We start from the raw sequence: 57223 nt of genomic DNA, 5'->3' as shown, positions 1-57223 counted from the left end.
GTACGCCCTCGCCGCGCCGCCGGCCCCGCAGGGGGAGTCGTTCACCGAGTTCTACATCCTCTCGGAGAACGAGACCGGAGAACTCGTCGCGAACGACTACCCGAAGGACCTCACCGTCGGCGAACCGACGCAACTGACCGCGGCGGTGGAGAACCGCGAGGAGCACTCCCAGCAGTACACCGTCGTCGTCCTCGAACAGCGCGTCGAATCGAACGGGACCGGAAACGATACGCGGGTGGTCGAGAGCGAGGAGTTACGGCGTCTGAACGCCAGCGTCGAGAGCGGCGAGACGGCGTACCTTAACCACTCGGTGACGCCGACGATGAGCGGAGACGACGTCCGCCTGACGTACCTGCTGTACCGCGGCGACGCGCCGGCGAACCCGACGGCGGAGAACGCCTACCGGAACCTCAGGCTGTACGTGGACGTCACCGGGGGTAGTTCCGGTTCCGGTTCCAGTTCCAGTTCTGGCTCCGGTTCCGGTTCCTGACTCCCCGAACGACCCTCGCCGCCGAACGTCGTATTCTCACCCCTGTTAACGCCAGGTTAGCGACGGAGCGATGCGCCGAAATCCCGGACGCGGGTTGTATGTAGAGAATAACAATGCCCTGAGGAGGGGTACGCTGACCGTATATGGGACACCGCCGCGGTCGGACGCAGTTCGCGGCGCGTACTTTCACCACAATGTACAAGGAACACGCAGTTGGCGTCGTCGTACCAGCGTACAACGAAGAACCGTTCGTCTACGACGTTCTCGCGACGGTTCCCTCGTTCGTAGATAGGGTGTACGTCATCGACGACGACTCCACCGACGGGACGTGGGACGAGATTCGGCGGTTCGTCGAGGAGGACGACGAGGGGCGAGTCGTGCCGATTCGACACGAGGAGAACCGCGGCGTCGGGGGTGCCATCAAGACGGGCTATCTCCGGGCGAGAGACGACGAGATGGACGTGACGACGGTGATGGGCGCGGACGGGCAGATGGACCCCGACCAGTTGAGCACCGTCATCGAACCGATAATCGAGGGCGACGCCGACTACGCGAAGGGGAACCGACTGCTGGACGCCGAGGACAGGGAGGATATGCCCACGTTCCGGTTCGTCGGCAATGTCATCCTCACGTACCTCACGAAGATATCGAGCGGGTACTGGGGCATCGGCGACCCACAGAACGGCTACACGGCCATCTCGCTGCGGGCTCTCGAAGCCGTCGACGTAGAGGAGATGTACGAGTTCTACGGCTACTGCAACGACCTGCTCGTGAAACTCAACGTCGCGGGGATGCGCGTCGTGGACGTGCCGGTGCCCGGGATATACGAGGACGAGGAGAGTCACATCCGGTACTCGACGTACATCCCGAACGTCTCGCGGATGCTGTTCCGAAACTTCCTGTGGCGCATCACCGTCCAGTACCTCCCGGCGGGCGTCTACGCTCCGGCGGCGCTGTACGGACTGAGCCTGTTCGCCGGACTCGCCGGAGTCGCGAGCGTCGCGCGTTCCGCCGTCGAACGCGACGGTAAGTCGAACGGCGGCGTCGTCAGGTTCGCGCTCAGCGCCGCGTTCGTCCTCGTGGCGATGGTGGCAGACAAGCGCATCAACGACCACCTCGACTCGCGCTACGACCGCGAGGAGGAGGCCTAGCGGCCGGCGCTGTCACTCCTCGGTATCGTCCGCGAACGACGACGCGTCGGGCAGGTCGGCCACGTCGTCCTCCACGCCGACGTACGTCGCGTCCGCCACGCCGTCGTCGAACGCCTCGCCGTTCGGGTACTCTTTGACCGTCAGGATGCGCCCGTCCGCCAGGGCGAAGACGACTTCGCGCGTCCCGTCGGTGTGGCGGTACTCGTCACCCTTCGAGGTGTCCTCCGGCTCGTACGTCATACGAACTATTAGAGTTCTGAAATATATAGTCTTTTGTGCCGCGAGATTCGGCTTCGGTCGGTCGAACAACACCTTCCGTGCGGCGACAGTCCGGAGAAGCTGACGGCGAGCGGGCCGTTCGCCGGAATGGTCAAAAACCCGAAGCTAATCGCCGAAACGTCTTGTTTTTCCGACCGGAAGAGGAGTCATAACGATTGGCCTCGTAGGGGAGAGTACAGACAATGTTGGAGCCGCAGGTACGTACTGGCGTCGAGACGAGTTCTGTGCACGGGGAGGACGCGGCATGAACCGCCGCCAGTTCCTGAAATACGGCGGGCTGTCCGCCCTCGGCGTCGCTGTGGCCGGATGCGGCGGAAAGCAGGAGACCGGGACGACGGAGGGACCGCAGAGTCCGGTCAGCGTCGAACCTGACGTCGAGAACCCCAGTTCGTTCCGCAGTCGGTTCAGTACGGTCAAGAACGTCATAGACGCCGGAATCGATCCGAGTGCCGACGGTCCCATCGACGGTGAGTTGAACGAACTCCTGGGGGACGACACGCTGCTCATCTTCCCCAAGGGCGAGTACACGCTGAAGAAACTCCGCGTCAGCGGCTACAACAATCTCGGCCTCGTCTCGAAGAAGGGAGCGACGCCGACCATCGTTCCGGCCGCCCCGTCGGACGAGATAAACAACCAACTCGTCCAGTTTCTCGACGTCAAGCGGTTCTACATGGACGGGTTCGACTTCGACTTCACGAAGGACGGGTTCGGCGGCGTCGTCCGCGTCCGCGGGGAGGGGAACTTCGTCGCGCGGAACCTCACGATACGGGGGAAGATGCCGGACAAGGACCTCCCGAGCAACCCGGCGGCGTTCCACTTCGAGCAGTTCGACAGGTCCAGTCGCGGCGTCGTCGAGAACGCCGTCGCGAAGGACGGCGGCCACCAAGGCGGGAACGCCATCGGAATCTACGTGGGGAAGGACCACTCGGGCGAACTCGTCCTGCGGGACTGCGACATCCGGCAGTTCCCGAACAACGGACTCTACGCCTCCGCGCCCGGCCGAAACGAACCAAACTTCGTGGGCAAAGACGGCCCCGTCCACGTCGAGGGCGGACTGTACAAGAACAACAACATCGCCAACATCCGCATCGGTTCGACCAACTCGACGGTCAAGAACGCTCGCGTCGTCGCCGACAAGGAACCGCCGTACCCCGAGGGGTCGCTGAACGTGCGGGGAATCCGCCTCAGGGGAAAGCACGGACAGGTCGTCGAGAACTGCGACATAAAGTTCGGCAAGAACGGCGGCAGGGGGTTCGGCGCACTCGTCTTCCACCCCGATGCGGGACGTGCGACGGTTCGGAACACGAAGATAGAGGTGAACAGGGACGACATCCCCGCCATCAACGCGCTTCCGCTTCAACGGTCCGGCGCGCCCACCGGTTCGACGTTCAAGAACGTCGAGGTCACCGGCACCGCCGCGAACGGCCGCGCCGTCTCCATCGAGAGTCGCGACGGCGTCTCCTTCGAGAACTGTCGCGTCGTCCAGCGCGGACGGAAGCGGACGGGATTCTCCTTCTTCGACTCGGACAACTGTTCGGTCACCGGGACGACGATAAAGGTGACCGGAAAGCCGATACTGAAGGTGAACTCCTCTATCAACACGAAGGACCTCTCCATCGAACGGATTCGGTTCAGCGCGTAACGCCGGCGGCGCGTCGTCAGTCGAAGTTCCGTCGGAGGGTCTCCTCCGACGGCGTCATCCGCTTCCGATGGTGTAGACTCTGTGCCCCGTCTCTGTCCCGGCGAGGGCGTCCCGTCCGTCGATTATCACGAGGTCGTCGAAGGCGTCCCAATCGAGCGTCAGGAACTCCTCGTGGGGCGTGACGAGGACGACGGCGTCGGGGTCGGTCCCCGTCACCTCGTCGCTCTCGACGGGCGTCGCGTCGAACTCCTCGAAGTCAGACCCCGAGAGCATCGGGTCCGAAGCGAGGACGTTCGCGCCGAGGCCGGAGAGCCGTTCGATGATGGGTTTCGCGGGCGTCGCCGCCGTCTCAGCGACGCCGGGACGGTAGGTGAGACCCAACACGAGGACGGTTGCGTCGGACGCGTCCCGACCGGTCGCGTCGAGTTCCTCGCGGACCTTCCGGACCGTGAACTCGGGCATGCTGTCGTTGACCTCCCGAGCGGTGTGGATGAGCGGCGTCTCGCTCTCCACCCGGCTGGTGACGAAGTACGGGTAGTAGGGGATGCAGTGACCGCCGACGCCCGGTCCGGGGTCGTGGATGTCGCAGAACGGTTGCGTGTTGGCCGTCTCGATGGCCTCGTTCACGTCGATGTCGAGTTCGTCGCGGATGCGGGCCAGTTCGTTCGCCAGCGCGATGTTCACGTCACGGTAGAGCCCCTCGAACAGTTTGACGGACTCCGCCGTCGTCGCGTCCGAGACGGGGAGCACCTCGTTTGAGGTTATCTCGCCGTAGACGACCTCCGCCACGCGGGTGCTCTCGTCGTCGATGCCGCCGACGACTTTCGGGTGCGACCCGCGGATGTCCTCCAGCGCTCGTCCGCTGGAGGTCCGTTCCGGGCAGAACGCGACGCCGTACTCGCCGGGTTCGAGGCCGCTCTCCTCGCGGACGAGGGAGGTGACCATCTCCTCGCACGTCCCCGGCGGGACGGTGCACTCCACCACGACGGTGTCGCCGGGGTCGATGCCCGCCCCAATGCCGCGGACCACCGCCTCCAACGCCGAGAGGTCCGGCGTCCGGTCGTCCGTCAACGGCGTCGGGACGATGACGACGTGGTGGGCGGCGTCGGCCGCCGCCTCGTCGATGGCCGTCGTCGCGCGGAGGTGGCCGCGTTCGACCTGTTCGGCGACGAGTTCGTCCAGTCCGGGTTCCCGGTCCACGTGGCACTCCCCGCGGTTGATTCCCTCGACGACGTCCTCGTCGATGTCCACGCCGACGACGTTGCCCGTCGTCTCCGCGTAGACGCCCGCGAGGGGGAGTCCCATCTTCCCGAGTCCGTAGACGGCGACCGGAACCGACCCGTCGAGGAACGCCTCGCGCCGTTCCGCCTCCGAGAGGGGGGCGTCGTAGAGTCCCGTCACGCTACCACCGCGCCTCTATCTGTTCGGGGCGCTTCCCGGTCGCCTCGTCTCGAATCCGCTGTGCGACTTCGATGGCGCGGATGCCGTCTTCGGCGGTGACGACGGGTTCCTCGCCGTGTTTCACCGCCTCAACGAACGACTGGAGTTCGCGCTTCAGCGGTTCGCCCGTGTTCACCATCGGCCGTTCGGTGACGCTCTCATGTCGGTAGCGGATGGTGCCGTCGTCGCGCCTGTACTCGGGGTGCGACTGGCGGTGGATGCGAACCGACTGGTCGATGTAGTCGATGTTGACGAGGCAGTCCTCCGCCGTGATTTCGAGCGTCCGAATCTTCCGCTGCGTGATTCGGCTCGCCCGGAGCGTGCTGACGAGTCCGTCCTCGAACGCTATCTGGGCCGTCGCGTACCGTTTGTCCTCCGTTCCGGTGGCCGACAGCGACTCTATCTCCGACCCGGCCATCGCCAACAGCACGTCGATGTCGTGGATCATCAGGTCCATCACGACGTCGTCGCCGCTCTGACGACCCTCCACCGGCGGACCGAGGCGGTTCGCCGTGACGGCGACGGGTTCGATGTCCGACAGCAGGTCGAACAACGCCGAGACGGCGGGGTTGAACCGCTCGATGTGTCCCACCTGCAGCACCACGTCCCGTTCGTCGGCGAGGGCGGCGAGTTCCCTCCCGACCTCCACGTCATCCACGAACGGCTTCTCCACGAGGACGTGCACGCCGGCCTCGATGCAGTCGCGGACGATCTCCGCGTGGTACTTCGTCGGGACGGCGACGGACACCACGTCCGCGCGTTCCAACAGTTCCGCTCGGGAGAGCGCCGACGTGCCGTACTCCTCCGCGACGGACCACGCCCGTTCCTCGTCCGCGTCCGCCACGCCCACGAGGTCGGTGCTCGCGAGTCCGGAGTACACCTGCACGTGGTTCTGCCCCATCGACCCGACGCCGACGACGCCGGCGGTGACGTCCGGGTCTCTCATCGAACCACCTCCCGAACCGCGCCGGCGATGTCGCGGGCGTCGTCGGACGAGACGCCCGGATGCACGGGTAAGGAGAGAACCTCCTCGGCCGCCCTCTCGCTCTCGGGGGCGTCGGCGGTGGCGTCCTCGTAGGCCTCCTGTCGGTGGATCGGAACCGGGTAGTAGACGGCGGCGTCGATGTCGCGTTCGGCGAGCGCCGACTTGAGGCCGTCCCGGTCCTCGTACCGAATCGTGTACTGGTGGAAGACGTGCGTACGGCCGTCCGGAACCGTCGGCGTCCGAACCGGCGTATCGGCCAGTTCCTCCGTGAGAGTCTCGGCGTTCGACTGGCGACGCTCCGTGTACGTCGGCAGGCGGTCGAGTTGGACGCGCCCGATGGCGGCGGCGATGCTCGTCATCCGGAAGTTGTGACCCACCTCCGCGTGCTCGTAGCCCTCCGTGCGCCCGTGGTCCACGAACTGGGCGGCGTTGGCGGCGACGTCGGGGTCGTCGGTCGTTATCATGCCGCCCTCGCCGGTGGTCATGTTCTTCGTCGGGTAGAAGGAGAAGCAGGCGGCGTCGCCGAAGGTACCGACGCGTTCGCCGTCCACCGTCGCGCCGTGCGCCTGCGCGGCGTCCTCGACCAGCGCGAAGTCGTACTCGTTGGCGAGTTCCCGGAGTCGCTTCACGTCCGCCGGGAGGCCGTACAGGTGAACCGCCACCACGGCGTCCACCCGGTCGCCGTCGCGGAGGCGTTCCTCCAGTCGATCGGGGTCGATGTTGTACGTCTCAGGGTCGATGTCGACGAACGCCGGTTCCGCGCCGGCGAGGGTGATGGCGTTGGCGGTGGCGATGAACGTGAAGGGCGTCGTCACGACTCGGTCGCCGGGACCGACGTCGAGCGCTTCGAGCGCGGCGTGGAGCGCCGTTGTCCCGTTCGCGGTCGCTACCGCGTACTCCGCACCACAGTACGAGGCGAACTCGTCCTCGAAGGCCCGGACTTCCGGGCCGTCCGCAAGCATACCGCCCTCGATGACCTCTGTTACGCGCTCTATCTCGTCTTGCCCGAGTTGCGGGTTGGAGATTGATATCGTCATTACCGGATGTGGTTTTCTTCGTCGAGTGGTTCTGGGAGCGGACGGTGCTCGGCGGGGACACCGATGGCCAACGTCTCGGGGGGTACGTCCTCGGTGACGACGGCCCCCGCGGAGACGAACGACCCCTCGCCGACGGTCACGCCGGGGAGAATCGTCGCGTTCGCGCCGACCGAAACGTCGTCTTCCAACGTCGGCCCGACCAACTCCACGTCCTGTCGAACCGGGTAGGGGTCGTTCGTCAACACCGCGCCGGGGCCGACGAACACGTCGTCGCCTATCGTCGTCTCCGCCGGGACGTAGACGCGGGTTTGGAGGCTCACGCCGGAACCGATGGTCGTCCGGCCGTCCACGACGGTAGCTGTCCCAACCAACACGTCGTCGCCGATAGTAGTCTCTTCACGGATGAGGACGTTGTGGCCGGTCGTGAACCGGTCCCCGATCTCGACGTCCGAGTAGACGATGCTCCCGGAGCGAATCGTCGCTTCGTCGCCGATTATCGGGTCGGCTCCGTCTCCCTCCCCGATCGTCACACCGTCGTGTATGTCTGAATCCCTACCTAATTGATTAGTCATCTATCGCTACTCTCAGGACCGGAATTCGGGGTCTTTTGGCCGTGATTCATTCATTTCTAAATTTCTCTGAGTCCGCAACGTCTTCTGAAGTGATATTGTTCTGACAGACATACAAATACACAAGTCCGATCCGCTTAGTTACCCCGAATGTAATGGGTGAGACGGAGGGCGGCCCCGGAAGCCCCTACATTCGCCGCCGTAGGGCGCGTACCGCGTCGTCTCCGACAATAAACGGAGATGTACCTTATTTAAAACGTGAATTTAATGCGGTAGAGTGAAAGACCCCCGAACGGCCGACTGAGGGACGTTTCGGGACTCGTAACGTTCTTTTCCTGCGGTCGCTCAGTCAACGGGCGTGGAAGTTACTATTCGGTGTTACGGGGGGGTCGCGGAGGCGGTGGGGGAGCGTTCGCTCTCCCGCGTCCTCGAACCCTCGTCCACCGTCGGCGACGTGGTCGACGGCCTCGCCGCCGAGTTCGACGGCTTCGAACCCCGGACGTTCTCGGACGGGTTGACCTACCGGGTGAACGGGGGGCACGCGGACCGTGCAACGGGTCTCAGCGACGGCGACGCCGTCGTCCTCTCGGAGGCGCCGCGGGAGGAGTGACCGGCGGACGGGCCGAGGTAACGTCACCTTATGCGACGATAGTCGAAAAATTCCGAGTATCTGTTTAAATTCTTCGTTCTATAAGAAATAATCGAGGTAAATGTCAAATAACAAACCCACCCCGGTACATGGACACGGTGTGGAATACGACCAAAACGAGGACCGAGAACGGGCGGACGGCGCGGAAACTAACGACAGTCGCAGGCGATTTCTCGCGGGATCCGCGGGCGCGCTTGGAGCAGTGGCGCTCGGCGGTGCGTTCGGCACCGGGTCGGCGCTGGCCACCGACAACGAGAGCGACGAATCGGCACCGCAGGAGCCGATGGACGACGTCTTCGAGGACGACATCGCCGTCCTCAACTACGCGCTGACCCTCGAATATCTGGAGGCCGCCTTCTACCGGCGGGCTCTGGAGAAGATGGACCAAAACGAGTTGCTGTGCAACTACCTTGATGTACTGCCCGAGTCGGTCCGAGAGCGGATCTACGACGAACTCACCGTCATCCGGGACCACGAGGAGACCCACGTGGAGTACCTCACCGAGGTCATCAATGACTTGGGCGGCGAACCCGTCGAAGAGCCAGAGTTCGACTTCGGGTCAACCGTCGAAGACCCGGTCGAGTTCATCCAGACCGCTGCGGTACTCGAGGACACGGGCGTCGGGGCGTACGCGGGCGCCGCGCCGTCCATCGAGAACCAGGACCTCGTCCCGCCGGCACTCAGTATTCTCAGCGTCGAGGCCCGCCACGCCTCGTTCGTGCGCGAACTCGCCGGTGAGATAGGGTTCCCCGAAGCGTTCGACGACCCCCTCCCGAAGGACGTGGTTCTCGAACGGGCGAGCCAGTTCATCGTAGAAGAGTAGACCGGACGCGACGGCGAGTACCGCAACGACCCTCGGACCCTCCTCGTCCCCGTTTTACCGAACCCTCTTCTCGGATAGCGGAACGCCCGTCGAAAAATCGGAGTGGGTCGGAGACGTGGCCTCGCATCGAACGCGCCCTCGAAGCGGTGCGTTACTCCTCGTCTTCCTCGTCGTCGCGCATCTCACCGAGTCGGCTCACGAGGTCGTCGGTCGAAACGTCGGACTCGACGCTGACGGAGCCGTCGTGGTCGTTCTCGTGGACGCTGACGCCCTCACCTTCGTCCTCGTCGTCGTCGGTCGGTTGCTGTTGCTCGGACTCGTCGTAGCTTCCAAAACCCATACAACAACATCGCGGGGCACACAAAAAAGCAGTCCGGTACGACGGCGACGGAGCGTCCTCAGTCGTCCGCCGGCGCCGGACGGGTGAGAGATCCCTCCTGCCACGTCCCCCGCCGGTACCACGCGACGGCGATGACCGCGCCGATGGCGTTCGAGACGGCGAAGGCGAGCCAGATACCCGACGAACCGAACTCCTGAGCGCCGAACCACGCCACAGGGAGGCGGATGAGGCCGAGCATCGTGATGGAGATGGCCGCCGCGGTGAGCGTCTCGCCCGCGCCGCGGAAACTCCCCGTGTACGAGCGCATGATGCCGATGAAGCCGAACGTCGGCGCGACGTAGCGGAGGAACGACGCGCCCACGTCTACGACCGCCGGGTCGGTGGTGAAGACGGCGATGACCGGCCGCGCGCCGAACCACGCGACGACGCCGAGCAGGCTCAACACGACGAACATCACCTTCGCCGCGAAGTTCGCGCTCTGTGCGGCCCGGTGCTCCTTCCCCGCGCCGATGTTCTGACCGGTCATCGTCTCGACGCCGCGGGCGACGGCTATCGCGGGCAGGAAGATGACCGAGAACACCCGCGTCCCGATGCCGTACGCGGCGACAACGGTGGGCGGGAACATCGCGACGATGATCAAGAGCAGGTTGATAGAGAGCGCCCGCCCCGTCACTTCGACGGAGGCGGGGACGCCGATATCGACGAGTTTCCGCGCGAACGCGACGTCCGGGCGCATCTGCGAGAGGCGAATCTGGACGCCGCGGACGCCCCGAAACATGATAGCGAGGCCGACGATGAGCGCCAACGCGCGCGAGAACACCGTGGCGATGGCCGCCCCTTCGATACCCGACCCGGTGAATCCGGTCATCGCCAGCAGTTGCGACTCGACGCCGCGGAGTCCGAGCATGCCGAACAGGGGGTTGTTCTCGAACCCGAAGATGAGAAACGGGTCGAGGAAGATGTTCAGCACCACCGACCCGAACATCACGAGCATCGGCGTGATGGTGTCGCCGTACCCCCGCATCAGCGATATGAACACGAGGAAACCGAACATGAACGGCAACCCGAGCGAGATGACCTCCATGTAGTCCGTCGCGAGGGGGAGCACCTCTGGCGACGCGCCGAGAACGTCGAGGAACGTCTCGACGGCGAAGAAGCCGCCGACGCCGAGGAACACCGACCCGACGAGCGTGATGACTACCGTCTGCGAGGCGGCGTACTCGGCCTCCTCCTCCTCGTCTGCGCCCGTGTGCTGGGCGACGAGAACGCTCCCGGCGACGGAGAGCCCCATCCCGAGCGCGATGAGCAGAAACACCATCGGGAAGCCGAAACTGATGGCCGCCAAGGCGTTCGTGCTGTACTGGCCGAGCCAGAACGTGTCCGCGAGGTTGTACGCCGTCTGGAGGAGGTTCGTGATGACGATGGGGAGCGAGAGGTAGAAGAGCGGCCAGCCGATGCCGCCCTCGGTGAGGTCGAACTCCTCTCGCCCCTTGAACACGCTCCCGAGGCGGTCTCTGAGGGTCATTCGAGGGTCACCACCGTCGTCTCTCCGGCGACGAGTCGTTCGTCGATGTGGCGGTGGATGACGGCCGCGCTCCGTTCGAGGGAGTGACCGGCGGCGACGTGCCGCATCTGGACGCCCTTGAGGTACGTCGCCAGCAGCGACGCCGCTTCGTCGGGGTCCACGTCGGCGCGGAACGTGCCGTCTTCGACGCCCGCGGCGACGAGCGACCGAAGCCGCGAGACGAACGCCTCGTCGAAGCGTTCGAGCCGTTCGCGGTAGTCCTCGTCGTGGGGGGCCTGCGCCTGAATTTCGAGCAGCGCCGTCTGGAAGCCGTCGCTCCGCGGTTCCGGCGGCGTCACCATCGTATCGACGAGAGAGTGGAGACGCTCGGCCGGGTCCTCGCCGTCGGGGGCGGCGATTCGTTCCTCGAACCGGTCGAGGAGGTGTTCGAGAAAGGAGACCAACAGGTCGTGTTTGCCGTCGAAGTGGTAGTGGAGCGCCGACTTGCTCAGTTCCGACTCGTCCGCGATGTCCTGCATCGTCAGCTCCGCGTACCCGCGTTTGCAGAGCGCGCTGTGCGTCGCAGCCATGATTTCGTCAACGGCGTCTGTCGTCATTCTGTCTCTGACTGACCGGTTAGTCAGTGTCTGTGCTAACTGACTGGCCGGTCAGTGAAAAGCCTTGCACCTTCGGACGAACGGTCGGCGGGCCGCCGACGCGCCCGCCGAACGGTCTGCCCCTTCGTCAAGCGTTTTGGTGACGGCCCGCACACCGAGTTCGCATGGACCTTCGACTCGACGGAAACGCGGCGCTGGTGACGGCATCGAGCAGCGGCCTCGGAAAGGCGGCGGCGCGGGCACTCGCCGCGGAGGGCGCGAACGTCGTGATGAACGGGCGCGACGAGGACCGACTGGACGACGCCGTCGCGGACGTCCGAGCGGACGCCGCCGAGGGCGCGACGGTGGTCGGCCAACCCGGCGACCTGACCGTCCCCGAGGACATCGAGGCGTTGGTGGACCGGACCGTCGAGGAGTTCGGCGGCATCGACCACCTCGTCACCTCCGCGGGCGGCCCGCCCAGCGGACCGTTCCTCGAGACGACGGACGAGGACTGGTACGACGCGTTCGACCTCCTCGTGATGAGCGTCGTCCGCCTCGTCCGCGAGTCGGCGGACCACCTGCGCGCCGACGGCGGCGGAACCATCGTCAACATCACCTCCCGAAGCGTCAAGGAGGCCATCGACGGCCTCGTCCTCTCGAACTCGGTTCGGATGGGCGTCATCGGACTGGAGAAGACGCTCTCGAAGGAGCTCGCCCCCGAGGTTCGTGCCAACGCCGTCCTGCCGGGGTCCCACGAGACGCCGCGCATCGAGGAACTCATCGAACAAGGCGTCGAACGCGGCGACTACGACTCCTACGAGGAGGGATTGGACGACTGGGGCGACGACGTTCCCCTCGGTCACATCGGCGACCCGATGGACCTCGGCCGGACCGTCGCGTTCCTCTCGTCTCCGCTCTCGGAGTACCTCAACGGCGTGGCCGTTCCCATCGACGGCGGGGCCGGGGCTTCGAACCTCTGAGCGGCCGAAAATCGTCGGACGCGGCGCAGGGATCCTACGGCGTCACTGCACGCCGCGGACCTTGTCGCCGAACTTCTCTTTGACCTTCTCCAGTTTCGGCGGAATCTGCACCGCGCAGTAGGGCTGGTTGGGGTTCTTCTCGTAGTAGTCCTGGTGGTGCTCCTCGGCCTCGTAGAACGCGTCCAACGGTTCGACTTCGGTGACGATGCCGTCGTAGACGCCCTCGGATTCGAGTTCCTCGATGGTCTCCTCGGCGACGCGCCGTTGCTCGTCGTCGTGGTAGAATATCGCAGAGCGGTACTGCGACCCCACGTCCGGCCCCTGCCGGTTCTCCGTCGTCGGGTTGTGGACGGCGAAGAACACGTCGAGCAGTTCCCGGAAGGAGATGGTGTCGGGATCGAACTCGACCTGTACGACCTCCGCGTGACCGGTCGTCTCCGAGCAGACCTCCTCGTAGGAGGGGTTCTCCACGTGACCGCCCGCGTACCCCGAGGTGACCGACTCGACGCCCTCCAACTCCTTCATGGGGGCTTCGACGCACCAGAAGCATCCGCCCGCCAGCGTGGCGGTTTGAGTCTCGCTCATACCCGTTAATTGGTCTCTGAAGCGAAAAGCCCCGCGACACCGGAAGGCGCGGTCGACGGCCGACGGGCGGACAGCCGTCGCGCGCGTTCCGCGGACGACCGCCTACCATCCCACGTCGTCCAACGCGTCGAGGAGGAGGTCGACGTCCTCCTCGGTGTTGTAGACGTGCAGTGACGCTCGTATCGCACCCTCGGGGAACGGGAGCGACCGGAGGACGAAGCCGCGCTCCTTCAGGCTCTCGACCGTGCGTTCGGGCTCTGCGACGGTGAACGAGACGAGTCCCGACTCGGGGGACGCCGGACTGACGAGGCGGCCCTCGGGGACGCCCGTGGCGAGTCGCCCGGCCAGCTCTTCGACTCTGCGTTCGACGGTGTCCAGCCCCACGTCCTCCATCGTCCGAATCGCCTCCCGAAGCGCCGCGTAGGGGGCGAGGTTCGTCGTCCCGACTTCGAACCGGGGCGCGCCCCGCTTGAACTCGTACCCGTCGTCGGTCGGCGTCTCGACGCTCCGGTAGCCGACCGCGCCGGGGTGGAGGTCGTTCGCCACCGACTCCTCGACGTAGAGGAAGCCCGCCCCCCACGTCCCGAGAAGCCACTTGTGCCCCGCGGCGGCGACGGCGTCCGCGCCCCAGTCGGTCACGTCGAACCGGGCGTGGCCGGGCACCTGCACGGCGTCCACGAGGACGAACGCACCGGCGTCGTGGGCGATATCGACCAGTTCCGAGACGGGGAGGTGGGTGCCGTAGTTCCACGTGAGCGCGCTCAGACAGACGAGTTTCGCGCCGCGAACCGCCTCGGCGTACGCCTCGCGGTCGATCCGGCCGTCCTCGCTCTCGACGACGCAGACGTCGACGCCCTCGCGTTCGAGGGCCGCCCACGGCAGGATGCCCGCCGGGTGTTCGAGGTCGGTTCGAACAACCGTATCGCCGGGTTCCCACTCGATGGCGGAGGCGATTCGGGTGATGCCGTCGGCGGTGCTCTGCGTCAGCGCGATTTCCGAATCGTCCGCGCCGAGGAACTCCGCGACGACCCCCCGAACGTCGTCGTACGTCTCGGACGCCAACGGGTACGGCCCCTCCTCGGCGTGGGAGTCGAACTCGTGTCGCCGGAGCATCGACTCCGCGGCTTCCACGACGGGTTTCGGACTCGGTCCGCTCGCGCCGGCGTTCATGTACCGAACTCGGTCGAGCGTCGGAATCTGCGCGCGGAGGTCGGCGGGCGAGGTCATGGCCGCCCGTTCGTCGCCTTCAGTTATAGGTCCCCGCGCGAGTGTCGGAACTCGTCGGTCCGGCGGTCCCTCTCGTCCGATCCGACGCGACGGCAGCCGTCGAAGGGTGCACCTCGGAGGAGAGCGTCGCCACTCGGAGTCGTTGGTCCATGAAATTAGGGGCGGGCGGCGGACACGTTCGCACTAAGTACCCCTACCCGTGCGCCCGACGACCGACGCCCGAAACCGTAGGAGAATGGTACGTGAGGTTGAATAAAAGTCTTGTGTCGTTGTCCGCCGTTCGTCAGACGTTCAGGCGGTACGTACGCGGTAACTGTTGTCGTGGCACGAGGACGAGATCGGACGTCGAGTCGGACCCGTCTCGGCCGGGACAACTCGTCGGTTCCCCACACACCATCCACTGCCCAACCGTTTAGGGAAACCCGGCCCGTCGGGGGAGCCATGACGCTTCGCAACGAGAGCGACACCTTCGATATCGGCGGCGAACTGACCGTCCACCGCCTCGGTTTCGGCGCGATGCGACTCACCGGCGAGAACATCATCGGCAGACCGGACGACGAGGAGGAGGCGAAGCGAGTCCTCCAGACGGCGGTGAATCTCGGTGTCGACCTCATCGACACCGCCGACTCCTACGGGCCGGGCGTCAGCGAACGCCTCATCCGCGAATCGCTCGCGCCGTATCCGGACGACCTCGTGGTGGCGACGAAGGGCGGCCTCCTTCGGAACCGCGACGGCGATTGGCTCCCCCGCGGCGACCCGGACTACCTCCGCAACGCGCACCTCGCAAGCGCGGACCGACTCGGCGTGGACGCCATCGACCTCTATCAACTCCACCGGCCGGACCCCGACGTGGACTTCGAGGAGTCCGTGACCGCGCTTGCGGAACTGAAAGACGAGGGGGTGATACGGCACGTCGGCCTGAGCAACGTCTCCGTAGAGCAGTTGGAGACGGCGCGCGACATCGTCGAGATAGCGACCGTACAGAACCGCTACAACATCGCCGACAGGGAGTCGCAGGACGTACTCGACGCCTGCGAGGACTACGGCATCGGCTTCATCCCGTGGTCGCCCATCGCCGCGACGGAGTTCGAGGACAAGGAGGCGGCGTTGGTCGAGGTGGCGAGCGAACATGACGAGAACGAGTACCAGATAGCGCTGGCGTGGTTGCTCGAGCAGTCGCCGGTGATGCTCCCGATTCCGGGCACGTCGAGCGTCGAACACCTCAGGCAGAACGTCGCCGCGACGCAGGTCGAACTGCGCGAAGACGAGATGGCGCGACTGAACGAGTGACCGACGGAGCCGGAGCGACGAACGCGACGCCGGCGGCGAACGACGGATAGTCGGCGCGAGACGGCACCGCAGGTCCGTCTGCGCTCGTTTTTCGGATCACTCGCTACGGACGACTACGCGCGTTAGAACGGAGAGACGCATCTACGGGGTTGTATCGTTACTCTACAGTTGTACTGTCACTCTAAAGGGTGGGATTGCCCGCACATACGTGACGGGCAGGGGGTTCGGTCCGAGGTGGGGGACCTCGGATAGATGGCAGGGAGGCGACGACCCACCGGGGAGCGTAGCCTTCCACAGGGGGCGCCGGGACACGGATGGGGGAGTCGTGCGGCCGGTGCCCGCGTTCGCCGTCGGCGCGACCGACGAGGGTGAACGGCGCGATGGGGGGCGCGCCGAACGAATCGGTGGGTGCTGGGGTGGGATGTGACGGGATTCTACCGTCGTTCGCGCCGCGCGGTGGCGGTGAATTTGGCTCGCTCGGATGCGATGACTGACATTCGCGTGCTGGGGATGGGACGAGGCTCCCGCCGAACGCGGGCACCACTGTGGGCCAGCGAACTGGGGGGTTCCTCTCCGGTGGGTCTGCTCGTCGTCTCGATGGCGGCCGACTGCGTCGTCGTCGTAGCCTGCGTGGTCGTCTCATTCGGGCGCGTGCCCACACCATCGAGGTCCGCGCGGGCGTCCCCGAAGGGAGCGCACGCGGAGCCTACGAACGGTGTTCGTCGCAGTGCCATCGATTAGTAGCAAGAACGCTAGACGTATAATGCCGGACAGCCGTTGCAGTTTGTTGCACTGTTTCACTACTGTTTCACCTTCTGACCGGTCGTTAATCGGTCATGAAGCCGGAAACCGGCTCAGAACACCTCTCCTGCTCCCGAAGAATGCGTCCGATATCGACTCGAAGAGAAGTAGGGACCACATACAGTGGCTTTATCTAACTAGTATGAATAACATACATTCTTCGTAAAACGAATGAATTATGCTCACGTTATTGTGAGAAGCCCCGTAAAGCCAGTAAGTTTTTGAATCATTCACACCGTGGATACTCACGATAGGGACGACACCCATATGACCCACACCATTCTCCGCTTCGTGTTCGCGTGTGCGGTCCTCATAGCCGGGATATCCGGTGCCCTCGTCGGGCCTGCGGCGGGCGCGGCGGCGGAGGGGACAGTAACGGTCACCAACGGGACCGTGGCGACGGCCGACGGAACGTCGTACGTCTGGCGCACGTCCGCGACCGACGTGCGCGTCGAGACGGCGGCCCCGATTCCGTCGTCGTCGTCGATATGCATCGCGCCGACCGGACAGAACACGACCGCCGTAAAGTGCGTTCCCGGCGACGGAACCAACAACGTCACGCTCAGCGTCCAGTCGTGGTCGACGGACGCCGCGGGGACGTACACGGTCTACGAACAGACCAAGAACGGCCGGAACGTCATCGAACGCGAGGCGATACACGTGATGTCGCAGTCCGGCGACATCGACAACGACGGCCTCTCGAACGCCGACGAAGTGAGCGGCGACACCAAGTTCCGAACCGCCGACACGGACGGTGACGGACTCAACGACGGCAAGGAGGTCAACACCCACGGGACCAACCCCACGAAGTCCGACACGGACGGCGACGGACTCTCCGACTCGATGGAGGTCAACACCTACGAGACGAACCCCACGAAACCCGACACCGACGACGACAGTCTCCCCGACGGCAAGGAGGTCAACCAACACGAGACCGATCCGACGAAGGGCGACACCGACGGCGACGGGTTGGACGACGCCCCGGAGTTGGAAACCTACGGGACGAACCCGAACAAGCCCGACACCGACGGTGACGGCCTCGAAGACGGCGCGGAGATAAACCAGTACGAGACGAACCCGAACAACCCCGACTCCGACAAGGACGGACTCGACGACGCCGCGGAGGTCAAGGAGCACCAGACGAACCCGAACAAGCCCGACACGGACGGCGACGGCCTCAACGACAGCCAAGAGGTCAACGTCCACGGGACCGACCCGACCGACCCCGACACCGACGACGACGGGCGGGACGACCAACTCGAAGTAGAGGAGGGAACCGACCCGGTGGAGTCCTCGCGGGCGGCCAACATTCCCGACGAGGCCCTCGCGGGCGCGGGCGTCATCATCGCCGCAATCGCCGTCGGCGGGTACTACTGGCGGCGGCGCGGCGGGGCCACCCTCCCCGAGGACGACGGCGACGACGGCGACGGCCCGCAGGCGGCCGTCACCCCGACGCCGCCCCTCGAGGAGGACCCCGACGCCGAGGGTACGGGGTGGATGGAGGCCCCCGCGAAGCGCACGCTCGGCGCGTCCGAGGACGAACAGGCGGGCGACGGCGAGTCGAGGGTCCCGCGACCCCTCACTCGGGAGGACGAGGTAGTGATGCTCCTCGAAGAGGCCGGCGGGCAGATGGAGCAGAGCGAAATCGTAGACCACACCGACTGGTCGAAGGCGACGGTGAGTCGCGTCCTCTCTTCGATGGCGGACGACGGCAGAATCACCAAGATATCGCTCGGTCGCAGGAACCTCATCACCCTCCCCGGCGAGGAACCCGAGGGCGCGAAGTCGCCGTTCGAGCGAGAAGCGTAACCGCTCCGAGACGACCCGAACCGCCACAATTTTTACAAATTCTGCAAATTCTGGAGTGGCGACTCCCGTCGCCACCTTGAGGGACGGCGGGGCGAATCCGAACCCATGGGACGCATCAGCGCGGACTTCTCCGGCGAGACGGTCGTCGTAACGGGTGGGAGTTCCGGCATCGGCCGCGCGGTCGCACTCGCGTTCGGCGACGCGGGGGCGACCGTCGTAAACGCCGACGTGGAGGAACGCCCGAAGGACGTAGACGCGGAGACGCCGACGCACAAACTCGTCCGCGAACGGGGTGGTGAAGCGGCGTACGCGGAGGTAGACGTGTCCGACCCCGCGGAGGTCGAGGCCCTCGTTGAGTACGCCCGGGAGTTCGGCGGGGTGGACGTGATGGTGAACAACGCCGGCGTCTACACGAAGTCCCGGTTCCGGGACGTGACGCCCGAGGAGTTCGACCGGGTGTACGGGGTCAACGCCCGCGGGGCGTTCTTCGGGACGCAGTACGCCGCCGAGGACATGATAGAGAGGGGCGTCGAGGGCGTCGTCGTCAACACCACCTCGGACACGCAGGGGCGGGCGTCGTGGGACCACTCTCACTACGCCGCGACGAAGGGCGCGGTCAGGATGGTGACTCGAAGCGCCGCCCTCGAACTCGCCCCCGAGGGCGTCCGCGTCAACGCCGTCGCGCCGGGGCCGGTGGCGACGGAGATACGCGAGGGGTGGTCCGAGGAGGCGTCGGCGTTCGGTCCCGACGGCGAGACGCCCTCCCTCCCCCTCCGCGCGGCGACGCCGGACGAACTGGCGGACGCGTACCTCTATCTGGCAAGCGACGGCGCGTCGTACGTCACCGGCGAAACCCTGTGGGTGGACGGCGGCGGGCACGTCTGTTGAACGGGCGGCGACGATTGCGGAGCGTCGAACGAACCCGTTCGTCCTCTTCACGAGTCGCGGCAGCGAGGAGGTGACGAGCGAAGCCGTCTCGGCGGGCATGGCCGACTACATCCGAAACGCCGTCGAACACTACCGGACCGAACGCACCTGTCGGTTGACGGGGTACGACATGGCGGAACTTCCGGAGACGAACATCTGGTCGCTCGTCCACCCGGCGTACGCGACGGCGACCGCGCGGTGCGGCGGGGCAGGGCGGGGCGGCGACCGTGAGGGGGTCGGGAGGGGGAGCGCGAGGGGGAGGGAAGGGGGAGCGTCCGCCCACTGCCAAAAACGTAAGAGAAGAGTAGGTTAACGAATAGAAAACTATTCAAATAGAATTACACACAGATGGGACGCTGGTCGAACGCGCCATGGGCAGGGCCGTTTACGAGAACACCAGCACCGGCACCGAGCGGGCGAGAGTTAGGGGGCTCGCCCCCGGTGCCACGCTCGCCGCGTCCGACGCGGCGGCGCCCTACCGGCGGCGGAACGGATTCCGCCGCCACGACGGGTGAAGCGGTTCGACCGCGAACCGTTCTCTTTCGTTCGAAGCCGAGAGCGTCGGCGACGCGTCCGCGACCGAACCTGTTTTGATACGTACATTAACTGGTAGAACACAGCCACAAACTGTATAGAGTGATAGTATACACAGGAAGATAGTGTTCGAAAGAGGACTATACGGGAAACCATCTGACGAGTTCGGAGGCGGCTCGTCGGAGGCGGGAACCGCGAGGAAGGCGTGATTTCGGGGTGGCGTGAGTGGGTAGCCGTCACGTTGGTTACACTCGTCGTGCTGGCGGGCGTCGCCGCTCCCGTCCTCGGTGCCGGTAATGACGGGTACGAGGTAGGTAGTGCGGCCGACCGCTCCCTCGACGGGGCGGGAGGGATCACCGCCACGCAGACGACGCAGACCACGGAATCCGCGACGCCGACACCGACCGAGTCGGCGACGCAGACCGTCACGTCGACGCCGACGGGGGGCAGTTCAACCGACGGGGGGACGAACGGGTCGGCGGAGATCGATCCGGAGGCGAAGATGGATTCGTCGCTCGGAACCGCCGGCGGAACGACGCGGTCCGACGGAGGCGACGGAGGCGGTGCCGTCGTCGCCGCGGCGTCGAGCGACGACGCCGAGCGACTGGAGGTGGTCGTCGAACTCGACCCGAACGCGACCGGCGCGGGACGCGACGCCGTGCGCCGCGTCCTCGGTTCCGGGGCGATTCGCGGTGGCCACGGGCGGTACGTCGAGGTGACGGCGACGGAAGCGCAGATTCGCGCCCTCGCGAACGAGTCGAGCGTCTCGTACCTCCGCGCGCCCGCCCGCCCCGTCTCCTTCGCGGGGTCCGACGGGACGACGGGGGCCGTCGAGACGATGAACGTGAGCGGACTTCACGAGGCGGGGTACACCGGCGAGAACGTGACCGTCGCCATCATCGACGTTCAGCAGTTCGACCTGAACCATCCGGCGTACGCCGACCGAATCGTGGCGACGAAAGACTTCACGAGGAGGGGTATCGGCGGACGCGGCGGCCACGGGACGGCGACGGCGGAACTCGTCGGGGAGACGGCCCCGAACGCGTCGATCGTCCTCGTCCGCGTCAACCGCCTCTGGCAGTTCTACGAGGCCGTCGAGTGGTTGGAGAGGAACACCTCGACCGACGTGGTGTCGATGTCGCTCGGGTGGTACAACGCGGGCGCGTTGGACGGCACCTCGGAGATGGGCGACGCGATAGACCGAAGCGTCGCGAACGGGACGGTGTGGACCGTCTCGGCGGGGAACTCGGCGAACGGGGAACACTGGAACGGGACGTGGAACGACCCCGACGGCAACGGCCGGTTGAACGTCTCCGGGCCGCGCGAGTACTTCACGCTCGACGCGCGGTCCTCCGGCGACCGGATACCCCTCGGAATCTACGCGTCGTGGAACGACTGGCCGGGGACCGACCAAGACTACAAGATCTGTCTGTACCAGACGTCCGACCTCGACGCCGCGGGGCGTCTCAGGTGCGCGGACGGAACGCAGAGCGGGAGACAACGACCGACGGAGTCCATCGGCGGGGCGGTCGACGACACCACCGCGAACAGGACGCTGTACCTGACCGTCGAGAACGTGAGCGCGACCGAACGGGCCGACTTCGACATCTTCCTCGGAAACTACCTCACGTTCCGCGAGTCGTGGACGAGAACGCGGAGCCTCACCCTCCCCGCGACGGAACCGAACCTGCTGTCGGTCGGCGCGGTGGACGTGACGACCGGGAGACTCGAACGGTACTCCTCGCGCGGGCCGACCATCGACGGGCGGCGGAAACCCGACCTCGTCGCCCCGGACAACGTCACCTCCAGCGCCTACTACCCGACGTTCCGGGGAACGTCCGCCGCGGCCCCCCACGTCGCGGGCGTCCTCGCGACCCTCATCGACGCGAACTCGCGTCTCTCGCCCGCGGACCAGCAGGCTCGACTGCGCGAGAGCGCGCGCCTCGTCGGGGCCGAACCGAACAACGGCACCGGGTACGGGGCCGTGGACGCGACGCGCGCCGTCGCCGGACTCGGGTCGTACGACCTGCCGCCGGACGGCCGCCTCGCGTGGAACGGGACGTACCGACTCGACACCGGCGGCGGCCCCGCGCCGGACGCCCTCATCGTCTCCGCGCCGAACGCGACGCTCGACGGTGAGGGTATGACGTTCGACGCCGGGCACGCGGGCGGAACCGCACTCTCCGCCACCGACAACGTGGCGACGCTGACGGTGCGGAACCTGACGGTTCGGGGCGGGACGGGCGGCATCGACGTGTCGAACGCCACCGTCGTCCGCCTGTCGAACGCCTCCGTGGACGGCGACGCGACGGTTCGCTCGGCGACGACGGTGAACGCGACGCGCGTCCGATTCGGCGCGAACGCGTCGCTCGTCGGTCGAACCGGCATCGACGTGCGAGACGCCGCACTCGGCGCGGAGACGACGCTGGACGCGCGAACGGGGAACGTCACCGTCGTCAACGGCAGCGCAACGGGAGACGTGACGCTGGACGCCCGAAACGGCACGGCGAACGTCACGAACCTCTCCGTCGCCGGGATGCCGTCCGTGGACGCCTCCGGGCGGAACATGACGCTCGCCCTCGGTGACGCCGCGGGAGCGCCGAGTTCGAGCCTCGCTCGACTCTCGGCCGCCGCCGCGACGACGTACCGGACGAACGAGACGGCGAACCTCACCCTGCGCTACGACGACGAGTACGTGAACGAGTCCGTCCTCGGCGTGTGGGTCCGTTCGTCGGGCGAGTGGACGGAACTGAACGCCTCCATCGATTCGGATGCGAACGTCGCGACCCTCGAAGCGGCCGAGAACGGGACGTACGCCGTGTTCGGACGCGGCATCCCGGCGGTGTCCGCGCCGGACGGTGTGGCCGTCGAGTCGGAAGTCGAGTCCGAGACGACGGCGAACGTCGCCGTCGAGAACGTCGGCAAGGCTACCTTCACCGTCCTCGGTTCGGACGTGGAGGGGCCGGACGCCGACCAGTTCTCCCTCGCCGACGACGGTGCGGGGAACGTCACGCCGGGCGGGGCCGCGACGGTGTCCGTCTCGTTCGCGCCGAACCGAACCGGGGCGGCGAACGCGACGCTGTTCGTCTCGACGGACGAGTTCGGCGTCCTCGAAGTCCAGTTGAACGGGACGGCGACGGAGAAATCGACGCCGACACCCACGCCGACTCCGACTCCCACGCCCACGCCGACTCCGACGCCGAAACCGACGGAGGAACCGGACGACGGCGGTAGTAGCGGTGGCGGCGCACCCGCACCCGCGCCGACGCCGAAACCGACACCGACGCCCACGCCGACTCCGACGCCGACTGCGACACCGACACCCACGCCGACGGCGACACCGACACCCATGCCGACTCAGACGACGACGGAGAAGAAGACGCCCGTCGCGAACCCGACGATAACGCCCGTTCCGGAGCGAACGGACGCCGCGAACGGGACTCGGACCGACGGAACGGCGGCGCGACCGACCTCCGCCTCCCCGGACTCGTCGGGCGGCGAGTCCGCTGACGACGGGAGGACGGACACGAGAGCACCGGGGTTCACGCCGTTGACGGGCGTGGCCGCGGTACTACTCGCGACGCTCGCACTCGTCGGGCGGCGCGACTAACTACTCGGCGACCGAGGAGTTCGCGTCCAGCGTCGCCGGAGAGGTGCCGTTGGCGCCGGCGAACTGCGAGAGGGGCGCGTCGACGACGATGGCATCCTCGATGGAGCGAAGCGAATCGAACGGCACGCGGACGCCCTTCCGTCCCGCGTCGAGGTTGGGGAACCTGTCCGTGTCCACGTCTCCGACGAGTATCTCGGTGACGCGGTCCGCCTCGAAGTCGAGGACGAAATCGACCGCAGTGCCGAGTTGGTATCCCTCACACCCGTACACCGGCTTTCCCGAGATGGCGGGGAGGGGGGTCACGTCGTTCGAACTGTCGTAGGGGGCAGGGCCGAAAGGCATACCTGTCATTCTGACCCCCGAGAGACAATAAAACGTCGGTCGTTCGAGGGGAACGTTCAAAAGGTGGTCCGTCCAACCGCCGGCATGGACGTACAACGGGCCGCCTCCACGTGCGACGACGTCGTCGCCGCCGTCGGCGAGGCGGTCGTCGCCGACCGCTCGTTCCTCGAAACCGTACTGACCGGCGTTCTCGCCCGGGGGCACGTGCTCTTGGAGGACGTGCCGGGGACGGGCAAGACGCTCACCGCCCGAAGCGTCGCCGCCGCACTCGGCCTCTCCTTCTCGCGCATCCAGTTCACGCCGGACCTCCTGCCCTCCGACATCACCGGTTCGACCGTCTACGACGAATCGACGGGGACGTTCGAGTTCTCGCGCGGCCCCGTCTTCGCGAACGTCGTCCTCGCCGACGAGATAAACCGCGCGCCGCCGAAGACGCAGGCCGCGTTGCTGGAGGCGATGGGCGAGAGTCAGGTGACGGTGGACGGCGAGACGTACGAACTCCCGGACCCCTTCTTCGTCATCGCGACGCAGAACCCCGTCGAGCAGGAGGGGACGTTCCGCCTCCCCGAGGCCCAACGGGACCGCTTCGTCGTCAAGACGCGACTCGGCTACCCCGACCGGGCGGGCGAACGCGAACTCGTGGACCGCCGGGCCGACCGGACGGCGCGGTCGCCCAGCGTCGAACGCGTGGTCGAGGGCGACGACGTGGCCGCACTCCGCCGCGTCCCCGAGACCGTCCGCGTGGACGAGAAACTCCGTGACTACGTGGTGGATCTCGGGCGCGCGACGCGCGGCGACGACCGAATCGAGGTGGGCGTCTCCCCGCGCGGTGTCCAACGCCTCTTCGAGGCGGCCCGCGCCCGCGCCGTCGTGCAGGGGCGCGACTACGTCGTCCCCGACGACGTGAAGACGGTGGCGGGGCCGGTGTTCGGACACCGCCTCGTCCTCAGTTCCGCCGCGCGCGTCCGCGGCACCGATTCGGTCGAAGTCGTCGAGGACGTCCTCGACGAGGTTCCGGTTCCGTCGGTCGAGGCGCAGCGACGCTGAGGAGGCGCTTCCGCCCGCCGTTCTCCGCTCACCTGAGCGCCGCGGCGAACAGGAGGACGCCGAGGAACGCCGCGCCGAGTGCGACGGAGACGACGCCGGTCGGGACGGACGGGACGCTCCCGACGACGCCGAGGAGGCCCACCGCGGCCGCCGCACCGACGACGCCGATCGAGAGCGACGCGCCGAGGTGGACGAGTTCGGGGCGTCTCGTCGGCGCTGTTCGACCGACTTCGGTCCCGAGCGTCGAACCGTGCGCGCCGGCGTCGCGGACGACCAGACCGGCGACGAGACCGGCGAGAACGAGCGCAGTGCCGGCACCGAGCGTGCTCGCGACGGCCGCGGCGACGAAGACGCCGCCGCCCGCGAACGCCGCGCCGGTCGCCCGGTCGGTCACCGCACCCGCGGCGACGGCGACGTACACCGCCGTGACGGCGACGGACGCCGCGAGGAGGAGTGCGACGGCGACGCCGAGGAGGACCACCTCCGCCCCGTAGAACTCGGCGACGGCGACCGTCTGCGTCCGGAACGTCGCCGCGAGTTCGCCGGGGAGAACGTCGACGACGGCCGAAACGAGCGTCGAGAGGAGGGGGCCGCGGAAGGCGAAGACGCCGGCCACGACGGCGAGGGACGTGGCGAACGGCGCGCCCGTCTCCGCCGCGTCGCGCGCCGTCGCGGCGTGCAGTCGGCGGACGGACCACGACCCCGCCGCGAGGATGAGACAGACGCCGCCCCCGACGAAGAGGAGAGCGCGGAGGGCAGAGACGGACGCGAGGTCTGCCACCGTTCTGCGAACCGCGGCGGGGAGGAAGTCGAACCCGTCGGGGTCGAGCGTGAGAATCGCGAGTGCGAACAGAACGGCGGGACCCCACCGCGAACAGACGCCCGCAAACGCCCGAATCGGGTCCACGACGCGCCGCGCGGAGTCGGGGTCGCCCGGCGAGAGGAGGTCGGAGACGGGGTACGTCCGGAGCGCCGACCAGAGGCCGAGGGCGGCGACGTAGCAGACCAGACCGAACGAGAACAGGTGCGGCCCCTCGTGGGTCGGGTCGAGGAGGAACCGGACCGCGCCCGCGAGGAGTGCGCCGGGGAACTCGGCGGCGGGAACCGGGTCGGGGACGAGAACCGGGAGGTACAACATCTGCGCGAACTCCCCGACGACGGGAGCGACGGCAAGCGGAACGAACACCGCCGCCGTGAACGCGGTGACGACGATTCCGACCGACGCGGCCGCGCCGAGGGCGTCGGCGGAGACGGTGGCGCGGACGGCCGCCGCCGCGCCGAACGCTGCGACGGCGAGTGCGGCGACGACGAAGACGGACCCCACGGGGAGCGTTCCGCTGACCTGCTTCGAGAGCGCGTAGCCGACGCCCGCGACGAGGCCCGCGCCCGCCGGGAGGAAGAGGGCCGCGGCGACGGCGCGGGTTAGCGGTCGGTAAGCGTCGGCCTCCGCGAGAACGACCGCCGCCGCGAGGACGCCCGCGCCGACGACGGCCGGCAGGACAGCCTTCCAGAGGCCCGTCGACGCGGTGAGCGCCGCACCGACCAGCGCCGTCGCGAGTGCGACGAACGCGACGCTCGTTCGCGTCGGTCGCCAGTTCGAACGGGGCGGTGCGGCGTCGGTCGGTGCGAGTTCGGTCGCGTCTGCGTCTCTCGTTCGTTCCTCCATCATCGCCGCTCCAGTGCGCGGCCGAGCGATTCCGAGAGCGGTTCGGTCGGGTCCCAATCGACGACGCTCGCGCCGGCGTCGCGGAGGGCGGAGCGCCGGAGTCGGCGTTCGAGACTGGCCACCGCGACTCCGGGCGTCTCCGCACCGGTCACGTCCGGCGAGAGCAGGGTGACGCGGCGTCCGCGGCGGCCGAGCGCGCGACAGAGCGCCACCGGAACGCCGTCCAACAGCGGCGAGAACAGCACGACGCTGGCGTCGCCGGGGAATCGGGCGTCCATCGACGCCGCGATGTTCTCGACGGCCGCCGCGTCCGCCGCGTCGGACCCCGAACCCGCCGAACCACCGTCCGGGGCCGCGTCCCGCGCCCACTCCGACGCGTCGCCGGCGCGGGCGTCCCCGTCTCGGCCCGTTTGGGCGTCGTCGCCGTCCGCGCCGGTCCGTTCCGGTTCCGCGCCCGCGACGACGGACGCGACTTCCAGAACCGCCTCCGCCGCGTGCGGGCCGTCGGGCCACGGGAGTCCCTCGGGGCCGACGGCGGCGCTCTCGGGGATATACGCGGCGTTCAGACCGATGACCGTCACGTCGGCGTCATCGTTCGCGGCGAGGAGGGCGCGGTGCGTCCGTCCGGCGGCGTGCGCGCACAACTCCGCCGCCGTCGGGTGCCCCGGGCGCGCGACGACCCTCGATTCGGGCCGGACGTCGGCGACGAGAGCGACCCGCGTCGCCCGTTGCTCGCGGAACTCGACGGTGGTGAGTTCGCCCGTCTTCGCGAGGTGCCGCCAATCGACGCGGGAGAGGGGGTCGCCGCGTCGGTACTCCCGCGTCGAGTGGAACTCGATGCCGGGCCCGCCCGAGTCGGCGGCGAGGGGCCCGGCGCGGACCGGGGCGGCGTCCGGCGCGGGCCGCGAATCGAGCGCGTTCGTGCAGGAGAGCGTCGCCTCGCCGCCGACGGGGACGGACGCCGTGGCGACGCGAACCCCCGAGAGCGAGCGCAGGCGCACGAGGGCGTCGTCGAACGCGTGGTCGCCGCGCGTGCCAACGACGGCGTACTCGACGGTCCGTTCGTCGCCCGGCGCGAGGGAGAGGGCGGCGCGCGGCGACCCCTCCGTGACCGCCAACGCGTCGGGCACGCCGTCGACGACCCGGAGGTCGGCGAGCGTCGAATCGCCCGCGTTCCGGACGGCGAGCGTGACCGTCGTCGTCTCGCCCGGCGCGGGCGCGTCCGGGTCGAGTTCGCGTTCGAGTTCGAGCGTCGCGTCGGCGGGGAGCGACGAGAGCAACCCGTAGAAGACGTACGCGAGGGGAACGGCGGCCGCGGCGACGAGTTCCGCCGACGCGTACGCGAGGCCGAGGCCGACCAGAGAGAGCGTCCCGACGAGGCCGGCGTTCCACCGCGGGTCCCGACGGACGTTCATTCGCCCCCTCCCGTCTCGCGGAGTTCCCGAACGGCGTCGAGCGTCCGTTCCACCCGGCGGCGGCGTTCCCGCGCCGGGTCGAGCCACAGTCGGAGGCGGGAGACGAACGGGTACGACGCGCCGTCTCCCTCGGCCGCCGTCGCCGCCGCGAGTTCGTCGTCGGTCCACTCGCCGGACTCGACGGCCCGCGTCGCCTCGGCGACGGTAGCGTTCCGAACGTCGGCGTACGTCTCTGCCGCGAGCGTCCGGAGTCGGTCGCGGACGGCCCGCATCGACCCCTCGGAGCGTCCGTCCGTCGCCGCCGCGAGGAGTCCGTCGAACCGACCGCCCGGACGGGGGGCGGTCGAACCGGTCGCGGCCTCCGGCGGCGCGTCGCGGAGCGATTCGAACCGCGCCTCGGCGTCCGTTCGGGGGAGAGGGGCGGGGCGACGCCGAGAGAACCACGCCCCCGAGAGCACCGCGACGGTTGCGAGGACGAGCAGGTACGTCCCGGTATCGACCGACGAGACGGCGCTCTCGACGGGTGCGAACGCTCCGTCGGGGACGACGCCGGCGACGAACGCGCCCGCGACGGCCACCGCGGCGACGCCGAGGAGGCCGGCGAACCCGCGAAGTCGGTTCACGCCTCGTGACCCCCGTTCGGTCGTTCCCCGACGGTCCCCGCCGCTTCCGCCTCCTCGCGGTCGGCGAGCGTCTCGCGTATCTCCCTCGCGGCGGCCTCCATCTCCGCGGACCGGTCGGCGGGGGAGCGTCCGCCGTACTCGACCTCGCGGAACCCGTCGCGGAGCGTCCGAACCGGACCGGCCGGGAGGCGGTCCACCTCGACGGCGTGGGTCGCGACTTCGCCCGGCGTTCGGGACGCCTGTCGGGGGACGCTCACGCGTCCGCGGAACTCGTCCCAGCACTCCCGGACCGTCCGGGCGTCCGGGTTGCCGCGAGCGTCGGCGTCGGCGTCGCCCGCAGTTCCGACGGTCCGACGCCGAACCTCCCGTCCGCGTTCTCTGACGTCTGCGAACCGCGCGGCCGCCCACGCGAGGAGCATCGCCCGAACCTCGGTCGGCGAGTGCGTTCGGGCGACGAGGCCCCGGGCGACGGCGACGACTCGGCGGCGGAGGCCGCGGAGGCGGGCGAGAACCGCGTCTACGACGCTCGCCCCCGAGAGGAGGGTCGCGAGGAAGCGGTCGAACAGGCGGGGGACGCCGCGCGCGAGTGCGAGAGCGAGCGTCCGCGGCGTGAGTCCGCGCCGGTACGCGCCGCCGCCGACGGCGACGAGGCCGACGAGACCGACGCCGAGGAGTGTGAGACCGTTCGCGAGCATCCCGGAGACGGTCGTGCTGCGCGACTGGCCGTAGCGTTCGACCGCGACCGTCGCCGTCCGCGAGAACGGGAGCGAGACGGTCGCCGTGCCGTCCGGGCCGGTCGTGCCGACCGCCCGTCCGTTCATCGTGACGGGGACGCCCGTCGCGTTCTCGTCGCCGAGCGTCGTCCGCACCGTCGCCGTCGTGAACGGGAGCGAGAGGGGGAGCGACCGTTCGACGCTCACGTTCAGTTCGGGGAGCGAGAGCGTCTCGCTCCCGCGGACCGGGCCGCGGGAGACGTTCACCGTCACCTCGCCGGGGTCGGACGGGAGCGTCACCGCGACGCGCCCGCGGTCGTTCGTCCTGCCGGCGGCGTCGCCGCCGACGGTGACCGCCGCGTCGCGGACGGGAATCCCGTCTACGGTCGCGACGAGGAGCACTTCGCCCCCGGTCACAGCGTCGCCGACGACGGAGAGCGTCGCGTTCGTCTCCAACTCGTAGGAGGTCGAGTCCTCGGCGGCCACCTGCGCGATGATCGGCGCGCGGACGGCGTACGCGGCGTCGCCTCTCGTCCCGCTGGTCGGCGGAAGGCCGCCCGCACTCGTCCGGAGCGACGTTCGCCCGTCGCCGTCGGAGTCGGCGAGTTCGACGGTCAGCGTCTCCGCGTACGGCACCTCGCCGACGACTCTCCCCTCGGCGTCCGTCGTCCCGACGGGGCGGCCGTTGAACGTCACGACGCGGCCGGAGACGGGGTCGTCGCCGCGCGTGACCGTCACTTCGACCGTCGCGCCGGGCGCGGGCGTCCGATTCGTCTCGAACGTCACGGACCGCGGGGCGGTCATCTCCCCCGTCGTTCCGCCGTCCGGGGACACCTCCCCGTCCGCCGTTCCCGGAGACTGCGACCCGTCGGGCGACGCCGCGTCGTCGGTCGATTCCGAACCGTTCGGCGTCTCCGCAGTCGGTTCGGGGGCGGCGGTTTCGTTCTCGCCCGCCGCGTCGTACGTACCGTCCTCGCGTTCCTCGTAGGCCCGTCGCTCGGAGTCGATTCGGTCCTGCCCCGGCGTCGGGTCGAATCGCACCCACCCCGTCTCGGGGAAGTACACCTCGACCCACGCGTGGGCGTTCATGTTGCGGACGGTGTAGGTGTCCGGTCCGGTCCGTTCGCCCGTCGAGTATCCGACGACGTAGCGGGCCGGAACGTCCTGCGACCGGAGCATCACGGCCATGGAACTGGCGAAGTACTCGCAGTAGCCCTCGTCCATGTCGAAGACGAACTCCTCGACGACGGTTCCGCCGTCGTCGTCGTGCGAGGCGGACAGCGAGTACTCCTTGTTCGATTCGAGCCATCGCTCTATCGCGACTGCCTTCTCGTACGGCGTGGAGGCGTTCGCCGTGATGTCCGCCGCCAGTCGGGCGACTCGCGGCGACGCGTCGTCCGGGAGACTCGTGTATCGGGATTCGACGGCGTCGGGGTAGTCGGTGCCCGCGGTTCGGAGGACTTCGGGGTTACGCGTCTGCACGGTGCTCTCGCCGACGTAGGAGGTACCCTCCGGGAGAGCCGTCTCCGCGACGACTGCGCGCCCGTCGGTGACGCGCAACGAGGGAGACGCCCCCGAGACGGAGACGGTGTTCGGCCGCCAGACGGTCGGAAGCGCCGTCGCGGAGCGATTCAGCGTCACAGAGTAGGAGACGCGTTCCCCGCGGGCGTCGGGGGAGACGTCGCCGTCGTACGGCCGGCCGTCCCCCGCTTGCGTCCACCCGTCGCCGATGTACGTCGCGTACGCGCCGGTTCGCCAGTAACTCGGAGTCTTGCTTCGGACGGTGAAGTGGACTTCCGTGTCGAGGGAGCGGTACGGGCTCTCCCCGTCGACGACTGCACCCCCGACGTTCGTCGAGGACGCGGGGTCGAGTGCGCCGAGTCCGCCGCCCGCGCCGTCGTCGGTCCCCTCGCCGAACACGAGATGCGAGTGTACGGGAGAGGAACCGAGCGACGCTGAGGCGGGGCCGAGGAGGGCGGCCGAGAGGACGACGGCCACGACGCAACAGCACGCGAGGAAAATTCGACCGAGGCTCGGGCTGTCCGAACCGGAGAGCAGCGTTCGAGAGTCGTCTGGCATCGTTGGAGGGTGGGTAGACGGGCGGCGTTCAGGTATTCGAACTCGTCGTACCGACGAGTCTCGTCTCCCGATATAAATACTCTCGTCTGCGTTCGGGACGAAAATCCGAGACGGCGCGAACATCTCGCACAACGTCGGCTGCGTGCCGAGTCTGCAATCCGTGAACATTGCAGGACGTTGTGGAAGTTGGGGCATTTCAGACATTCTATAAATTTTAAAATTTGTGCAGTTCGTGGGGGCCGAGTTAGTTCCGGATGGTTTAGAAAGTTATAAAATTCTAGAAATTGTGGGAATTCCACGCTGTCCGGGAAGTCTTAGAATTGCGCGAATCGGTCCTGAGGTGAAGCCTTCACAAAATCCGGTCGTGTCGAGATAGAGCAGCGAAATTAGAGAGGGAGATGCCGAACATCCCACATTCTGTGTGCTGTTTAGAATTCTTACAAATTGTAGAAATTGTGGAATTTCCCAAAACTGTCGCCGAGTTCGAATATCCGGGGAGGAATTATATGGGAAGACGCGGAAGGGGAGAACGATTCGCGGACGGTAACGCCGTTCACAAATTTCACAATGTCTACGATGTGTGCAAGGTCCGAACGCGCTGGAACGGGAGGAAAGTAGGATGGCGAGGGCAGTGAGCGTCTCACTCCAAAAGGGCGGCGTCGGAAAGACGACGGTGGCGATTAATCTCGCCGACGCGCTCGCCGCACGGGGGAACGACGTCCTCCTCGTGGATCTCGACCAACAGGGCAACGCGACGGAGGGCGTCGGACTGAAGGAGTGCTACGAGGACGCGACGCCGAACATCGGCGACGTGTTGACCGACGACGAACCCCTCGACGTCCGCAAAGTGATTCGCGACCGAGAGGCGTTCGACGTCGTTCCGGCCCACGTGGACTTAGACGACATCGAAGACCGGATTCGGAACTCCACGTTCGGCGTCCTGTGGGTCCGACGCCGCATCATCGAACCGCTTCTCGGCGACGACTACGACTACATCGTCATCGACTCGCCGCCGAGTCTGGGCCCCCTCTCGGACGCCTCGCTCATCGGCGCGGGGAACGTCATCGTCCCCCTCCTCATGAGCGAACCGAGCGTCAGCGGGTTCGAACGGATGGTCGAACAGCAGATCAAACCGATTCGGAGCGAAGTCGGCCTCGAAATCCTCGCCATCGTCCCGAACGACCTCAGCGGGAACAACGAGGAGCGCCGGATCATCGCCGACTTGGAGGACTCGCCGTTCGAGGAGTACCTCCCCGAGTTCGCGGGGTCGGCGAAGTTCGACGAGACGGGGACGCCCGGACCGGGCCTCCGACACCGCATCGCCTTCAGTCGCGCGTGGCGCGACGGACAGACCCTCCGGGAGTACGACCCCGAGAACGACATGTTAGACCGCCTTGACCAACTCGCCGCGGTCGTAGAGAACGGGGGGGCCGCCGATGCCTGACGAGAACCGATTCGCCAAACTGGGCGAGGCGATAGGGGAGTCCGACGGGGACGCCGACGCCGAGGAGGCGGACGACCCCGGATCGCCCGAGTCGTCCGCGTCGGCGCGAACCGACTCCGAGTCCGCCGAACCGACGCCGGAGCCCGAACCCGAGCTAGGCGAATCGGAAGCGGAAGCCGACGACGCGGAGAGCCCAGAGGCGTCCTCGGAACCGGCCGAAGGCGACGAGGACGACGAGACGGCGAACGACTCACCCGAGGAGACGGCCGGCGGACCGGCGTTCGAGTTCGAGGACACCACCGCCAAGAGCATGTACGTCCGCCCGGAGACGGTGGCGGTGTTGGACGACGCGGAGTTCGAAGTCGAGTCGCACCTCCGACGCGAACACGAGGTGCGGAACTTGACGGGGCGGGAGTTCCACGACGCCCTCGTCCGCGTCGCCGCCAAGTACCCCGAGGAAGTCGCCGACGCGATTCTCGACGCGCGCGAGGAGACGAAGTAAACCACACAGCGCGATATTTCTCGTCTGCCCAGCGGTCAGGCGCGTCATATGATCGAGTCGTGCTATCGAGTCGTGTTCGTGACGCGGAGGGAACGCATCTCGCGACTTCGGGTCGTGACTGGCCTCGTATCGCGGAGTGGAGTGTATAGATTCCGAACGAGTCGTCGCATCACGTCCTCGGTGAATTTCCGCAGTTCTGAGAGAGAATTCACAGTCTGACGCTCCTCGCGGTCACTATATGCGCTCGTACTGTGAATCAGACCAACCGGACCATCGCCATGATCGGACTCGAAATCGGGGAGACGACCGTAGAAGTCGGCGACGACGTAGTCGGCCGAGCGCTGGTCGACCAGTTCGACCGCGTCCACCGGACGAGCGTCGCCGAGGCAGACGTTACCATCGAATTTCGTCGGGGGTTCGTCCGACCGCCCGACGGATGCGTGGAGATACACGGGGGGTTGTGGGTCGACGGCGACGAACTCTTCGTCGACGGGAGAGGCGGGTCCGTCGCGTTCGGCCCGTTCGGTGAGATTCTGGACCGAATCGGACGGGCGGGTCACCAAGCGCGGATACGGGGGAATCCACTCCGCGGGCCCGTCGAGGTTACCGTGTTCTACGACGAACGGGCGGTCGGGTCGGATCACCGGCTACTGCGACAACTCGTCCGGAGTTACGACAAGAACTACGCGAGTCGGCCCGAGGTCGTCGCAGTCAAACTAATAGAGGACCTCGTCGAAGCGCTCCTCCATCAGCGATTACTCTCCCGCGGGAGCGGACTGTTCCACGCCAGCGGTGTCGTTCGAGACGGCGAAGCGACTCTCTTCGCCGGGTGGGGCGGCGTCGGGAAGTCGGACGTGAGCGGGGAACTCGTACGCGAGTACGGGTACGACCTGTTGGGCGACGACCTCGTTATCGTCTCCGAGGACGGGACCGCGTCGCCGTACCGAGGACGGATGCGAGCGTCTCCCGAGTCGATAGCCGACGGGGAGGCGACCTACGAGGAGGTGATGAACGGGCGAGGACTCCTCGACCGAGGCCAGTGGCGGATTCGAGAGCGACTCGGCGGATCGACGGCCGTCCGCCGGAACGTGCTCCCGTCGTCGCTCACCGGTCACTCTGCGGACGCGGACGAACTCTCGCAGAGTCCGGTGGCGACGGTCGTGAATCTGATCGTCGAGGACCGCGAGACGATTCACGTCGAGCGTACGACGCCCGAAGACGTCGCAGAGCGCGGGGCGTCCACGGTGATGGCGGAACTGCAACCCTTCACCGACAAGATGCGGGCGGTCCACGCCGCAACCCCGACGCACTGGCCGGATTTACGAGAGGTCGCAGAACGGTCAGACCAGACGTACCGAGGGGCGTTGACAGCGGCCGATACGTACCTCGTCTCGGTTCCGCCGGAGGTGTCCGGACCGCAACTCGCAGACGAACTGTCGAATCGAGTGCTGTCGGACGCGGATTGACCGCGGACCGACGGCCTCGGGGAGTGCCGGGCCGGGTAGCCCGTCGGAAGTCGCACGAGAAACACGGAGAGCGGGCAAAACAAACGTTTTATCACGTTCTCTCACTCCCGATTACAACACGAATGAATATGACCGACGGTACGGGGGTGCTTCGGAGCGACAGTCCCTCAGAGAGGGCGTCTCTTTTCCCTCCGGGTTCCGGTTTCGTACGTACATCGTCGAACGTCTCGCCGGGGACCTAACCGAGGGAGCCGGTACCGAAGGTCACTATGAACTACGTAGATACCCTCTCTATGGACGATATCTCGCCGTTGGCGTGGCGACTGCTCCGCGTCGCCGCCGAGTACGATCAGCGAGGGGTCGAACGGGAGGTAGACGACCTCGTGCAGGCGCACCTCTCGATGCTCGAAAACGGGACCCGCGCGCTCTCTCAGTCCCGCCGGCAGGTCCTGTTGGACCTCTACGCCGCGGAACTCTCCGAGGAGCAGGTTCGAGCCCTCGTCGAGAATTTTTAGTCCGGTCGTTGTAAATCAATATGTGAACAAACACCAAGAATTAAAAACGATGATGTAGAACTACGGGTGTATCAATGATACGAGGCCGCACGACCCGAGTTCAGGTACGATTGGCTAAGTTCGGCGTCGCGGCCGTCGGGGCGGCGGCCATCGCGCTGGCACCCTCGCCCGAGGGACTCTCGACGGCCGGACAGTACGCGCTCGCGACGATGTTCTTCGCCGGGTCCCTCTGGGTGACCGGGACGCTTCCGCTCGCGGTCACCGCGCTCACGATACCTGTTCTCTTGACGGGGACGGGGGTGTACGACGATATGGACACCGCGCTCGCGGGGTTCGCCGACCACCTCATCTTCCTCTTCATGGCGGGGTTCATGCTGGCGAACGCGATCCAGAAGTACGACATCGACCGCCGCATCGCGTTGTACACGATGGCGAAGATGGGGAGTTCGCCGCGCCGCCTCATCGGGGCGGTCATGCTATCTACCGCCGGACTGTCGATGTGGGTGTCGAACACGGCGACGACGGCCATGATGACCCCCATCGCCGTGGGCGTCCTCTCGCAGGTACTCAGCAGCGAAGACGTCGTCGCGGTGGGCGACGCCGCGGCCGACGAGGCGAACGCCGAAACGGTCGCGGACGGCGGACTGGCGCAGGAAGACAGATTCACGAACATGCAGATCGCGATGCTCCTGGGCACGGCGTACGCCGCGAGCATCGGCGGCGTCGGGACGATAATCGGCACGCCGCCGAACGCCGTCCTCGTCGGGCAACTCAACGCCACCTTGGGCTACGAAATCGGCTTCGTCGATTGGCTGCTCATCGGCCTGCCGGTCGTCGCCGTCACCCTCCCCCTCGTTTGGTACATCCTCACGTACGTCCTCTATCCGCCCCAGATAGCCGACGTTGACGAGGCGCAGGAGCAGGCCTACGAGTACCTCGAAGAGGAGGACGGACTCGGAAAGCGAGGCAGGCGGGTCGCGGCCATCTTCGCGGCCACCGCCTGTCTCTGGGTGGTGGGCGGACTGGGGAGTTTCCTGAACCCGTACCTGCCGAACGCGTGGATGAACACGCTGTTCGGCGGCGACGGGGCGACCGTCCTGGGAATCGACGGGCATCAGGGCCTCCTCTACTACGTGATGGTCGGCGTCGCCGCCATCCCGGCCCTCGTGTTGGCTGACACGATGGAGTGGGACGAACTCGTCGATATCGACTGGGGGACGCTCCTCCTCTTCGGCGGCGGTATCTCCCTCGCGAACGCACTCGCGGACACGGGGGCGACGGAGTGGATAGCGAAGACGGTGTTCGGCGGACTGACGGGGACGCCGGTGGTACTCGTCATCGCGGCCGTCGTGCTGTTGGTCGTCTTCCTGACCGAGATGACGTCCAACACCGCGACGACGAGCATCATCGTCCCGATTCTCATCGGCTTGGGCGGAATCTTCGCGGCGACGCTCGGCCTCTCGGAGTTCATGACGGCGATATTCCTCGCGGTGTCCGGAACCATCGCCGCCAGTTTCGCGTTCGCGCTCCCGGTGGCGACGCCGCCGAACGCCATCGTCTTCGGAAGCGGGTACGTAAAGCAGAGCCACATGCTTCGGGCCGGGACGATCCTCAACGTCCTGATGACGGGCGTTCTGACGGTTCTGATCTGGGGCCTATTCGAGTTCGTCTGGCCGCACCTCCTCTGGTGACGGGACCCCCGCACCCGGAGGCGGTCGAACCCGGGTTCAGAACTCCACGCCCTCGGCCGCGTCGAGGTTCGTCAGGAAGGCGACTTTGCGGACGGCGGGGACGCCGTCCACCGTCGCGTCCTCCTCGACGCTTCCGTACAGCGTCCGGTGTTCGTTCACGTGTTCGACGCAGGACGTCGTGGGCGCGAACAACAGCAGGAAGTGAGTTCCCGGCCCGTCTCAGGCCAGCTTCGGCCCGATGGAGTGTTCGTCGTCCTTGTAGAAGTACCGCTCCATGCGCCGGTACTGGCGGAGAATCTCGTTCGCGCCGCCGGCGATGCGGACCGCCGGGTCGGCTTTGAGCTCCACGAGGTAGTCCACCCGCGCGGGCGTGCGAACGCGCGCGTACACGTCGACGGAGCCCCGATTCCCGTAGTGGTCGTACGGTTCTTCGAGGCGCACCGTCGACCGTTCGAAGGCCGCCTCGAAGTGTTCGACCACCCGCGTCGCCAACTCGTCTTCGCGCATCGCTCTCGGTCGAGGAAACGCGAGGACGGATATAGGTCCGCCGATTCGGGGACACCGAGAGGGCGACCTTCGAGTCGGCGTTTCGGCGCGTTCGTGCTTTCGAGACCGACGTTCGTCGGGAGGATAGATTCACCGCCTCTGTTATTTTCGATCGTTATCCCCGTCAAAACTATTGGTATCAATACCACTAAAGAGAGGTATGGACGCACACGAACGCCTCTTCCTCGAGGAGATGGTCGAGACGTTGGCGGTGAGCATCGCGAGCGGGATGAGGAGCGAACCGAACGAGCGTCTGGTCGCGTCGCGGGACGAACTCACCGACCGCGGGCGGTTCTGGGTCCACGGCTACCTCATCGGTCGCCTCTCGATGCTGAAGAGTTGGACCTCCGGCAACCCCAACCTCTCGCAGGACGACGTGGAAGAGGTAATCGAGATGGTAGATGGACACGAATCGAGCATCGCGGCGGAACTTTACAGTTAATTAATCGTGGATACGGGAACAGAACTCTAGCGTTAAGTAGCCTGGGACGCGGACAGTATCCTAGATACCCAAATGCCGCGGCCCATCACCGTAATGTCGTACAACATTCGATACGACAACCCGAACGACGGGAGGTACGCGTGGCGAATCCGCCGAGACAACGTGGCGGGCGTGATTCGATTTCATCAACCTGACATCGTCGGACTCCAAGAAGCGCTCCACGACCAACTCCAGGACTTGCGCGAGCGACTCCCATCCTACGAGTGGCTCAGCGCCGGCCGGGCGAAGGCGGAGAACGCGGGGGAGTACGCCGCCCTCGGCTTCGATAAGGAGCGATTTAATCTCGAAGAATCGTCGACGTTCTGGCTGTCGGAGGAACCCGGGGAAGTCGGAAGCGTCGGGTGGGACGCCCGCTTCCCGCGACTCGTTCGATACGTCAAGCTCCGAGAGCGACGGACGGGAATCGAGCTCTACCACTTCAACACGCACTTAGACCACGAGGGGGAGACGTCTCGTCTCAAGGGCGCGAAACTTCTCCAACGGCGCATCGACGAGTTGGCTCCGAACGAACCCGTCGTCGTGACGGGTGATTTCAACTGCCGGCAGTCGTCGCCGCCGTACCGACATCTGACGAATCGCACGCAGGCGTGCGAGGGGCGGAAGCTCAGGGACGCGATGTTCGCCTCGACGGCGCCGCACCACGGCCCGACGACGACGATGACGGACTTCCAGAACCTGATTCCGGACAAGAAGATAGACCACGTGTTCGTGACGAGCGAGATCGTCGTCAACCACCACGGCGTCTGCTCGGACAGTTACCTCAACGGGCGCTACCCCTCGGATCACCTCCCCATCGTGGTGAACCTCTCGTTTCCAAACCACGTCCGCGAGGAGGAGACCAAAACACGTAGCCAATCGACGTTTTACCGAACGGATTCAATTCAAGAGTCCGTTCAGGTTCCGTCGAAAGAGGTCGAATAGCCGCCTGCGGCGGTGTTCGCCTCGACGACGTTGTAAATACTGGTAGAACCTTAACGGGGCTGGGAGACGCATATCGTAAGCGCCGAATTTCAGACGTAGAAGCGCTGAAACCCGTCATTCGGCCAGACCATCCCCCACAGGTGATAGTATGGTTTCCATCCTCTACACATTCGACAGAGAGTTCATGAAGAAAACGTTCGAGGCGGTGGACGGGCACGTCGATGTCCCTTCCGCGTACCTCCCTCTCGCGCCGGAAGCGCGGGGATGCTCGGACGAACTACGCGAAGTGGAAGTCGACGACGTCGAGGCGGTCGACGAGAACGTCTTCGACGTGGACCCGGACGTCGTCGTCCGCAACAACACCTTCCGCGCGGGCGAGTTCCGCTACGAGGACGAGTACCCCGTCGTCCACGTCCGACACGGGGCGTCGTTCGGCAGGGACGAGGTCGAAACGACAATCTCGCGCCTCGAAGGCGCAATCGACGCGGCGTTGGCCCCGGGAACGTGGTGGGCCGACCGCTACCGGGAGGGGTTCTCCGACGACACGCACGTCGAAGTCGTCGGCATCCCGGAGGCCGACCGACTCGTGGAGGCAGACGCGCCCGAGGAACGGCACGTCCTCTACGCGCCCACGAACCACAACTACGGCGGCGGAAGCTACCTCGACACGGCCGAACACGTCCTCGACGTCTTCGAGGACACCGACTACCGACTCCGCTTCCGACCGCACCCCATGGACCGAACGGAGGAACCGGGCCGGTCGGTGACCGAACGGTGCCGGGAGCGAATCGCCGACCTCCCGAACGTCGTCTTCGACCGCAACGAGACGCCGACGGAGAGCCTCCTCGATTCGGACGTTCTGCTGTCCGATTACTCCGGCATCGTCACCGAGTGGTTGCACACGGACCGGCCGTTCGTCCAGTTCACGACGCTGGCCGCCGACGCCGAGGTTCCGAAACTCGGCTACCAGACGCGCCGCCTCGACGTCGAGACGGTGGACGAGTTGTACGAGAACGGACTGCCCGAGGAGGTTCTGCGGCGACAGGAGTCGTTCCGCGCCGAGTTGGGGATTCCGATGGACGGGCGGGCGGGAGAACGCGTCGCGACGGAGGTGGCGGCATGCACGCAGTAATCCTCTCCGCCGGCGACGGCGGCCGCATGGGCCACCACACCGAGAAGGTGCCGAAGACGTTCATGAAAGTCGGCGACCGCATCCTCTACGAGTACCAGAAGGAGGCGATAGAACCCCACGTGGACGCCGCCACCGTCGTCCTCGGGTACCGCCACGAGGCGGTCGAAAGCCAGTTCTCGCCGCGTCGAACGGTCGTCATCGAGGGGTGGGACGAGTACGAGAACGCCGAATCGCTCCACCGGGCGCTCCGCGAAATCGACGACGACGTACTCGTCCTCAACGGCGACGTGGTCGTCACGCGAGACGTCATCTCGAAGATTCGCCGCGCCCACGAACGAACCGGCGGAAGCGTCGTCGCCTGTCTCCCCGGCACGCAGACGGAGCACACCGCCGTCCAGTTGGACGACGACGGGCGAGTCGTCGCCTACGGGAAGATTCCCGGCCACCGCCACGCCGGACTCGGCATCATAGACCAGGCCCACCTCGACGCGGCGGTCGAACACCTGCGAAACAACCGCCACGAGTGGTACCCGACGGTGTACGAGGAGATAGAGACGCGGGGCGTCCACATCCCCGCCGACAGTCACCTCGAAATCAACCGCCCGGCGGACAAACGGGCGGCAAAGGAGCGACTTCCGCTGGATTCGCCGCGCGAGACGGCCCCCTCTCAGTCCCAACAGGACAGTTCGCTGTAACCGGAGTCGAACGCTCGACGCCGCGCCGCGATCTGAAACGAGACGGTCCGTCGCTACTTCTCGTCTCCCTCGTCGAACCGACCGAGAGCCCCGACTCCGGATCTCCTGCAAGTAGAATTATGTCAGCGGGCCGCGTCGTTCCGGTACGTTCGCGATTTTTCGAGGCGAGAGACAAACGTGACAGACGAAACCGACACGAACCGGTCGACGGGGCTTCGAGAGCGCGGTAGCGCCGCCTTAGACGGTATCGAATTCCGTCGCGGGCGCGTCACGCTGTGGATACTCGCGGTGTTCCTGATCGGGGTATTGCTGTTCGTCTCGTGGAAGTACGTCGGGACGGTCGTCCTCGGCCTGTTCGCCTACTACGTCACCCGCCCGGTGTTCCACCGCATGCTGAACCGCACGTCCTCGCGGACGGGCGCGGTGGTCGCGTCGCTTCTGTTGGTGGCGTTGCCGGTCATGGTTCTGATCGGGTGGACGCTCATCGTCGCCGTTCGAGCGGTCCAGAACTTCGGAAGCGAAGGGACGTTGGGACAACTGGAGGACGCCCTCACGCCGTACTTCGACATCGAAGCCTCGGTGGAGGGACTAGAGACGACGATCGAACAGGTCATCGCCGACCCGAGCCAGTTGAACCAACTGAACATCGGGGCCATCACCACGAACCTGGTGGACGTGTTGAGCACGTCGGCCGTTATCCTGCTCAACGGCGCGCTTCACCTGTTCATCGCCCTCGTCATCGTCTTCTACCTCCTCCGCGACGGGCACCGAATCGCCGAGTGGGCCCGAGACACGTTCCTCGAACCGGGTGGCGTCGTGGACGCGTATCTCCGCGCGGTGGACCGCGACCTGAAGAACGTCTACTTCGGGAACATCCTCAACGCGCTCTTCACGGGACTCCTCGGGGCGATGACGTACTCCATCCTGAACATCTTCGCCCCGGAGGGCGTCGCCATCCCCGAGGCGGCCCTCATCGGACTCCTCGCCGGCGCGGCGAGCCTCATTCCGGTCATCGGCATCAAACTCATCTGGGTTCCCACCGGGTTGTACCTCGTCGGACTGTCGCTGGTCGTCGGTCCGGAGACGCTGTGGTTCCCCGCGGTGTTCATCGCCGTCTCCGTCGTCATCGTGGACTACATCCCCGACCAGTTGCTCCGCCCCTACGTCTCCGGACGGTCGCTCCACGTCGGCGCGGTGATGATCGCCTACACGCTCGGTCCCCTGCTGTTCGGGTGGTACGGCATCTTCCTCGGACCGTTGGTCCTCGTCGTCGTCTTCGAGTTCGGGCGCATCGTCTTCCCGTGGTTGATCGACCCCGACCGTCCGGTCACGGACGCCGACTCCCTCGCGGAGACCGACGAGGCCGAACGGTCGGAAGCGGAGGAATCCGCGTCGGACGCCGGCGAACGCGAGTCGTCCGCGGACTCGGCGGGCGGGCGCGACGTCACCGACACCGGTCGCAGAGAGACGGGCGACTCCGCGGGCGAGTAACCGACCGTCACGTGCGAAATTACTTGGTCACCTCTTCCTGAACGTCAGCGAGAGGATGACGTCGACTACCGAAGCGTCGCCGCCGGAACGAATCGAATCGGGCGATTGCGTCCCCGTAGACGAAACCGGACGTTCGGGCCCTGCATCCGCCGATATCGTCGTTCCTCCCGCCACATTCGAGACGAGAGAGTCGGAGATCGGCGATTCGGGCGTCTTCGCCCGTCGTTCCGAGTCGTTTCGACCGAAGAGTTCTCGATAGATCGGGCGTTCTACCGGTCAGAAAGCCATTTTCACGGAACGGCGGCGGACGGAGAACCGTCGGTCGGACGACGTTCGTCTCGCCCCCGAACCGACGCCGTAATCGAGAACGAGGATCGACGGTGTGAGTCGAGTATAATCCGAACATTTTCGTACGTTCCGTCCGTTCGGTTTCGGTTCTCGTTCGTCTCCGTCCCCGTCGAAACCGGACGGTGCCGGCCGGTCCGTCGGGTCTCGACACGCTTATGAGCAGTGGTACGTCATCTCGGGGCATGCCCACGATAACGTTCCTCGGGGCGGGGAGCATGGTCTTCGCGCGGAATCTCCTCGGAGACGTACTCTCGTTTCCGGAACTCTCCGATAGCGACGTTCGACTCGTAGACATCGACGAGGACCGCCTCGCGCGGACGGCGCGCGTCGCGGAGGCGATGGTCGAAAACGAGGGACTCGACGCGACGATTACCGCCACCACCGACCGGCGGGAGGCACTCGACGGCGCGGACTACGTCCTGAACGTCATCAACGTCGGCGGGCGCGAACCGTTCGAGAACGAGATTCGAATTCCGGAGCGATACGGCGTCGAACAGGCCATCGGCGACACCATCGGCCCGGGGGGAATCTTCCGCGCCCTGCGCACGATTCCGACGATGCTCGACATTGCGCGCGACATGGAGGAGTTGTGCCCCGACGCCCTCCTCTTGAACTACACGAATCCGATGGCTATCCTCTGTCGGGCGATGTTCGAGGCGACGGACGTGGAGACGGTCGGTCTCTGCCACTCCGTCCCCCACACCGTCGAGGCGATCGCGGCGTACCTCGACGTGCCGCAGGGGGAACTCGACTACTGGGTGGCCGGAATCAACCACCTCGCGTGGTTCCTCGAACTCGAACGCGACGGCGAGGACCTCTACCCGGAACTCCGCGAGGCGATGGCCGAGGAAGATATCTACCGGCGGGACACGGTCCGGTTCGAGATGCTCGACCACTTCGGCGCGTTCGTCACCGAATCTAGTCACCACGTCAGCGAGTACGTCCCCTACTTCCGGACCGATCCCGAGACGGTCGCGGCGATGGCCGGCGAGGGGTACGCCGACCGGATGCCGACCGCGTCGTACTTGGAGGGGTGGACGGCGCGGTCCGAGGAACGCGACGACCCGAGCATCGAGTCGGACCTCTCGGAGGTGGGCGTCGAACGCTCCGAGGAGTACGCGGCCCGACTCGTCCACTCGATAGAGACCGGCACCCCGCGGCGGTTCAACCTCAACGTCTCCAACGGGACGAACGCCATCGAGAACCTCCCCTCGGACGCCTGCGTCGAAGTGCCGTGTCTCGTGGACGGTATGGGCGTCCGTCCCTGTTCCGTCGGCGAACTCCCGACCGAACTGGCCGCCTTCGACCGACGCCACGCGTCCGTCCACGAACTCGCCGTCCGCGCGGCGTTGGAGAACGACCGCGAGGCGCTTCACCGCGCCGTGAAACTCGACCCTCTCACCGCCGCGTCCTGTTCTCTCGACGAGATTCACGAGATGACCGAGGAACTGATAGCGGCGAACGAGGCGTACCTTCCCGAACTCCGCTGAGCGTTCGGACGAAGCGCGATTCGGCGTAAAACGAAGTGGATGAGTCGGGCCGCGTGGGTGAACCAACCGCGACCGCTCAGATCTCCGTGACGCGTTCGTACTGGTCGCTGACCGCCGCGGCGTCCTCGGGGAGGAGGGCGGCGACGGTGTAGTCGGCGTGATCGCTGATGTAGTCGATGAGCTGCGCGATTCGCTCGGAGTCGATGGCCTCCAGGGAGTCCAACAGCATGAACGGCACCGTCTCGTGCACGTCGTGGACGAGGTAGCCCGCGAGGGCGAATACGAGTCCGGTCACTTCGCGTTCGCTCTCGGAAAGGTGGTCGATGGTGTCCTCGTATGACGTGCCGCCCTCGGAACTGCGGATGATGTGCATGTCGAAGACGGACTTGTCGACCTTGCGCCGGCCCTCGCGGACGGTCTTCTCGGTCCGTTCGATCCAGATGCGGTCGAGGTTGGCGTAGTCGAGGATGTCGAGGACCGTGTCCATGTGAGTGTTGAACTGCTCGATGGCCTCGCGTTCGATGCGTTCGATGCGGGTGCGGAGTTCGCCGAGTTGCTCCGAAATCTCCTCGCGGCGTTCTTCGAGGTCGTCGCGTTCGTCGAGGCGCGACTCGACCTCCTCCATCTCGTCTTCGACGTCCTCGACTTCGCTCTCCAGACGGCCGATTTCGAACTCCAACTGGTTCGCCTCGCGGTGCAGTTCGAGCACGTCGCCGTAGTCGCGTTCCTCGAGTTCCTCGACTTCGCCCTCGAGGTCCTCGATGCTCTCGGAGAGTTCCTCGCGGCGGGACTTCAGTTCCTCGCGGCGGTTCTGTCGGCGGTCGAGTTCGTCCTCGATGCTCGCGATTCGGTCGTCGAGTTTCTCGCGCCGTCGCCGCATCGAGTCCAGTTCGGCGCGTTCGTCCTCCAGTTCGTCGATGCGCGAGCGCACGTCGTTTCGGCGATCGAGTTTCTCGCGTCGCAGGTCGCGCAGACGGTCGATGGTCGCCTCTATCTGCGACGTCTCGACGTCCGTCCCGCACGTCCAGCAGACGACGGTGTCGGACTCGACGAGTGCGTCCGTGACGGACCCGTGGTCGTGGTCCTGCCCGTCGCGAAGCGCCTCCGCGACGTCCGCGCTCGTCCCCTCCAGCATGTCCTCGTTGAACTGGATGACCGTCTGGAGTTCGTTGACGGTCGAATCGAGCGTCTGCATCCGGTCGCGGAGGTCGGAAATCTCAGACTGGATGGCGGTTCCGTCGTCGAGTTCGTCGGGTATCTCCGCGCGTTCCTCTCGAAGTTCCTCCTGTTCCTCTTCGAGGGCTTCGATGCTCTCGGCTTCCGCGTCGAGGTCGTACCGAACGTCCTCGAGGTCCGACCGCGCGCTCTTCAGTTCGTCGAGTTTGTCTTCGAGTTCGGCCCGGTCCTCGCGGGACTGCTCGATGTTGGCGTCGGCCTCCTCGATTTCTCGCTCCTTCGCCTCCAGTTCGTCGCGCTTCTCCTGAATCTGGGACTTCACCTCGGTTCGGCGCTGTTCGAGTTCGGGAAGGCGGCCGTCAAGCGAATCGAGGTCGTCTATCTTCCGGTCGAGCTGCCGTTTCTCCGTCTCGAGTTGTTCGACCTCGGCCTGAATCGCGTCGGTGTCGATGGGCCGCATGATGAGTTCCCGAAGGTCGTCACCCCGGGCGACGGCCTGCCGCGCCTCGTTCGTCTCCAGGAGGAACGCGAAGAGGTCCGCGAGCGTCGAGTCTTCGAGGTACGGGTCACCCTCCGTGACCACGGTGTCGCCGCGGCGCTTCAGCGTCCGCGAGTACGTCCGGTCGCCGATGGTGAGCGTGACGGACCCCTCCTTCGCGTCGCCTTTCAGCGATGCGCGGTCGCTCCCGAGAGCGGCCATTATCGCCTGCAGCAGAGACGTTCGGTTCGTCGCGTTTCGCCCGGACAACGCTGTGACTCCGGGTTCGAGTTCGACCGTCGTTTCGGATATTCCACCGATATTCTCGACGTGAAGCCGAGCGGTCGTTTCTGTGGACTGCGCGGAACTCATACACCGACAATCAGAGGGCGCGTATATAAGACTTCATCTGTTTCCCCTCGCGCTGTTACAGGTATAAGGGTGTAATGGACGCTGTAACAGCGAAAGAGAGCGTCCGTGGCGGGGAGAGAATCGGGTTATTCGTTCGCGTCCGTGTCTACGTCTACGTCCGTATCTACGTCCGCGCCGATGTCTACGTCTGCGTCTGCGTTCGTCTCCGGGTCCGCGTCGGCGTCCGCCACGAGGTCTCCGCCGCACTCGCACCCGCCCCGGTTGAGCAGTTCCTGCACGTCGTACTGCGTGCCGCAGTCGCGGCAGAACACCCGAACGTCGACGAGAACCTCGAAGTCGCCGAGGTCGATTCGCTCGGTTCCCGCGAGGTTCTCCACGATGTTCTCCGAGACGGCGGAGGTCCGACTGCGGAGACGCTGAATCGTCTCCAACCCCTTCTCGACCCTGTCTACGTCCGCCTGTTCCTCGCGACTCGCCTCGCGGTACTTCGTGAGGTAGGTGTGAATCGCCTGGTGAGAGACGAAGTCCGACCGGAGCGATTCGACGTCCACACCCTCGCGTTCGAGGGTCTGGCGCGCCTGCGTCTGCATCCCACGACTCACGTCGTCGTCGGTCAACAGGCGGTACGTGTTCTCCACCTCGCCGTCGAGCGGATTCATCCCCGCCGCCTCCATCGTCGCGCGGAGGAGACGACGGTTGAAGTAGTCCGCCAGCTCGCGAAGACTCCGACGGTCTTCGCCGTCGGTCGTCCAATACGTTTCGAGGCGCTCTCCCTCCCCTTCGAGTCCGTACTCCCCGATGAGTCGTCCGACCTTGCTCCCCCGACCGGTGGTGGACGAGTTGTTCCCTTCAGTACTCATTCACGGTTTAAATTAGCGTTCGACTCGGTATATACGTTTCCGTCCGCGGCGAACCACGGGTCAAGAGAGAGGATCGACGGGGGTCCAGAGAGAGCAGACGACCCTCCGTCGAGGGGAACGGCGGTCCTCCGTCGGGGAACCGACGACCGTCCGACGGCATACGACGGGGGCCGAATCGCCGTATCGAACGGGACGGGCGCTCAAACGTCGAGTTCGCGGAGGAGACGCCGGACGTGGCCGAGGGAGTAGGAGACGTCGAACGTCCGTTCGATGTGCTCTTGGACGAGTTCGGGTGTCCACTCCGTCGCGTCGATTCCGTGGTCGGTCGGTTCCTCGCGGAGGTGGTCGCTGAGGCGGCGCCTGTCGTCGTCGCCCAGTTTCCGCGGCCGTCCCGGCCGGTCCTCGTCTGTCACCGCCTCCTCTATGGACTCCTCCTCGAATCGGTCCAACCAGTAGTACAGCGTCGAACGAGGGATGCCGTAACGCTTCGAGAGCGTCGATACCGGAACGTCGTCGAGATAGTCCAGAGCCACGACGAGTCGTTTGGCGGCCTTCGCGGAGTCCACGTCGGAGAGCGACTGACGAAGATCGTCCGGGTCGACGCCGTCCAGTTTCGCCATGACTACAGTTCGAATCCGCGCCGGATAAGTCTAATCACTTCTATCACCCCCGTGTCGCCTCTCCGAACGCTCCCGGGGAACGGGACGGCGCCCCCTCGACGGTTCGCGTTCGGCGCTTTTCGCCGAATCATTCGGCGAAGCAGCTTTCGAACCGGCTCAAATCCGTCGTTCGCTCGACTCCTCCGGGCCGACTGTGAGGCGAATCGCTACCGGTAACTCCGGACGATGTGGTGTCGGTCGCCCCTCGGACGAGAAGCGGTCCGACGGAGGACTAGCGACACCCTCTCGTTCGACCGAGAAAGCTGCCGTCGGGACTGTCGTTCCCTCGAGCAATTACAGCGGACATAGTGGTGTGAGTCGTCGGGGAGCGACTGTTTCGGAGGCGCTCACCGAGTTTCGATGACGTCGGGCGAACACGGACACCGCTCGGAGAACACCAGCGTGTCCGCTGTTCTCGGCGATTATCGTTCGGACACTCCCCCCGCGAAGGACGAGTTCGTTCGAGTTCGTCTCCCCCCGCGGTGAGGAATCGTCCCTCGCAGTGTGGGGTCAGTTCTTCGATGCGAGCGTACACCCCGACCGTCGAGACTGTCTCTCGGATCGACCACACACCACCGTGTCCGCTGTTCCGGGCGGCGGTCGGACGTCGCCGGCGTTCCGAGTCGCCCGGACACACCCCCTCCACTTTGTCCGCTGTTCCGCCTCGAAGGGGACCCCCCCTCGCCGAGAAGGCGCGAGTTAGTTCGGACAGGGAGGCGGCGAGACTCGACGGAGCTCTCGCTCCGATCGTCGAGGAGAGCCGGCGGAAACAGCGCCAGAAACGGCCGCAATCGCCGGTCCGGAGAAAGCAACGTCGAGCGCCGTTTCCCGGGTACGCCGAATCGACGGGCACACCCACACCATCGTGTCCGCTGTTCCGGGGAAGAGGTGGGTGGCGGGTGGGAGACAGATTCGTTTTTTCCACGGAGGAACGACTCTCCACTCGGTCGGAACGGCATCGATTGGTTCTCGGACGCGCCTCTCTCCGGCGAGTGACCGCAGTTCTCGATTCGCCGTTCAGCCGCCTCTCGAGCTTCCAACTCTCCGTCTTCGCTTGTCGCTCTCTTCTCACCGCCCCTTACCGCAACCGCACTAGTTGGTTTGCGGACTAACTTGCGTTGTTACAACATAAAACCATCGGTATAGAATAACCCTCCGTACCGCTCTCCCTTCACCCCCACCTTCGGACGGCAGAACAGCGGACATAGTGGAGGGGGTGTGTTCCACCCGTCTCTTATATACTCGAAGAACAGCGGACACTGCGGACACGGTGGTTTTATTATCGCGGTACGAAATTGGAACCTATGGCGCTGTTCGAGCGAGACACGGATATCTATCGGGACCGTGATGCTCTCCGGGAGGATTACCAACCGGAGCAACTCGTGGGGCGCGACGAGGAGTTGCAGACCTATCAGGCGGCCTTTCAGCCCGTAATAAACGGCGAACAGCCGAACAACGTGTTTCTCTACGGGAAGACCGGCGTCGGGAAGACGGCGGCGACGAAGTACCTCCTCTCTCACCTCCGCGAGGACGCGGCCCAGTACGACGACTTGGACCTCACCGTCATCTTGCTCAACTGCGACGGACTGACGAGTTCGTACCAGATAGCCACTCGCCTCGTCAACACCCTCCGCTCGGAGTCGAACCAAATTTCGACGACCGGCTACCCGCTCGCGTCCGTCTACGAGATGCTCTGGGAGGAACTTGACGAGTGCGGCGGAACCATCCTCGTCGTTCTCGACGAGATAGACCACGTCAACGACGACAGCATCCTCTATCAGCTCCCTCGCGCCCGCGCCAACGGTAACCTCTCGGAGGCGAAAATCGGTCTCATCGGCATCTCGAACGACTTCTCGTTTCGCGACGACCTCTCGCCGAAGGTCAAAAGCTCGCTCTGCGAACAGGAGATTCACTTCCCGGCGTACAACGCGGAGAACCTCCGCGCCATCCTCGAACAGCGCGCGGAAGTCGCGTTCCACGAAGGCGTCCTCAGCGAGGAGGTCATCCCGCTTTGCGCCGCGTACGGCGCGAAAGACGCGGGCGACGCTCGCCAGTCCATCGACCTCCTGATGAAGGCCGGCGACCTCGCCCGCGACGAACAGACCGACAGCATCACCGAGGAACACGTCCGCCGCGGACGCCGCGCGCTCGAACGCGGGCGGATCAAGGAAGGTATCAACGGACTTACCGAACACGGCCACCTCGTTCTGTACGCGCTGTTGACGCTCGATTTGGAGGGAGAGACTCCGATTCGCTCGCGCGACGTCCGGCCGCGGTACACCCGATTCGCGGAACTGGCGAACCGCGACCCCCTCGTCCCGCGTCGGATGCGCGACCACCTCAGCGAACTCGCGATGCTCGGCATCGTCTCGGTGACGGAACGAAACGAGGGCCGACGAGGGGGAACGTACCGGGAGTACGCACTCGACATGGACGTCGAACTCATCCTCTCGGCGATGGCGGAGACGATAGAGCTCGTCGGCGTCCACGACTCCGTCGCACCATACGTCGAAGGCGACGAGGAGATGACGACGCTCAACGACTTCGGAAGCGCCTGACCGACCCCACTCCTCCCGCGACGGTCCCTCCTGCGACGCTCCCCCGGTGACGCTCCCTTCGGCGACGCCCCGTTTAGTAAACCGCGTATGCTAGTCCTTCTCTGCGGATGTTACTTCGGACATTGTGGTGTTCGAACGTATCTACTCGGCCGAAGGAACACCACCGTGTCCGCTGTTATGGGGCCAGTAATTATAAGAGAATGTAGCATATTTTGACTAGTCAACTAACATGCTACTGTGTCCTACTCAACGATATCTGCTGTCCTTCGCCGATAAATCTGGATTTAACACCGCCATAACTCGGCAGCTTCGAACTACGTCGCTCCCGCCGCGACGCTCTGTTCGCCGGATGCGCTCTCGTCGTTCTCGGGACGCACCTCGAGGCGTGGCGAGTAACGCACCCGCGAGTCGCGGAACCCGGCGTTGGGCGTGGATTACTTATGCCGGTCGGACCCGACGGACCGGACGACGAACTCGAAGCGGACGATTTAGTGGGGGACGACCCGAAGGAGAGTCCGAATGAATCGACGGAGAACACGGACGACTCCACGGAGACTACCGCGGCGTAACACGTTCGCAACGGAACCATGTCACTCGCAATAACTCACTTCGTCGTCGGCGCGACAGTGACGATGCTCGTCGTCACGTTCTTTCTGCCGCGCGTCCGATTCCCGCGGACGCTGATGGTCCTCGGCGGTCTGTGGGCGATGATCCCCGACCTGAACAAGATCGTCCCGGGACTCGGCTTCGTTGACGCCGTCCACGATAGCGCGTGGGCGAACGTCTTCTGGGCGCACCACTTCCTCGACACTGTCGACCCGTCGGACACGACCAAGGCGGCGGTCGTCGCCCTCGCAGCCTTCTTCCTCGTCTCGTTGGTCGCCGAGGGCGTCGGCTACCACCTCCGGTTCTCCAAACCCGCTTCGGGGGGTGGTCGGACCCGGACGCCCTCGCCGTCCGAAACCGCTTCTGAGACGAGGACGTCCGCCTCTTCCGGCGCTTTCGCGGCGTCTCCCCCGTTTCGACTGGCGTACGGGGTGAGACAGGCGGGCGGACTCTGTTCCGTCGTCGTCGGCACGGGTCTACTCTCGTTCGTGTTCCGAACGCCGGAGTACACCGGTCTCGTCGTCGGAATCGGTCTCTTGCTCGAACTCTCGGGCCTCGTCGTCTTCCTCGAGGGTATCGACTCGGACGAGTTCGCACGTCTGGTCCCGAGTTGGCTCTCGACGGCGACGAAGACGGTGCTGACCCTCGGGTCGTCGTTCGTCGTCGTCGCCCTCCTCGTCACCCTCTCGGACGTCACCCCCCTCAGCGTCGCCTACGCCGGCATCTCCGTTCTCGTCCTCCTACAACTCGTCCGACTGTGGGAACTCCCCGTTTGAGTAATTCCCTGGGTATCACGCGCGCGCGGACACGCGCCCGCACAAAGAAACCCACCGCGAGTTTGTCGATGCCGTACGGGGACGCGGGGTCGGTCGGTTCGGACTCGCCTATCGGCGTACTTGTCGGCGCGCCGTATATCGCCGCACTCGACGCGACGACCGCCCGAGCGTCGTGTTCGCGCGCCGCCTCCAACACGTTCAGCGTCCCGTCCACGTTCACCTCGTGGCACGGACGTGGCGTCTCGACGGACTGGGCGACGTCTACGATGGCCGCCTCGTGGAACACCACGTCGCGTCCCGCGACGGCGTCTGCGACGGCGTCGGCGTCTCGAACGTCGGCCTCGTGAACTTCGACGGACGCCGGAACCGTCTCCTTCGTACCAGTCGAGAAGTCGTCGAGGACGGCGACGTCGGCCCGGTCAGCCAGCGTTTCCGCGATGTGGCCGCCAATAAACCCCGCGCCGCCGGTGACGAGAACGGACGCACCCTCCAACTTCGATTCAAGCATCGTATCGGACGGACAAATCAGCGACACTTGCTTCTTCGGGCCACCCGCCGACGCTGCGAGGTGTCCCCAATTCGGTGAGTCGAGACTCGGTCCCTCCGGTCGAAGCGAGGAGTCCGAGGTTCGTACGAGCAGAAGGGGTTCGAGCAGGCGCGCCGTATCCCGTACGCGCCTGACGCCGTCGACGATGCTCTCGGTGTCGAGACTGGTGTTGAAGTTCGCAGCAGAGCGCTAGGAGGAGATTAACAGGCTATTAATCGACGCTCCATGCGCTCAGCATTACCGGGAGGTGTTCCGATTCGACGTCAGACAGGCCATCAATGCGATGGGCTACGCACAGGTTCTCGTTGAGAACCCGGGGATAGCGAACATCGCGGAGTCACGTCACCACGGCCCGTTCAACATGGTCATGTTCCCCTACGCGGACATCAACCTGATGGGGACGTCACAGTTCGACCGAAGCGAACTCGGCGAACTTCGGCACCTGCTCTTAGACCTACAGCGGATGACCCGTATCGGAAACTGGGTAACCACCTGGGAACGGGAACTCGTCGAGGGCGACGACACGGCGGGCGTCGTCGTCGACGCACTCGAACAAGGCATAATCTCCCTCGAAGACGATTCCGAGACGGCCATCGATGTAATTCGTGACCACGGGATACGAGAGCAGTTCGAGGCCGAGTGGGAGTCGAGTACAGCGAGGCTCTCGGCCGAGAGTACGACATAGAGAGCCTCGAGGTGAACGAGTTGGTAGCGGGGATGCGGACGGTCATGGAGTACCACCTCGCGAGTTACGGCCAGAAGTAACGGAGCGGGGACTTCGGATACCCCTCTGCTCGTTCAGCGTTCGAGATCGGGTGTGGAAGCGGCCATCGGTCAGTCTCACTAGCCCTATCCTGCAGTTCAAGTAGGAGGAGTGCAAATCTGCGTTTATGCCCGTTGTCGAAGTGTCGCTCCCCGACGAACTGCTCAGCGAATTCGAACACCTCGTCGACGAGGAGTTCGTGACAGAGGAACAAGCGGTAGAGGAACTGATAAGCATGGGTATCGACGCCTACAACGTCGACGTCGTCGACGACTCGCCCCCCGGTGACGACTTCATGGAGGGAGCGGAGAACAACCTGTTCGACACCGCCGACGACCCCGGAAACATCGAAGACGACCGCCTCTGAGGCGTCACGACGGCGGCGGCGGTTCCGCCGATTCCGGCGAACTCCCTTCGCCGTCGGCCGGTTCGGGGTGAGCGACGGACGCGGCGCGGCCGGCGGCGTCCGGAACGCGGACACCCGACTCAGGGAGACTTACACCCGTCCCTGAATGTAACTGAGAGGCGACTTTTCTCCGCCGTTTCCGGCAGATTCGATTATATAAGACATAACAATCGCCCTCGCGAGGGCTACGTGATACTCACTACCTCTATGCGCGACAGAGTGCGAGTCACCGTCCGGCGGGTCGATGGGTCGGGAGACCGGTCGGTGAACCGTGCGCCGACGAAACGTCCGGAGACGGGTCGGGGGCACGCGACGTGAGTCGGAGCATCGTCAAGGGCTTCCTGTCGATTTTCAGCGGGAAGATGCTCACGTCCTTTATCTCCATCGTCACCCTCCCCTTCGTCGTCCGCGTTCTCGGCCCCAAGGGGTACGGCGATTACGCCTTCTTGCTCTCCGTGTTCTCCATGATGATGATATTCTTCAGTTCGGGCGTCACCGAAGGGGTACAGAAGTTCGTCGCTGAGGAGAGAAGTTTCGATGGGTGGCGGTCGAACGTCGTCGGATTCTACCTCAAACTGGCCACCGGACTGGCCGCCCTCGGCGTCGTCTGCGTCGTCGGCGTCACGCAACTCGGCATCGTCGAACGGCGACTGGGCGCGCGCTTTGACCTGTACTTCTACCTCCTCGCGGGGTTGGTCGTCGCGGCACAGTACCGCGCGTTCGCGCGGCGAACCCTCATGGGACTCGGCTTGGAGGAGTACTCCGAACCCCTCCGCGTCGTCGGAAAGATACTGCTCTTTGGCATCGGATTGGGACTGGGCTACTTCTTCGGGTTCGGCGTCGAGGGGTTCCTCCTCGGCAACATCGTCGGCGACGCCGTCGTCGCCGTCGTCGGACTCTGGATAATCTTCAACCGGGTGTCGCTCCGGGAAGTCCTCACGCGAACCGCCGAGTCGGTATCTCAGAACGAACTTCTGACCTTCAACGTCCTGAACATCGCACTCGTCCTGTTGGTGATGTCGCTGTACCACACGGACATCATCATGATGCGGATGTTCCTCGGGAGCGAACAAACCGGGTACTACCGCGCGGCCCTCTCCGTCGCCGAGTACATCTGGTTCGTCCCCATTGCGTTGCAGGCGCTGTTGCTCCACTCCGCGTCGACGCTCTGGTCGAACGAAGAGCACGCCCGAATCAGCTCTCTGACCACGCGCATCATCCGGTACACGGCGCTTTTGACCGTCGTGATGGCCATCGGCGTCGCCGTCCTCGCGGACCGATTCGTACCCTACTACTACGGCGAGGACTTCGTGCCGATGATTCGACCGCTCCTGTTTCTGCTTCCGGGTGTCGTCGGGTTCGCCCTCGCGCGGCCGATTTACGCCGTCAGTCAGGGGAACGGCGACCTGAAGCCCATCATCGTCGCAACCTCCGGATCGGCGGTGCTGAACCTCGTGTTGAACTACCTGCTCATCCCCCGGTTCGGGATGATAGGCGCGGCGACGGCGACGAGCATCGGGTACGGGTCGATGCTCGTCATGCACGTCGGATGCGCCCGCCACCTCGGCTACTATCCACTCCAGGACTTCCGCGCGGCGCGCATCCTCGCCGCGGGCGCTATCGCCGCGCCGGTCATTTATTTCGCCGACCAACTACTCACGGGCGACGTGGTGGCACTCGTCGTCGTTCCCGTCCTCGGGTTTGTCGTCTACGCCTTCGCAGCACTCGGCGTCGGCGCGGCAAGCGTCGCCGAGGTACTGAACATCCTCTCGTACTTCCCCTCGCCCATCGACAACTGGTCCCAAAGCGTCCAACAGTGGCGACAGGAGTGAACAGGTTATTTAACCGACTAGTAAAGTCGTTACAGCGAGAAAAACCATGTGTCTGTCGAAATAAGCGTAGGTCACTTCCGAGGAACGTTCGGCGCGTGTCGGTCCGAACCCCTCGAAAATTGATATAATGTTCGTGCCTACCGAACCGACTGTTCGTCTCCGTTGGCTCGACGGACGCGACCCGGGGCTACCGCCCTGGTTCGCCGACGACGAGTGGATCCCGCAGGGCCGGAAGGAACTGTACGCGTACGGGCGAACGGGCGTGTACGCCTTTTTAGAGAATCTCGACCTGAACGACGGGGCGGCTCTCGTCCCGGCGTACGTCCCGGAAAGCGCGGTCTGGCCGTTCCGGAAGGCGGGACTGGACATCGAGTACTACCCGATTTCGGAGTCGCTCTCGTACCCGTTCGACGAGGTGTCCGACAGAATCCGGGAGGTGCGGCCGGAAGTCGTCCTCTTTACCCACTACCTCGGCTTCGCCGACCCGAACTTCCGGCGACTCGTAGACGTCGCCCGAGAGGAGGGAGCGACCGTTATCGAGGACTGCTCGCGGGCCGCGTTCAGTCGGGACGCCGACGGACGACTGCTCGGCTCTACGGGCGACGCGGCGCTCTACAGCCTCCACAAGACGCTTCCGGCACCGAACGGGGGCCTCCTCGTGACGCGCGGTACTGCGCCGGTGCCGCCGGTAGAGCAGGTGTCGGAGACGTCGGACCTGCTGACGCTGGCGGCGACGACACTCATCGACAGCGTAGACGCCCGGCCGTTCGTCAGGTCGCTCAACGGAAACGGTTCGTACCACTCCTTCGAGTACCACTACGACAGGATATCCGACCCGCCGGCGGGGGCGTGGCCGCCGAAGCTGCCGGGGTGGATATCGAACGTCGGCTTCTCCCACACCTCGCCTCGGGAGGTGCAGCGGACGCGACGCGACCTATACGAACGACTCAGGACCCGTCTGGAGAGCATAGAGGAGCTGACCGTCCTGACGCCCGAAGCGCACGAAGGTGCCTGCCCCTATGGCGTCGCGGTTCGACTGCCGGGCGGACACAAGCGTCGAGAGACGCTGTATCAGGCGCTTCGGAAACGGGGGTTACCCGTCACTCGGTACATTTGGCCGCTCGAAGAAGGAAAGCGCGTTCTGGAAGCGTACTCAGCAACGAGCGTCCTCCGCACCTCGACGCTCGTGTTCCCCGTCCACCACCAGATGCCCGACGGAACCGTTGACTGCCTCGTTTCGGCTATCGAATCCGAACTGTCCGCCGTTGGTCGGTCGGACGTCGGTTCGAGTGCCGTCGACTACCTGTAAGCGGTGTTACCGCGGGTGGCCGACGTCGGACGCCGGTTCGTCGGAGCCGTAGTGGTTGTTGTTGAACTCGACGTTCTGCCAGCTGTCCGTGTGGACCTGGATGATGGCCTCGTCGGTCCACCCGCTCGGACTGCTGCGCGGTTGCTTGTCGTTGTAGAACCAGTTGTCGTGAATCTCCGCGACGTCGCTCGGGGTGCCTCGGATGGCGACAGCCGGCGCGTTGCCGCCGCCGCCGTCGCGCCCGCCTTTGTCCTTGGCCACGCGAACCGTGTTGTGGTGAATCTTCATCGTCTTGCCGCCGGGGCGGTGCTGGTCGAATACGTGGCTGATGCCCGGCACGTCGACGACGTTGTACCGGATTTCGTAGCCGCCGCCGTTCCCCTGGACGCTGTGGCGGTTGTGCTCGAACCGGTTGTACTCGATGATGGGGTAGTCGCTCCCTTCGGTCGCGATCCCGTAGCCGTGACCCATCCGAGAGCAGTGGTGGAGGTGACAGTGATGGACGTGCGTGTCGTCCGCGGTTCGGGCGACGGCGTAGCCCCATCCGTACCCTTCGATGTTGTCGATTTCAACCCCGGAGCCCGACGCGTCGAGGCCCAGTTCCGTGGTCTCCGTCTCGTCGACCCAGTCCCACCGGGGACCGGCGATGCGGAGCCCGGTCACGCGGACGTTCGACTCGAGGGTGAGCATCCCCCACGGGTGGCCCTTGGTGTAGAGTCGGCCGCCTTTCGCGCCGCCGATACCGCGGTTCGAGGCCAACGTGACGCCGCTCGGGACGGTGAGCTGCGATTCACCCAGGTTGATTTCGGCGTCGCCCGCGACGTAGACGATGTCGCCGCTGGACGCGCCGTTGAGCGCACTTTTGAGCTCCGAGAGGCTCGAAGCGACCGTCGTCGCCTCGGACTCGGGGACGACGTTCGAGTAGCCCTCGCCGCCGCCGATGTGGGACTCGTTACTTCCGCTGGAACTGCTGCTGCTGCTG

Annotated in this window: 49 protein-coding genes and 2 pseudogenes (1 of these 51 cut by a window edge); 30 read left to right on the top strand and 21 right to left on the bottom strand. The window is 65.9% G+C overall.

The genetic code is table 11. The features are described 5' to 3' along the window. On the top strand, window positions 1–490 hold the 3' end of the coding sequence (locus ACFQEV_RS00255) for a DUF1616 domain-containing protein (RefSeq protein ID WP_379691871.1). 599 nt of this gene lie to the left of the window's left edge; the window shows 490 of its 1089 coding nt (coding positions 600–1089); its start codon lies beyond the left edge, outside the window; its stop codon occupies window positions 488–490. Window positions 491–684: 194 nt separating this feature from the next. Further along, the gene (locus tag ACFQEV_RS00250; protein ID WP_379691870.1) at window positions 685–1641 is read left to right on the top strand and encodes a glycosyltransferase family 2 protein; all 957 of its coding nucleotides are present in this window, start codon (window positions 685–687) and stop codon (window positions 1639–1641) included. A gap of 12 nt (window positions 1642–1653) precedes the next feature. Here ACFQEV_RS00250 and ACFQEV_RS00245 read toward each other — a convergent pair whose 3' ends face one another. Then, window positions 1654–1881, bottom strand: a complete 228-nt coding sequence (locus ACFQEV_RS00245) for a hypothetical protein (RefSeq protein ID WP_379691869.1) — start codon at window positions 1879–1881, stop codon at window positions 1654–1656. Window positions 1882–2164: 283 nt separating this feature from the next. On the opposite strand from ACFQEV_RS00245, the gene ACFQEV_RS00240 reads away from it, so the two are divergent. Next, window positions 2165–3562, top strand: a complete 1398-nt coding sequence (locus ACFQEV_RS00240) for a twin-arginine translocation signal domain-containing protein (protein ID WP_379691868.1) — start codon at window positions 2165–2167, stop codon at window positions 3560–3562. A 54-nt stretch (window positions 3563–3616) separates the two neighbouring features. Here the strand turns inward: ACFQEV_RS00240 and ACFQEV_RS00235 are convergent, their stop codons facing one another. From ACFQEV_RS00235 to ACFQEV_RS00220, 4 genes are read right to left on the bottom strand one after another with little or no spacing between them, the layout of a single operon-like run. Then, window positions 3617–4963 (bottom strand): nucleotide sugar dehydrogenase, encoded by a 1347-nt coding sequence (locus ACFQEV_RS00235; protein WP_379691867.1) that lies wholly within the window; start codon window positions 4961–4963, stop codon window positions 3617–3619. Window position 4964: 1 nt separating this feature from the next. Continuing rightward, entirely contained in the window at window positions 4965–5948 is a 984-nt protein-coding gene (locus tag ACFQEV_RS00230; protein ID WP_379691866.1) for a Gfo/Idh/MocA family oxidoreductase, read from the bottom strand. Further along, window positions 5945–7024: a DegT/DnrJ/EryC1/StrS family aminotransferase gene (locus ACFQEV_RS00225; protein ID WP_379691864.1), complete on the bottom strand. Its 1080-nt coding sequence runs from the start codon at window positions 7022–7024 to the stop codon at window positions 5945–5947. The genes ACFQEV_RS00230 and ACFQEV_RS00225 overlap by 4 nt, the downstream gene beginning before the upstream one ends. Further along, window positions 7024–7596, bottom strand: coding sequence for an acyltransferase (locus tag ACFQEV_RS00220; protein ID WP_379691863.1), 573 nt, complete (start codon window positions 7594–7596; stop codon window positions 7024–7026). Before ACFQEV_RS00220 ends, ACFQEV_RS00225 begins: the two co-directional genes overlap by 1 nt. A gap of 355 nt (window positions 7597–7951) precedes the next feature. Between ACFQEV_RS00220 and ACFQEV_RS00215 the strand changes: the two genes are divergently transcribed. Further along, window positions 7952–8203 carry a MoaD/ThiS family protein gene (locus ACFQEV_RS00215; protein WP_379691862.1) on the top strand — a complete coding sequence of 84 codons (252 nt, stop codon included), beginning with the start codon at window positions 7952–7954 and terminating at the stop codon, window positions 8201–8203. 139 nt (window positions 8204–8342) lie between these two features. After that, window positions 8343–9065: a ferritin-like domain-containing protein gene (locus ACFQEV_RS00210; RefSeq protein ID WP_379691861.1), complete on the top strand. Its 723-nt coding sequence runs from the start codon at window positions 8343–8345 to the stop codon at window positions 9063–9065. 151 nt (window positions 9066–9216) lie between these two features. On the opposite strand, the gene ACFQEV_RS00205 is transcribed toward ACFQEV_RS00210, so the two are convergent. The 3 genes from ACFQEV_RS00205 to ACFQEV_RS00195 are packed head-to-tail and all read right to left on the bottom strand — an operon-like array spanning window position 9217 to window position 11499. Beyond that, window positions 9217–9405, bottom strand: coding sequence for a DUF5786 family protein (locus ACFQEV_RS00205; RefSeq protein ID WP_379691860.1), 189 nt, complete (start codon window positions 9403–9405; stop codon window positions 9217–9219). A 58-nt stretch (window positions 9406–9463) separates the two neighbouring features. Continuing rightward, window positions 9464–10930, bottom strand: a complete 1467-nt coding sequence (locus ACFQEV_RS00200) for an MATE family efflux transporter (protein ID WP_379691859.1) — start codon at window positions 10928–10930, stop codon at window positions 9464–9466. Next, window positions 10927–11499, bottom strand: coding sequence for a TetR/AcrR family transcriptional regulator (locus tag ACFQEV_RS00195; protein ID WP_379691858.1), 573 nt, complete (start codon window positions 11497–11499; stop codon window positions 10927–10929). The genes ACFQEV_RS00200 and ACFQEV_RS00195 overlap by 4 nt, the downstream gene beginning before the upstream one ends. A 191-nt stretch (window positions 11500–11690) precedes the next feature. Here ACFQEV_RS00195 and ACFQEV_RS00190 point away from each other — a divergent pair, with 191 nt between their 5' ends. Continuing rightward, window positions 11691–12488 (top strand): SDR family oxidoreductase, encoded by a 798-nt coding sequence (locus ACFQEV_RS00190; RefSeq protein ID WP_379691857.1) that lies wholly within the window; start codon window positions 11691–11693, stop codon window positions 12486–12488. 42 nt (window positions 12489–12530) lie between these two features. Here the strand turns inward: ACFQEV_RS00190 and msrA are convergent, their stop codons facing one another. Further along, the gene (msrA, locus tag ACFQEV_RS00185) at window positions 12531–13073 is read right to left on the bottom strand and encodes a peptide-methionine (S)-S-oxide reductase MsrA (RefSeq protein ID WP_379691855.1); all 543 of its coding nucleotides are present in this window, start codon (window positions 13071–13073) and stop codon (window positions 12531–12533) included. A gap of 102 nt (window positions 13074–13175) precedes the next feature. After that, window positions 13176–14300 (bottom strand): aminotransferase class V-fold PLP-dependent enzyme, encoded by a 1125-nt coding sequence (locus tag ACFQEV_RS00180; protein WP_379691854.1) that lies wholly within the window; start codon window positions 14298–14300, stop codon window positions 13176–13178. A 441-nt stretch (window positions 14301–14741) separates the two neighbouring features. Here ACFQEV_RS00180 and ACFQEV_RS00175 point away from each other — a divergent pair, with 441 nt between their 5' ends. The 5 genes from ACFQEV_RS00175 (at window position 14742) to ACFQEV_RS00155 (ending at window position 23271) form a co-directional block, all read left to right on the top strand. Further along, window positions 14742–15590 (top strand): aldo/keto reductase, encoded by an 849-nt coding sequence (locus ACFQEV_RS00175; protein WP_379691853.1) that lies wholly within the window; start codon window positions 14742–14744, stop codon window positions 15588–15590. Window positions 15591–16658: 1068 nt separating this feature from the next. Beyond that, window positions 16659–18200, top strand: coding sequence for a helix-turn-helix transcriptional regulator (locus tag ACFQEV_RS00170; RefSeq protein WP_379691852.1), 1542 nt, complete (start codon window positions 16659–16661; stop codon window positions 18198–18200). A 105-nt stretch (window positions 18201–18305) separates the two neighbouring features. After that, a complete protein-coding gene (locus ACFQEV_RS00165) occupies window positions 18306–19088 on the top strand; it encodes an SDR family NAD(P)-dependent oxidoreductase (RefSeq protein ID WP_379691851.1) in 783 nt (260 codons plus the stop codon). Window positions 19089–19185: 97 nt separating this feature from the next. Further along, window positions 19186–19440, top strand: coding sequence for a hypothetical protein (locus ACFQEV_RS00160; protein WP_379691850.1), 255 nt, complete (start codon window positions 19186–19188; stop codon window positions 19438–19440). Window positions 19441–19902: 462 nt separating this feature from the next. Beyond that, on the top strand, window positions 19903–23271 hold the full coding sequence (locus ACFQEV_RS00155; protein ID WP_379691849.1) for a S8 family serine peptidase: 3369 nt from the start codon (window positions 19903–19905) through the stop codon (window positions 23269–23271). On the opposite strand, the gene ACFQEV_RS00150 is transcribed toward ACFQEV_RS00155, so the two are convergent. After that, window positions 23272–23613 carry a PRC-barrel domain-containing protein gene (locus ACFQEV_RS00150; protein WP_379691847.1) on the bottom strand — a complete coding sequence of 114 codons (342 nt, stop codon included), beginning with the start codon at window positions 23611–23613 and terminating at the stop codon, window positions 23272–23274. It abuts the gene before it with no gap. Window positions 23614–23697: 84 nt separating this feature from the next. Here ACFQEV_RS00150 and ACFQEV_RS00145 point away from each other — a divergent pair, with 84 nt between their 5' ends. Then, on the top strand, window positions 23698–24660 hold the full coding sequence (locus tag ACFQEV_RS00145; RefSeq protein ID WP_379691846.1) for an AAA family ATPase: 963 nt from the start codon (window positions 23698–23700) through the stop codon (window positions 24658–24660). 28 nt (window positions 24661–24688) lie between these two features. Here ACFQEV_RS00145 and ACFQEV_RS00140 read toward each other — a convergent pair whose 3' ends face one another. Genes ACFQEV_RS00140 through ACFQEV_RS00125 form a run of 4 tightly spaced genes read right to left on the bottom strand, consistent with a single transcriptional unit; the run spans window position 24689 to window position 31156 of the window. Next, entirely contained in the window at window positions 24689–26326 is a 1638-nt protein-coding gene (locus ACFQEV_RS00140; protein ID WP_379691845.1) for a DUF7519 family protein, read from the bottom strand. After that, window positions 26326–27741 carry a DUF58 domain-containing protein gene (locus ACFQEV_RS00135; RefSeq protein ID WP_379691844.1) on the bottom strand — a complete coding sequence of 472 codons (1416 nt, stop codon included), beginning with the start codon at window positions 27739–27741 and terminating at the stop codon, window positions 26326–26328. The genes ACFQEV_RS00140 and ACFQEV_RS00135 overlap by 1 nt, the downstream gene beginning before the upstream one ends. Further along, complete coding sequence (locus tag ACFQEV_RS00130) at window positions 27738–28364, bottom strand: DUF7269 family protein (protein ID WP_379691843.1); 627 nt, start codon at window positions 28362–28364, stop codon at window positions 27738–27740. The genes ACFQEV_RS00135 and ACFQEV_RS00130 overlap by 4 nt, the downstream gene beginning before the upstream one ends. After that, window positions 28361–31156: a transglutaminase TgpA family protein gene (locus ACFQEV_RS00125; RefSeq protein ID WP_379691842.1), complete on the bottom strand. Its 2796-nt coding sequence runs from the start codon at window positions 31154–31156 to the stop codon at window positions 28361–28363. Before ACFQEV_RS00125 ends, ACFQEV_RS00130 begins: the two co-directional genes overlap by 4 nt. Before the next feature lie 619 nt (window positions 31157–31775). On the opposite strand from ACFQEV_RS00125, the gene ACFQEV_RS00120 reads away from it, so the two are divergent. The 5 genes from ACFQEV_RS00120 (at window position 31776) to ACFQEV_RS00100 (ending at window position 36774) form a co-directional block, all read left to right on the top strand. Further along, complete coding sequence (locus tag ACFQEV_RS00120; protein ID WP_379691841.1) at window positions 31776–32600, top strand: ParA family protein; 825 nt, start codon at window positions 31776–31778, stop codon at window positions 32598–32600. After that, window positions 32593–33102, top strand: a complete 510-nt coding sequence (locus ACFQEV_RS00115; RefSeq protein WP_379691840.1) for a DUF7970 domain-containing protein — start codon at window positions 32593–32595, stop codon at window positions 33100–33102. Before ACFQEV_RS00120 ends, ACFQEV_RS00115 begins: the two co-directional genes overlap by 8 nt. 251 nt (window positions 33103–33353) lie before the next feature. Next, window positions 33354–34568 carry a hypothetical protein gene (locus ACFQEV_RS00110; protein WP_379691839.1) on the top strand — a complete coding sequence of 405 codons (1215 nt, stop codon included), beginning with the start codon at window positions 33354–33356 and terminating at the stop codon, window positions 34566–34568. Between the two features lie 269 nt (window positions 34569–34837). Then, complete coding sequence (locus ACFQEV_RS00105) at window positions 34838–35083, top strand: hypothetical protein (RefSeq protein ID WP_379691838.1); 246 nt, start codon at window positions 34838–34840, stop codon at window positions 35081–35083. Window positions 35084–35157: 74 nt separating this feature from the next. Further along, on the top strand, window positions 35158–36774 hold the full coding sequence (locus tag ACFQEV_RS00100) for an SLC13 family permease (RefSeq protein ID WP_379691837.1): 1617 nt from the start codon (window positions 35158–35160) through the stop codon (window positions 36772–36774). 54 nt (window positions 36775–36828) lie between these two features. Here ACFQEV_RS00100 and ACFQEV_RS00095 read toward each other — a convergent pair. After that, window positions 36829–37281, bottom strand: a pseudogene (locus ACFQEV_RS00095) (hypothetical protein); the annotation flags it as partial. A gap of 199 nt (window positions 37282–37480) precedes the next feature. Here ACFQEV_RS00095 and ACFQEV_RS00090 point away from each other — a divergent pair. The 6 genes from ACFQEV_RS00090 to melA all read left to right on the top strand — a co-directional run bounded on the left by ACFQEV_RS00090 (window position 37481) and on the right by melA (window position 43899). Further along, on the top strand, window positions 37481–37762 hold the full coding sequence (locus ACFQEV_RS00090; RefSeq protein WP_379691836.1) for a hypothetical protein: 282 nt from the start codon (window positions 37481–37483) through the stop codon (window positions 37760–37762). Between the two features lie 93 nt (window positions 37763–37855). After that, entirely contained in the window at window positions 37856–38743 is an 888-nt protein-coding gene (locus ACFQEV_RS00085; RefSeq protein WP_379691835.1) for an endonuclease/exonuclease/phosphatase family protein, read from the top strand. A 184-nt stretch (window positions 38744–38927) separates the two neighbouring features. Further along, a complete protein-coding gene (locus tag ACFQEV_RS00080; RefSeq protein WP_379691834.1) occupies window positions 38928–39875 on the top strand; it encodes a CDP-glycerol glycerophosphotransferase family protein in 948 nt (315 codons plus the stop codon). After that, window positions 39863–40570: an NTP transferase domain-containing protein gene (locus ACFQEV_RS00075; protein WP_379691833.1), complete on the top strand. Its 708-nt coding sequence runs from the start codon at window positions 39863–39865 to the stop codon at window positions 40568–40570. The genes ACFQEV_RS00080 and ACFQEV_RS00075 overlap by 13 nt, the downstream gene beginning before the upstream one ends. 177 nt (window positions 40571–40747) lie before the next feature. Then, a complete protein-coding gene (locus ACFQEV_RS00070; protein WP_379691832.1) occupies window positions 40748–42061 on the top strand; it encodes an AI-2E family transporter in 1314 nt (437 codons plus the stop codon). 530 nt (window positions 42062–42591) lie between these two features. Next, window positions 42592–43899 carry an alpha-galactosidase gene (melA, locus tag ACFQEV_RS00065; RefSeq protein WP_379691831.1) on the top strand — a complete coding sequence of 436 codons (1308 nt, stop codon included), beginning with the start codon at window positions 42592–42594 and terminating at the stop codon, window positions 43897–43899. A gap of 76 nt (window positions 43900–43975) precedes the next feature. Here melA and ACFQEV_RS00060 read toward each other — a convergent pair whose 3' ends face one another. The 3 genes from ACFQEV_RS00060 to ACFQEV_RS00050 all read right to left on the bottom strand — a co-directional run bounded on the left by ACFQEV_RS00060 (window position 43976) and on the right by ACFQEV_RS00050 (window position 47405). Continuing rightward, window positions 43976–45925, bottom strand: coding sequence for an archaea-specific SMC-related protein (locus ACFQEV_RS00060; protein WP_379691830.1), 1950 nt, complete (start codon window positions 45923–45925; stop codon window positions 43976–43978). A 125-nt stretch (window positions 45926–46050) separates the two neighbouring features. Next, the gene (rdfA, locus tag ACFQEV_RS00055) at window positions 46051–46785 is read right to left on the bottom strand and encodes a rod-determining factor RdfA (protein WP_379691828.1); all 735 of its coding nucleotides are present in this window, start codon (window positions 46783–46785) and stop codon (window positions 46051–46053) included. A gap of 200 nt (window positions 46786–46985) precedes the next feature. Beyond that, window positions 46986–47405, bottom strand: coding sequence for a helix-turn-helix domain-containing protein (locus tag ACFQEV_RS00050; RefSeq protein ID WP_379691827.1), 420 nt, complete (start codon window positions 47403–47405; stop codon window positions 46986–46988). 1343 nt (window positions 47406–48748) lie between these two features. Between ACFQEV_RS00050 and ACFQEV_RS00045 the strand changes: the two genes are divergently transcribed. The 3 genes from ACFQEV_RS00045 (at window position 48749) to ACFQEV_RS00035 (ending at window position 51384) form a co-directional block, all read left to right on the top strand. After that, window positions 48749–50002: an orc1/cdc6 family replication initiation protein gene (locus tag ACFQEV_RS00045; protein WP_379691826.1), complete on the top strand. Its 1254-nt coding sequence runs from the start codon at window positions 48749–48751 to the stop codon at window positions 50000–50002. 440 nt (window positions 50003–50442) lie between these two features. Next, the gene (locus ACFQEV_RS00040) at window positions 50443–50571 is read left to right on the top strand and encodes a hypothetical protein (protein WP_379691825.1); all 129 of its coding nucleotides are present in this window, start codon (window positions 50443–50445) and stop codon (window positions 50569–50571) included. 18 nt (window positions 50572–50589) lie between these two features. Beyond that, window positions 50590–51384 carry a hypothetical protein gene (locus tag ACFQEV_RS00035; RefSeq protein ID WP_379691824.1) on the top strand — a complete coding sequence of 265 codons (795 nt, stop codon included), beginning with the start codon at window positions 50590–50592 and terminating at the stop codon, window positions 51382–51384. Here the strand turns inward: ACFQEV_RS00035 and ACFQEV_RS00030 are convergent. Next, window positions 51311–51892: an NAD-dependent epimerase/dehydratase family protein gene (locus tag ACFQEV_RS00030; RefSeq protein ID WP_379691823.1), complete on the bottom strand. Its 582-nt coding sequence runs from the start codon at window positions 51890–51892 to the stop codon at window positions 51311–51313. The two genes, ACFQEV_RS00035 and ACFQEV_RS00030, sit on opposite strands and share 74 nt — an antisense overlap. A 286-nt stretch (window positions 51893–52178) precedes the next feature. Here ACFQEV_RS00030 and ACFQEV_RS00025 point away from each other — a divergent pair, with 286 nt between their 5' ends. The 4 genes from ACFQEV_RS00025 to ACFQEV_RS00010 all read left to right on the top strand — a co-directional run bounded on the left by ACFQEV_RS00025 (window position 52179) and on the right by ACFQEV_RS00010 (window position 56241). Further along, window positions 52179–52616: a hypothetical protein gene (locus ACFQEV_RS00025; protein ID WP_379691822.1), complete on the top strand. Its 438-nt coding sequence runs from the start codon at window positions 52179–52181 to the stop codon at window positions 52614–52616. A gap of 205 nt (window positions 52617–52821) precedes the next feature. After that, window positions 52822–53061: a DUF7120 family protein gene (locus ACFQEV_RS00020; protein ID WP_092539191.1), complete on the top strand. Its 240-nt coding sequence runs from the start codon at window positions 52822–52824 to the stop codon at window positions 53059–53061. A gap of 353 nt (window positions 53062–53414) precedes the next feature. Continuing rightward, entirely contained in the window at window positions 53415–54932 is a 1518-nt protein-coding gene (locus tag ACFQEV_RS00015; RefSeq protein WP_379691821.1) for a lipopolysaccharide biosynthesis protein, read from the top strand. Window positions 54933–55059: 127 nt separating this feature from the next. After that, entirely contained in the window at window positions 55060–56241 is a 1182-nt protein-coding gene (locus ACFQEV_RS00010) for a DegT/DnrJ/EryC1/StrS family aminotransferase (RefSeq protein WP_379691820.1), read from the top strand. Between the two features lie 6 nt (window positions 56242–56247). Here the strand turns inward: ACFQEV_RS00010 and ACFQEV_RS00005 are convergent. Continuing rightward, window positions 56248–57223, bottom strand: a pseudogene (locus ACFQEV_RS00005) (hypothetical protein); the annotation flags it as partial.

It is taken from the genome of Halopelagius fulvigenes (assembly GCF_042662625.1).
Taxonomy (GTDB): domain Archaea; phylum Halobacteriota; class Halobacteria; order Halobacteriales; family Haloferacaceae; genus Halopelagius; species Halopelagius fulvigenes.
Note: the sequence above shows the minus strand (reverse complement) of the source record. Positions and strands in the feature narration are given on the sequence as shown.

What these genes read in the sequence shown, in the direction of transcription:
- msrA (WP_379691855.1), bottom strand. Translation starts at nt 13,073, where the DNA reads ATGAGCGAGACTCAAACCGCCACGCTGGCGGGCGGATGCTTCTGGTGC.
- ACFQEV_RS00125 (WP_379691842.1), bottom strand. Translation starts at nt 31,156, where the DNA reads ATGCCAGACGACTCTCGAACGCTGCTCTCCGGTTCGGACAGCCCGAGC.
- ACFQEV_RS00010 (WP_379691820.1), top strand. Translation starts at nt 55,060, where the DNA reads ATGTTCGTGCCTACCGAACCGACTGTTCGTCTCCGTTGGCTCGACGGA.
- ACFQEV_RS00100 (WP_379691837.1), top strand. Translation starts at nt 35,158, where the DNA reads ATGATACGAGGCCGCACGACCCGAGTTCAGGTACGATTGGCTAAGTTC.
- ACFQEV_RS00250 (WP_379691870.1), top strand. Translation starts at nt 685, where the DNA reads ATGTACAAGGAACACGCAGTTGGCGTCGTCGTACCAGCGTACAACGAA.
- ACFQEV_RS00075 (WP_379691833.1), top strand. Translation starts at nt 39,863, where the DNA reads ATGCACGCAGTAATCCTCTCCGCCGGCGACGGCGGCCGCATGGGCCAC.
- ACFQEV_RS00085 (WP_379691835.1), top strand. Translation starts at nt 37,856, where the DNA reads ATGTCGTACAACATTCGATACGACAACCCGAACGACGGGAGGTACGCG.
- ACFQEV_RS00220 (WP_379691863.1), bottom strand. Translation starts at nt 7,596, where the DNA reads ATGACTAATCAATTAGGTAGGGATTCAGACATACACGACGGTGTGACG.
- ACFQEV_RS00225 (WP_379691864.1), bottom strand. Translation starts at nt 7,024, where the DNA reads ATGACGATATCAATCTCCAACCCGCAACTCGGGCAAGACGAGATAGAG.
- ACFQEV_RS00105 (WP_379691838.1), top strand. Translation starts at nt 34,838, where the DNA reads ATGAACTACGTAGATACCCTCTCTATGGACGATATCTCGCCGTTGGCG.
- ACFQEV_RS00140 (WP_379691845.1), bottom strand. Translation starts at nt 26,326, where the DNA reads ATGGAGGAACGAACGAGAGACGCAGACGCGACCGAACTCGCACCGACC.
- rdfA (WP_379691828.1), bottom strand. Translation starts at nt 46,785, where the DNA reads ATGAGTACTGAAGGGAACAACTCGTCCACCACCGGTCGGGGGAGCAAG.
- ACFQEV_RS00045 (WP_379691826.1), top strand. Translation starts at nt 48,749, where the DNA reads ATGGCGCTGTTCGAGCGAGACACGGATATCTATCGGGACCGTGATGCT.
- ACFQEV_RS00180 (WP_379691854.1), bottom strand. Translation starts at nt 14,300, where the DNA reads ATGACCTCGCCCGCCGACCTCCGCGCGCAGATTCCGACGCTCGACCGA.
- ACFQEV_RS00115 (WP_379691840.1), top strand. Translation starts at nt 32,593, where the DNA reads ATGCCTGACGAGAACCGATTCGCCAAACTGGGCGAGGCGATAGGGGAG.
- ACFQEV_RS00060 (WP_379691830.1), bottom strand. Translation starts at nt 45,925, where the DNA reads ATGAGTTCCGCGCAGTCCACAGAAACGACCGCTCGGCTTCACGTCGAG.
- ACFQEV_RS00245 (WP_379691869.1), bottom strand. Translation starts at nt 1,881, where the DNA reads ATGACGTACGAGCCGGAGGACACCTCGAAGGGTGACGAGTACCGCCAC.
- ACFQEV_RS00160 (WP_379691850.1), top strand. Translation starts at nt 19,186, where the DNA reads ATGGCCGACTACATCCGAAACGCCGTCGAACACTACCGGACCGAACGC.
- ACFQEV_RS00170 (WP_379691852.1), top strand. Translation starts at nt 16,659, where the DNA reads ATGACCCACACCATTCTCCGCTTCGTGTTCGCGTGTGCGGTCCTCATA.
- ACFQEV_RS00230 (WP_379691866.1), bottom strand. Translation starts at nt 5,948, where the DNA reads ATGAGAGACCCGGACGTCACCGCCGGCGTCGTCGGCGTCGGGTCGATG.
- ACFQEV_RS00145 (WP_379691846.1), top strand. Translation starts at nt 23,698, where the DNA reads ATGGACGTACAACGGGCCGCCTCCACGTGCGACGACGTCGTCGCCGCC.
- ACFQEV_RS00175 (WP_379691853.1), top strand. Translation starts at nt 14,742, where the DNA reads ATGACGCTTCGCAACGAGAGCGACACCTTCGATATCGGCGGCGAACTG.
- ACFQEV_RS00240 (WP_379691868.1), top strand. Translation starts at nt 2,165, where the DNA reads ATGAACCGCCGCCAGTTCCTGAAATACGGCGGGCTGTCCGCCCTCGGC.
- ACFQEV_RS00150 (WP_379691847.1), bottom strand. Translation starts at nt 23,613, where the DNA reads ATGCCTTTCGGCCCTGCCCCCTACGACAGTTCGAACGACGTGACCCCC.
- ACFQEV_RS00020 (WP_092539191.1), top strand. Translation starts at nt 52,822, where the DNA reads ATGCCCGTTGTCGAAGTGTCGCTCCCCGACGAACTGCTCAGCGAATTC.
- ACFQEV_RS00050 (WP_379691827.1), bottom strand. Translation starts at nt 47,405, where the DNA reads ATGGCGAAACTGGACGGCGTCGACCCGGACGATCTTCGTCAGTCGCTC.
- ACFQEV_RS00090 (WP_379691836.1), top strand. Translation starts at nt 37,481, where the DNA reads ATGGACGCACACGAACGCCTCTTCCTCGAGGAGATGGTCGAGACGTTG.
- ACFQEV_RS00135 (WP_379691844.1), bottom strand. Translation starts at nt 27,741, where the DNA reads ATGAACGTCCGTCGGGACCCGCGGTGGAACGCCGGCCTCGTCGGGACG.
- ACFQEV_RS00200 (WP_379691859.1), bottom strand. Translation starts at nt 10,930, where the DNA reads ATGACCCTCAGAGACCGCCTCGGGAGCGTGTTCAAGGGGCGAGAGGAG.
- ACFQEV_RS00040 (WP_379691825.1), top strand. Translation starts at nt 50,443, where the DNA reads ATGCCGGTCGGACCCGACGGACCGGACGACGAACTCGAAGCGGACGAT.
- ACFQEV_RS00030 (WP_379691823.1), bottom strand. Translation starts at nt 51,892, where the DNA reads ATGCTTGAATCGAAGTTGGAGGGTGCGTCCGTTCTCGTCACCGGCGGC.
- ACFQEV_RS00080 (WP_379691834.1), top strand. Translation starts at nt 38,928, where the DNA reads ATGAAGAAAACGTTCGAGGCGGTGGACGGGCACGTCGATGTCCCTTCC.
- melA (WP_379691831.1), top strand. Translation starts at nt 42,592, where the DNA reads ATGCCCACGATAACGTTCCTCGGGGCGGGGAGCATGGTCTTCGCGCGG.
- ACFQEV_RS00205 (WP_379691860.1), bottom strand. Translation starts at nt 9,405, where the DNA reads ATGGGTTTTGGAAGCTACGACGAGTCCGAGCAACAGCAACCGACCGAC.
- ACFQEV_RS00195 (WP_379691858.1), bottom strand. Translation starts at nt 11,499, where the DNA reads ATGGCTGCGACGCACAGCGCGCTCTGCAAACGCGGGTACGCGGAGCTG.
- ACFQEV_RS00035 (WP_379691824.1), top strand. Translation starts at nt 50,590, where the DNA reads ATGTCACTCGCAATAACTCACTTCGTCGTCGGCGCGACAGTGACGATG.
- ACFQEV_RS00190 (WP_379691857.1), top strand. Translation starts at nt 11,691, where the DNA reads ATGGACCTTCGACTCGACGGAAACGCGGCGCTGGTGACGGCATCGAGC.
- ACFQEV_RS00165 (WP_379691851.1), top strand. Translation starts at nt 18,306, where the DNA reads ATGGGACGCATCAGCGCGGACTTCTCCGGCGAGACGGTCGTCGTAACG.
- ACFQEV_RS00120 (WP_379691841.1), top strand. Translation starts at nt 31,776, where the DNA reads ATGGCGAGGGCAGTGAGCGTCTCACTCCAAAAGGGCGGCGTCGGAAAG.